The sequence below is a fragment of the Undibacterium sp. GW821-FHT11H02 genome (genome assembly GCF_058808015.1).
Window position 1 is genome coordinate 1 of sequence record NZ_JBXARG010000002.1, and the last position, 57,671, is coordinate 57,671.

At 47.5% G+C, this 57,671-nt stretch carries 49 protein-coding genes (1 of these 49 running past the window's edge); 33 read left to right on the top strand and 16 right to left on the bottom strand.

Features of this window, described 5'->3' with window-relative positions; translation table 11 throughout:
* The 7 genes from AC1RR2_RS02290 to AC1RR2_RS02320 all read left to right on the top strand — a co-directional run.
* Window positions 1–534: hypothetical protein (locus AC1RR2_RS02290; protein WP_493220692.1), on the top strand; the 534-nt coding region annotated here is incomplete at its 5' end.
* Window positions 535–1,494: 960 nt separating this feature from the next.
* Window positions 1,495–3,087, top strand: coding sequence for a glycosyltransferase (locus AC1RR2_RS02295; protein ID WP_493220693.1), 1,593 nt, complete (start codon window positions 1,495–1,497; stop codon window positions 3,085–3,087).
* A 215-nt stretch (window positions 3,088–3,302) separates the two neighbouring features.
* Window positions 3,303–3,920 carry a hypothetical protein gene (locus tag AC1RR2_RS02300; RefSeq protein ID WP_493220694.1) on the top strand — a complete coding sequence of 206 codons (618 nt, stop codon included), beginning with the start codon at window positions 3,303–3,305 and terminating at the stop codon, window positions 3,918–3,920.
* Between the two features lie 62 nt (window positions 3,921–3,982).
* Window positions 3,983–5,242 carry a glycosyltransferase family 4 protein gene (locus tag AC1RR2_RS02305; RefSeq protein ID WP_493220695.1) on the top strand — a complete coding sequence of 420 codons (1,260 nt, stop codon included), beginning with the start codon at window positions 3,983–3,985 and terminating at the stop codon, window positions 5,240–5,242.
* A gap of 569 nt (window positions 5,243–5,811) precedes the next feature.
* A complete protein-coding gene (locus AC1RR2_RS02310) occupies window positions 5,812–7,800 on the top strand; it encodes a type I secretion system permease/ATPase (protein ID WP_493220696.1) in 1,989 nt (662 codons plus the stop codon).
* A 2-nt stretch (window positions 7,801–7,802) separates the two neighbouring features.
* Window positions 7,803–9,158 (top strand): HlyD family type I secretion periplasmic adaptor subunit, encoded by a 1,356-nt coding sequence (locus AC1RR2_RS02315; RefSeq protein ID WP_493220697.1) that lies wholly within the window; start codon window positions 7,803–7,805, stop codon window positions 9,156–9,158.
* Between the two features lie 2 nt (window positions 9,159–9,160).
* A complete protein-coding gene (locus tag AC1RR2_RS02320; RefSeq protein ID WP_493220698.1) occupies window positions 9,161–10,513 on the top strand; it encodes a TolC family outer membrane protein in 1,353 nt (450 codons plus the stop codon).
* 280 nt (window positions 10,514–10,793) lie between these two features.
* On the opposite strand, the gene gatB is transcribed toward AC1RR2_RS02320, so the two are convergent.
* The 3 genes from gatB to gatC all read right to left on the bottom strand — a co-directional run bounded on the left by gatB (window position 10,794) and on the right by gatC (window position 14,325).
* Window positions 10,794–12,266, bottom strand: a complete 1,473-nt coding sequence (gene gatB / locus AC1RR2_RS02325) for an Asp-tRNA(Asn)/Glu-tRNA(Gln) amidotransferase subunit GatB (protein WP_493220699.1) — start codon at window positions 12,264–12,266, stop codon at window positions 10,794–10,796.
* A gap of 196 nt (window positions 12,267–12,462) precedes the next feature.
* Window positions 12,463–13,917 carry an Asp-tRNA(Asn)/Glu-tRNA(Gln) amidotransferase subunit GatA gene (gene gatA, locus AC1RR2_RS02330; protein ID WP_493220700.1) on the bottom strand — a complete coding sequence of 485 codons (1,455 nt, stop codon included), beginning with the start codon at window positions 13,915–13,917 and terminating at the stop codon, window positions 12,463–12,465.
* A gap of 105 nt (window positions 13,918–14,022) precedes the next feature.
* Window positions 14,023–14,325, bottom strand: a complete 303-nt coding sequence (gatC, locus tag AC1RR2_RS02335) for an Asp-tRNA(Asn)/Glu-tRNA(Gln) amidotransferase subunit GatC (protein WP_493220701.1) — start codon at window positions 14,323–14,325, stop codon at window positions 14,023–14,025.
* Window positions 14,326–14,958: 633 nt separating this feature from the next.
* Between gatC and AC1RR2_RS02340 the strand changes: the two genes are divergently transcribed.
* The 6 genes from AC1RR2_RS02340 to AC1RR2_RS02365 all read left to right on the top strand — a co-directional run bounded on the left by AC1RR2_RS02340 (window position 14,959) and on the right by AC1RR2_RS02365 (window position 22,355).
* A complete protein-coding gene (locus AC1RR2_RS02340) occupies window positions 14,959–16,002 on the top strand; it encodes a rod shape-determining protein (RefSeq protein WP_186916616.1) in 1,044 nt (347 codons plus the stop codon).
* 163 nt (window positions 16,003–16,165) lie between these two features.
* Complete coding sequence (gene mreC / locus AC1RR2_RS02345; RefSeq protein ID WP_493220702.1) at window positions 16,166–17,194, top strand: rod shape-determining protein MreC; 1,029 nt, start codon at window positions 16,166–16,168, stop codon at window positions 17,192–17,194.
* Complete coding sequence (gene mreD / locus AC1RR2_RS02350) at window positions 17,194–17,712, top strand: rod shape-determining protein MreD (protein WP_493220703.1); 519 nt, start codon at window positions 17,194–17,196, stop codon at window positions 17,710–17,712. The genes mreC and mreD overlap by 1 nt, the downstream gene beginning before the upstream one ends.
* A 29-nt stretch (window positions 17,713–17,741) precedes the next feature.
* Complete coding sequence (gene mrdA, locus AC1RR2_RS02355) at window positions 17,742–19,913, top strand: penicillin-binding protein 2 (RefSeq protein WP_493220704.1); 2,172 nt, start codon at window positions 17,742–17,744, stop codon at window positions 19,911–19,913.
* A 1-nt stretch (window position 19,914) separates the two neighbouring features.
* Window positions 19,915–21,024: a rod shape-determining protein RodA gene (gene rodA / locus AC1RR2_RS02360; RefSeq protein WP_493220705.1), complete on the top strand. Its 1,110-nt coding sequence runs from the start codon at window positions 19,915–19,917 to the stop codon at window positions 21,022–21,024.
* A gap of 191 nt (window positions 21,025–21,215) precedes the next feature.
* Complete coding sequence (locus AC1RR2_RS02365; protein ID WP_493220706.1) at window positions 21,216–22,355, top strand: septal ring lytic transglycosylase RlpA family protein; 1,140 nt, start codon at window positions 21,216–21,218, stop codon at window positions 22,353–22,355.
* Here the strand turns inward: AC1RR2_RS02365 and rsmI are convergent.
* Window positions 22,352–23,269, bottom strand: a complete 918-nt coding sequence (rsmI, locus tag AC1RR2_RS02370; protein ID WP_493220707.1) for a 16S rRNA (cytidine(1402)-2'-O)-methyltransferase — start codon at window positions 23,267–23,269, stop codon at window positions 22,352–22,354. The genes AC1RR2_RS02365 and rsmI overlap by 4 nt on opposite strands.
* A 94-nt stretch (window positions 23,270–23,363) precedes the next feature.
* Here rsmI and AC1RR2_RS02375 point away from each other — a divergent pair, with 94 nt between their 5' ends.
* From AC1RR2_RS02375 to AC1RR2_RS02395, 5 genes are all read left to right on the top strand, one after another.
* Window positions 23,364–23,753 carry a YraN family protein gene (locus tag AC1RR2_RS02375; RefSeq protein WP_493220708.1) on the top strand — a complete coding sequence of 130 codons (390 nt, stop codon included), beginning with the start codon at window positions 23,364–23,366 and terminating at the stop codon, window positions 23,751–23,753.
* Between the two features lie 91 nt (window positions 23,754–23,844).
* Window positions 23,845–24,441: a phosphoheptose isomerase gene (locus AC1RR2_RS02380; RefSeq protein WP_493220709.1), complete on the top strand. Its 597-nt coding sequence runs from the start codon at window positions 23,845–23,847 to the stop codon at window positions 24,439–24,441.
* Window positions 24,434–25,105: a BON domain-containing protein gene (locus AC1RR2_RS02385; RefSeq protein ID WP_493220710.1), complete on the top strand. Its 672-nt coding sequence runs from the start codon at window positions 24,434–24,436 to the stop codon at window positions 25,103–25,105. The genes AC1RR2_RS02380 and AC1RR2_RS02385 overlap by 8 nt, the downstream gene beginning before the upstream one ends.
* A 61-nt stretch (window positions 25,106–25,166) precedes the next feature.
* Window positions 25,167–25,754: a LemA family protein gene (locus AC1RR2_RS02390; RefSeq protein WP_493220711.1), complete on the top strand. Its 588-nt coding sequence runs from the start codon at window positions 25,167–25,169 to the stop codon at window positions 25,752–25,754.
* 54 nt (window positions 25,755–25,808) lie between these two features.
* Window positions 25,809–27,782 (top strand): M48 family metallopeptidase, encoded by a 1,974-nt coding sequence (locus AC1RR2_RS02395; RefSeq protein WP_493220712.1) that lies wholly within the window; start codon window positions 25,809–25,811, stop codon window positions 27,780–27,782.
* 13 nt (window positions 27,783–27,795) lie between these two features.
* Here the strand turns inward: AC1RR2_RS02395 and AC1RR2_RS02400 are convergent, their stop codons facing one another.
* From AC1RR2_RS02400 to AC1RR2_RS02420, 5 genes are all read right to left on the bottom strand, one after another.
* Window positions 27,796–28,878, bottom strand: coding sequence for an FkbM family methyltransferase (locus AC1RR2_RS02400; protein ID WP_493220713.1), 1,083 nt, complete (start codon window positions 28,876–28,878; stop codon window positions 27,796–27,798).
* A gap of 124 nt (window positions 28,879–29,002) precedes the next feature.
* Window positions 29,003–29,428, bottom strand: coding sequence for a BLUF domain-containing protein (locus AC1RR2_RS02405; protein WP_493220714.1), 426 nt, complete (start codon window positions 29,426–29,428; stop codon window positions 29,003–29,005).
* Window positions 29,429–29,587: 159 nt separating this feature from the next.
* A complete protein-coding gene (gene folE / locus AC1RR2_RS02410; RefSeq protein ID WP_493220715.1) occupies window positions 29,588–30,292 on the bottom strand; it encodes a GTP cyclohydrolase I in 705 nt (234 codons plus the stop codon).
* Between the two features lie 119 nt (window positions 30,293–30,411).
* Entirely contained in the window at window positions 30,412–30,618 is a 207-nt protein-coding gene (locus tag AC1RR2_RS02415) for a zf-HC2 domain-containing protein (protein ID WP_493220716.1), read from the bottom strand.
* A gap of 8 nt (window positions 30,619–30,626) precedes the next feature.
* On the bottom strand, window positions 30,627–31,211 hold the full coding sequence (locus AC1RR2_RS02420) for a sigma-70 family RNA polymerase sigma factor (protein ID WP_493220717.1): 585 nt from the start codon (window positions 31,209–31,211) through the stop codon (window positions 30,627–30,629).
* 91 nt (window positions 31,212–31,302) lie between these two features.
* Between AC1RR2_RS02420 and argB the strand changes: the two genes are divergently transcribed.
* From argB to slmA, 4 genes are all read left to right on the top strand, one after another.
* The gene (gene argB, locus AC1RR2_RS02425; protein WP_315484512.1) at window positions 31,303–32,226 is read left to right on the top strand and encodes an acetylglutamate kinase; all 924 of its coding nucleotides are present in this window, start codon (window positions 31,303–31,305) and stop codon (window positions 32,224–32,226) included.
* Between the two features lie 24 nt (window positions 32,227–32,250).
* Window positions 32,251–32,670: a hypothetical protein gene (locus AC1RR2_RS02430; protein WP_493220718.1), complete on the top strand. Its 420-nt coding sequence runs from the start codon at window positions 32,251–32,253 to the stop codon at window positions 32,668–32,670.
* Between the two features lie 280 nt (window positions 32,671–32,950).
* Window positions 32,951–33,649: a pyrimidine 5'-nucleotidase gene (locus tag AC1RR2_RS02435; RefSeq protein ID WP_493220719.1), complete on the top strand. Its 699-nt coding sequence runs from the start codon at window positions 32,951–32,953 to the stop codon at window positions 33,647–33,649.
* A gap of 23 nt (window positions 33,650–33,672) precedes the next feature.
* Window positions 33,673–34,245 carry a nucleoid occlusion factor SlmA gene (gene slmA, locus AC1RR2_RS02440; protein WP_493220720.1) on the top strand — a complete coding sequence of 191 codons (573 nt, stop codon included), beginning with the start codon at window positions 33,673–33,675 and terminating at the stop codon, window positions 34,243–34,245.
* On the opposite strand, the gene AC1RR2_RS02445 is transcribed toward slmA, so the two are convergent.
* From AC1RR2_RS02445 to ettA, 3 genes are read right to left on the bottom strand one after another with little or no spacing between them, the layout of a single operon-like run.
* Window positions 34,237–34,830, bottom strand: a complete 594-nt coding sequence (locus AC1RR2_RS02445; protein WP_493220721.1) for an IMPACT family protein — start codon at window positions 34,828–34,830, stop codon at window positions 34,237–34,239. The genes slmA and AC1RR2_RS02445 overlap by 9 nt on opposite strands.
* Before the next feature lie 25 nt (window positions 34,831–34,855).
* Window positions 34,856–35,272: a flagellar basal body-associated FliL family protein gene (locus AC1RR2_RS02450; protein WP_493220722.1), complete on the bottom strand. Its 417-nt coding sequence runs from the start codon at window positions 35,270–35,272 to the stop codon at window positions 34,856–34,858.
* Between the two features lie 42 nt (window positions 35,273–35,314).
* On the bottom strand, window positions 35,315–36,982 hold the full coding sequence (ettA, locus tag AC1RR2_RS02455) for an energy-dependent translational throttle protein EttA (protein ID WP_186921262.1): 1,668 nt from the start codon (window positions 36,980–36,982) through the stop codon (window positions 35,315–35,317).
* A 557-nt stretch (window positions 36,983–37,539) separates the two neighbouring features.
* On the opposite strand from ettA, the gene AC1RR2_RS02460 reads away from it, so the two are divergent.
* The 5 genes from AC1RR2_RS02460 (at window position 37,540) to AC1RR2_RS02480 (ending at window position 43,573) form a co-directional block, all read left to right on the top strand.
* Window positions 37,540–38,589, top strand: a complete 1,050-nt coding sequence (locus tag AC1RR2_RS02460) for a GGDEF domain-containing protein (RefSeq protein WP_493220723.1) — start codon at window positions 37,540–37,542, stop codon at window positions 38,587–38,589.
* Window positions 38,590–38,678: 89 nt separating this feature from the next.
* On the top strand, window positions 38,679–39,611 hold the full coding sequence (locus AC1RR2_RS02465; protein WP_493220724.1) for a LysR substrate-binding domain-containing protein: 933 nt from the start codon (window positions 38,679–38,681) through the stop codon (window positions 39,609–39,611).
* Window positions 39,611–40,672, top strand: coding sequence for a sensor histidine kinase (locus AC1RR2_RS02470; RefSeq protein WP_493220725.1), 1,062 nt, complete (start codon window positions 39,611–39,613; stop codon window positions 40,670–40,672). Before AC1RR2_RS02465 ends, AC1RR2_RS02470 begins: the two co-directional genes overlap by 1 nt.
* Window positions 40,673–40,717: 45 nt before the next feature.
* Window positions 40,718–41,443, top strand: a complete 726-nt coding sequence (locus AC1RR2_RS02475) for a LytR/AlgR family response regulator transcription factor (protein WP_493220726.1) — start codon at window positions 40,718–40,720, stop codon at window positions 41,441–41,443.
* Between the two features lie 171 nt (window positions 41,444–41,614).
* Complete coding sequence (locus AC1RR2_RS02480; protein ID WP_493220727.1) at window positions 41,615–43,573, top strand: alpha/beta hydrolase family protein; 1,959 nt, start codon at window positions 41,615–41,617, stop codon at window positions 43,571–43,573.
* Window positions 43,574–43,692: 119 nt separating this feature from the next.
* Here the strand turns inward: AC1RR2_RS02480 and AC1RR2_RS02485 are convergent, their stop codons facing one another.
* Window positions 43,693–45,846, bottom strand: coding sequence for a M56 family metallopeptidase (locus AC1RR2_RS02485; protein WP_493220728.1), 2,154 nt, complete (start codon window positions 45,844–45,846; stop codon window positions 43,693–43,695).
* A complete protein-coding gene (locus AC1RR2_RS02490) occupies window positions 45,839–46,240 on the bottom strand; it encodes a BlaI/MecI/CopY family transcriptional regulator (protein WP_493220729.1) in 402 nt (133 codons plus the stop codon). Before AC1RR2_RS02490 ends, AC1RR2_RS02485 begins: the two co-directional genes overlap by 8 nt.
* A 648-nt stretch (window positions 46,241–46,888) precedes the next feature.
* On the opposite strand from AC1RR2_RS02490, the gene AC1RR2_RS02495 reads away from it, so the two are divergent.
* From AC1RR2_RS02495 to AC1RR2_RS02515, 5 genes are all read left to right on the top strand, one after another.
* The gene (locus AC1RR2_RS02495; RefSeq protein ID WP_493220730.1) at window positions 46,889–50,488 is read left to right on the top strand and encodes an indolepyruvate ferredoxin oxidoreductase family protein; all 3,600 of its coding nucleotides are present in this window, start codon (window positions 46,889–46,891) and stop codon (window positions 50,486–50,488) included.
* A gap of 292 nt (window positions 50,489–50,780) precedes the next feature.
* On the top strand, window positions 50,781–54,059 hold the full coding sequence (gene icmF, locus AC1RR2_RS02500) for a fused isobutyryl-CoA mutase/GTPase IcmF (protein ID WP_493220731.1): 3,279 nt from the start codon (window positions 50,781–50,783) through the stop codon (window positions 54,057–54,059).
* A 508-nt stretch (window positions 54,060–54,567) separates the two neighbouring features.
* The gene (locus tag AC1RR2_RS02505) at window positions 54,568–54,810 is read left to right on the top strand and encodes a transposase (RefSeq protein ID WP_493220732.1); all 243 of its coding nucleotides are present in this window, start codon (window positions 54,568–54,570) and stop codon (window positions 54,808–54,810) included.
* A gap of 230 nt (window positions 54,811–55,040) precedes the next feature.
* Window positions 55,041–55,301, top strand: coding sequence for a hypothetical protein (locus AC1RR2_RS02510; RefSeq protein ID WP_493220733.1), 261 nt, complete (start codon window positions 55,041–55,043; stop codon window positions 55,299–55,301).
* A 3-nt stretch (window positions 55,302–55,304) separates the two neighbouring features.
* The gene (locus AC1RR2_RS02515; protein ID WP_493220734.1) at window positions 55,305–55,601 is read left to right on the top strand and encodes a type II toxin-antitoxin system RelE/ParE family toxin; all 297 of its coding nucleotides are present in this window, start codon (window positions 55,305–55,307) and stop codon (window positions 55,599–55,601) included.
* A gap of 110 nt (window positions 55,602–55,711) precedes the next feature.
* On the opposite strand, the gene AC1RR2_RS02520 is transcribed toward AC1RR2_RS02515, so the two are convergent.
* Window positions 55,712–55,999, bottom strand: coding sequence for an alpha/beta hydrolase (locus AC1RR2_RS02520; protein WP_493220735.1), 288 nt, complete (start codon window positions 55,997–55,999; stop codon window positions 55,712–55,714).
* A 165-nt stretch (window positions 56,000–56,164) separates the two neighbouring features.
* On the opposite strand from AC1RR2_RS02520, the gene AC1RR2_RS02525 reads away from it, so the two are divergent.
* Window positions 56,165–56,641 (top strand): RDD family protein, encoded by a 477-nt coding sequence (locus tag AC1RR2_RS02525; RefSeq protein WP_493220736.1) that lies wholly within the window; start codon window positions 56,165–56,167, stop codon window positions 56,639–56,641.
* Between the two features lie 251 nt (window positions 56,642–56,892).
* Here AC1RR2_RS02525 and AC1RR2_RS02530 read toward each other — a convergent pair whose 3' ends face one another.
* Window positions 56,893–57,671: the 3' end of an SPFH domain-containing protein gene (locus tag AC1RR2_RS02530; protein WP_493220737.1), read on the bottom strand. It continues 1,336 nt past the right edge of the window; 779 of the gene's 2,115 nt are visible here — the last part of the coding sequence; the start codon falls outside the window, past its right edge; it ends in the stop codon at window positions 56,893–56,895.

Below are 57,671 nucleotides of genomic sequence, written 5' to 3' on the forward strand. Positions count from 1 at the left end.
TCTGGTGGATCTGGCAATGATTCACTGGTCGGTGGTAACGGTGCTGATAGTATGACCGGTGGTGCAGGTAACGATACGTTTAACGTAACGGCTTCTCGTACTTCAAGTTTGGATGTGATCACTGACTTCAGTGCAACAGACTTCTTGAACCTCGGTTTCATGCCATTCTTCTCCGATCCTGCGAATGGTGGTGGCTATACTCCAGGTGCTGCGATTGCTTCAGCTTCTGGTCCAGCACGCGATGTCAACGTTGTTACTGCTTTTGCTTCTACAGGTGCAACTGTTACTGACTTGAACACTGACTTGGCAACTGCTGTTGCAAACGGTCTAGTTCAGCACGCAGCTGGTGCTTGGCAAGTTTCTGGTGATACATTCATCATTCAATTGACCGGTGCATCACTCGCTGGTAATAATGTGTACTACGTCATCCAGAACAATGACGGAAACAACACGTTTGATCCAGCAACTGACGTTGCAGTGGCATTGATTGGTACATCAGTACAACCTCCAGTCTATGGTAACTTCACGTTCTAATCGTAGTTTGTAATTTCTTCTCACTCTGGTGGGAAGAAATTTCATAAATGAAAAACCCCCAACATCCGCGAGGATGTTGGGGGTTTTCTTTTGGGTGAGCCTTGTTTTGAAAACTGAGATAACTGGAGCCAGAACAAATTAACTCTCAACTACACTTGCGATATTGAGGCGATGTGAATGGCGTGGAAGATGGCGAGACTACCGAGAGTGTGCCAAGTCGGCATTCCCCAGCAGGTAATTCAACGTGGAAACAATAGACAAGTTTTTTTTGCGAGTGAGCAGGATCTTGCTGTTTCTGCCAATTGCTTGAAGGAGTATGCAAAAAAAGATTCAGGCGGACTTGCACCCTTGGGTCTTAATGAAGAATCATGGGCATTTGCTGTGCACGACGAGAGCCGATAATCGGCTTAGCCTTTTGAAGCAAGCAGTCGGGCGGTAGTATATGCGTTCTTCAATTTTAGCTATAAACGCACAGGCACCTTGTGGGAAGGCAGATTCAGGTCTTGCCTGCAGCTGCAGGAGCCTATCTTTTGCAGCAACATCGCTATATTGAATTGAAACCAGTGCGAGCGGGAATGGTGATGCAACCATCAGGCTAAGTCTAGTAGATCTACCAGATAATGCACTTGCAAGAGAATTGGCGTTGAGTACGCCACATTCTTGCTGTCTTGCTTTAGTTAGCGATGCATTGTAGAGGTAAGTCAATTGTCTCGACCTTTTTAATAGCACTGTCAATGCCGAATTGTTAGAGACTATCCGCGCTTCCATGAACGAAGAGTGTATTTGGTAACAGTCGCTTTGAGAAGAAATCAGCGAATATGACGAGACGCCGAATGACTTTGGAAGAGTGGGTAGACTAGTTGACTGGAGCGAAGATGGTAACGGCGAAGGTTTAATTTGATCTGAACCATTTATTCCAGTTATCCTAGCACACCATTTTTTATTACTGACTGCGTGCTTATGGTTTCAGACACCCTTACAGATAATTTACTCAAGCGCATCGCAGACGCACCAGCTTATCCCGAACACTGGCAACAGTTGCATATCGCTTTGGCCGCAGAACCCGATCTGGCTTTGAGAAACGCCTACTTAGCGCCGATTCGCCAATTGGAGTTGCGTGGATCTGAGGGGGAATACTTTCGCCAATTAATGCTGTATGCACTGACACGGGATCTAGCTCATTTAGCCGCCTCGGTACAGCATCTCAAAAACTGCAAGCCGCTCAGGCCGGAACAATGGATGGCTGCGCTTAGCTATCATTGGCATGACGCGGTCAGCAAGACCGATAACCATCAAACTTTCGTGCAGCATCTGCTCGCTGCGCGCACTGCCGAACTGATGGCCGCCTTTACGGCGCCCCTTGTAGAGCCTGTAGCACCCGATTTAGCCGCGGGGATAAATTTCGCCGCCGCGCCATCACGGACTATTCTTATTGTCTTACCCGAATGGGGCATGCCTGGTCATGCCCCAACTTTGATGGCTTTAGGTCACGCAGCAGCCTTGCGAGCGCAGGGTTTTGAAGTTCATATGATGTGCGCACAAGAACATCAAAACGCCGATATCGCAAAATGGATAGGCGTCGGGACTTGGAATAGTATCAATGTGCCCACGTCTGGCTTGCAGGCATGGGCAGGCAAATTACCTCCTGGCCTACAAATCTACTTGGCCGACCCAGCCACGCCCATCTGGAGCAGAGTGTTGGCGTTAGAGGCGCGGGCAAAGTCTTTGCAGCCCGCTGCCGTGTTAATGATAGGATTTTTTAGTGTATTGGCCGCCCGCTTACGCGCTCTGGCGCCGCAAATCGGCGTTTCTGTGCACGCCGTCTTGCCCTTGCAAGCACTTGATGTCGCCCTGCAACCGCAAACCACGTTGAGCTCTACGAGTCCGTGGGCGTCTAGCCTGCCGTTGCCACAAGTGATCCCGCACAGCCAGCGCTTCCCGGCACGCGGAATGGCAAGCGCGATTGACCGCGCTGATTTGGGATTGACGCGGCAACATATCGTGCTGATGTCGGCTGGTTACCGTTTGCGTCAAGAGTGCACGAGCGAATGGTTGCATGAAATTGCCACCGTGCTGCGCGCCAATAGCCAGGCACGCTGGGTATTGGCAGGAGACGAATCGGTAGGTGAGAAGCTAATTGAGCATGGCTTGGCAGCGCAATGTGTGGTGTTGCCGCATGTGCATGATTTGCCGACGCTGATGGCGGCTTGCGATATTTACATAAACCCGCCGCGCTTGGGTGGCGGCATGAGCGTGGTACAAGCCATGGAGCAGGGATTGCCGGTGATTGCTCTGAGCGGTAGCCATGGCGGCGACGGTGGTGACAAGCTGGGTGCCGATCCGACATGGGGCGCATGCGAGACCGTGACTAGGTATGTCCAGCGTTTGCATGCGCTAATGCAGTCCCCATCCTTAAGAAAGGCCGTGGGCAAAAGTCAGCAACAGCATTTTCACACTCACCTGAATGTAGCTCAAGCAGGGCCTGTACTGCAGCAAGCGATCATGTTGGCTAGAGAACAGCGTGAGCGCAGCGTTCGGGATTTAGCTAAATAGCGGGCGGATTTTTGAGCTAAGTATTGAGCCAAGTAGCGCCCTGCTGATAACCATAATGACGGGGACATTGGCACATATCAGTCTGTTATACTGCGCGCTCTGGCCTTGCCGTTGATTCCTAACAGATGCACTGCTCAACTCAAGGCTTGCTTCGCTACTATTAAATTTCTCAGGGGTATGCAAAATTGTGCCGCTGTTAGATTGGAATCAAAAACATGTCCTTAAAGACCATTTATCTTTCATCTCTTTTATTCTTACTGAGTGCCTGTGGCGGCGGCAATAGTGCTCCGGTCGACGTTGCACCTAATCCTTCTTTGCCTTCTGGCGTGGGGGCGAATTGGAAGATGGCCTGGGGTAACGGCGAAAAATCAGCACGGGTCATCGACCCCGTGACGATGAAACAGATTTCTGAGACTAGCTGGAATGTGGCTGCGGTGTTTCAGGCGCTACTCGCTGAGACCAGCCCAACTACTCTATTGATTGATGAAGGGCCGAATAAGGGGCTGGTAACCAATCTGCGCTGGAAAGGTACGAGTATTCCCTACGATAATCGCTTTCACCCTTTGACCCGAGCGGTTTGCCGGGCGACCGGTGGCGGTTTAGCGGGCTATGGCTCGACTGGCTCGTATGCCGTCTATCAAGACGAAAACGGTGTCGGGCAAATTTATGAGGGGCATTTGATTTATCGTATTGGTATGAATGTGGTGTCACAAAGCACCGTACCAAGCGTGGTCGCGCCCGCTAGCTGTGGCACCGGTCCGGTCTGGTACACGGTCTACTATGACAGAGCAAACGTCGGACCGGGTGATGTGGTTCTCTATAACGGACAATAAGTCCATCTTCAAAAATACAAACCTCACCCCGCCTCATTTTTAAGAAATTGAAGAAAATTGGTATGAAAATTCTATTTATCCATCAAAATTTCCCAGGTCAATTTAAGCACTTAGTGCCAGCATTAATCGCAAGAGGTCATCAGGTCGCTGCGACAGTGATGTCGGCCAAAGAGGTGACTTCGCCTCCCAATCTGACTCTCCATACTTACTATCCAAAACGTTTTTCAACACCGAAAATTCATCCTTGGCTGATCGATATGGAAGCAAAAACCATACGCGCTGAGGCGATGTTTCATGCAATGCTCAAGCTGAAGGAAGAAGGCTATCAACCTGACCTCATCATTGCCCATCCGGGTTGGGGCGAGAGTTTGTTTGTTAAGCAGGTGTGGCCTGAGGTCAAATTAGCGATTTACTGTGAGTTTTTTTATCATGCAGAAGGTCAGGACATGGGCTTTGATCCTGAGTTTCCCCGTAGCTCAGTCGAAGATGCTTGCCGCATGGTGCTCAAAAATAATAATAATTATCTGCACTTTGATATTGCCGATGCAGGCATTTCGCCAACGCACTGGCAGCAGAGCACGTTCCCAATGCCGTTTAGAGACAAAATTAGTGTCATTCACGACGGCATTGATACCAATGTGATTTGCCGCAATGATGCTGCGATATTCGATTTGGATGAAACCCATACTTTGAGCAAAAACGATGAAGTAATCACTTTTGTGAATCGCAACTTAGAACCCTATCGCGGCTACCATATTTTTATGCGCGCTCTGCCGCAAATTTTGCAGGCGCGGCCACAGGCCAAGGTCGTGATCGTAGGCGGTGATGACGTGAGCTATGGCGCTAAACCTGATAACGGACAAACTTGGAAGCAAATATTCCTAGATGAAGTCAGTCCACAACTGAGCGCCGAACAACTGGCGCGCGTGCATTTTGTCGGAAAAATTGCCTACCCACGCTTCATCCGTCTGTTGCAAGTCTCCAGTTTGCATGTGTATTTAACTTACCCATTCGTATTGTCCTGGAGTTTGCTGGAAGCAATGAGTACAGAATGCGCAATTCTCGCCAGTGATACCGTGCCTTTGCGCGAGGTAATTACTGAAGGCGTGAATGGCTGTATGGTTGATTTTTTTGATGTAGACGCTTTAGCCAAAAAAGCCATCGCGCTATTAGAAGATCCGGCAACACGTATGCAATTAGGTAAGAACGCCAGACAGTTTGCCCGCGAACATTACGACTTAAAGACAAAATGCTTACCGCAACAGCTAGCCTGGGTCGATGCAATTCTTCATTCGATAGGGACTGGTGCTAACAAGGATTAAATTAGGCAAATTCGTAGTGCGGGTGCAACCCCATAGGCGCTAGCCAAATTCTAAAACCACTAACCACAGAGGCTCAGAGACACAGAGAAAGCACAGAGGAAATGTCTAGCTGAAGAAAATTGGATAATATTAGCCTTCTCCTGCCTTTCTCTGCGCCTCTGTGTTGAGAGGTTTTGGTTTTGACTTTCTGATTTTGGTTAGCGCCTATGGAGTGCAACCCGCGCTGCTCAGATTCTCGATGGGTTGACGGCGCGGCTTGTACCGCGCTGCATTGAAAAGTCTATTTACACAAGATCGCAACGCCAACTAAGCGCAATTAGCTCCTTCCTCCTAAACAAAATTTAGTCAGAACCACAGCCCTGAGTCTTTCAAAATGTTACAAAAAATATTTTGTAGATTTCGAAACCCAAAGGTAGTATCATTAAAAATGTGATGTACGTCACATTTTTAATGTTGGCTACCATGGATAATGCAAGACTTTTTAATTTTCTTTGCGAAATTAGACCCTAGGTACTTTTGACTTTTCGAGAAATACGATAAGCGCATACAGCTGTATGCAGAAATAAATTATGAAATCTAAATTTCAACTCCCCAAAAATGAACTCGTCGATATTTTGACGACTTTCAAAGGCACATTCAAGACCGTTGGTGTGTTTAGTGCGATTATCAATCTATTGATGCTGGTACCGTCCTTGTACATGCTACAGGTATATGACCGGGTTTTGCAAAGTCGCAATGAAACCACTTTGCTGATGTTAACACTGCTGATGTTAGGCGCTTATGGCTTCATGAGTGCCTTAGAATTTATTCGCAGCTTTGTATTGATACGCCTGGGTGCCAAGCTCGATATGCAAATGAATAAGCGTATCTACACAGCCGCTTTTGAGCAAAACTTAAAACGCGGTGGTGGCAATGCCGGACAAGCGCTGCAAGATTTGACGCAGATTCGCCAATTCTTGACTGGCAATGGCTTGTTTGCATTCTTTGACGCACCATGGGCTCCGATCTATCTGGCCGTGATTTTCATGTTTGACGTTTATCTCGGTCTATTTGCCTTAGTTGCAGTGATTATCATGGTAATTTTGGCCTATGTGAACGAGCGAGTGTCGAAAAAACCTTTAGCTGAAGCTAATACTATGGCCATTATGTCGAGTAATCTGGCGACGAATAATTTGCGCAATGCAGAAGTCATTGAAGCGATGGGCATGTTGCCAAACTTGATGGCACGTTGGTACAAACTGCATGCGAAATTCTTAAACTTACAAGCCGAAGCCAGTGAAAAGTCAGGCATGGTAACTGCAGCAAGTAAGTTCGTCCGGATTTCAGTGCAATCCCTGGTGCTCGGTGTGGGTGCGTTGTTAGTGATAGAAAATAAAATGACTCCAGGGATGATGATTGCTGGTTCTATCTTATTGGGCAGAGCAACCGGTCCGATTGACCAATTGATTGGTGTTTGGAAGCAGTGGAGTTCGGTCAAGAGCGCATATGAGCGTTTAAATGAATTATTGTCGAATAACCCAGTGCGTGAAGCTGGTATGGAATTGCCCAAGCCAATGGGACATGTTTCCGTGGAAGCTGTGACAGCGGCGCCACCAGGATCGACAGTCGCAATTATTAAAGGTCTGACACTGGCCTTGCAACCCGGTGATGTGATGGGCGTCATTGGTGCTTCAGGTTCTGGTAAATCAACCTTAGCGCGTTTGTTGGTGGGTGTTTGGCCATCAGCCGTTGGTAAGGTGCGTTTGGATGGTGCTGATATCTACCAATGGAACAAAGATCAGTTGGGGCCTGCCATTGGTTATTTGCCTCAGGATATAGAATTGTTTGCAGGAACGGTAGCTGAAAATATCGCACGTTTTGGCGATATTGATTCAGAAAAAGTCATTACTGCGGCGAAACGTGCGGGTGTGCATGATTTGATTTTGCATTTCCCTAAAGGATATGACACACCATTAGGTGAAGCCGGATCGGGTTTGTCTGGCGGTCAGAAGCAACGTATCGGCTTGGCGCGTGCCATGTACGATGACCCGTCATTGTTGGTGTTGGACGAGCCAAATTCTAATCTGGATGAGGCCGGTGAACAGGCTTTAGTGGCAGCCATTAACGATTTACGTCAACGTGGTAAAACCATCGTTTTGATCACCCATCGTCCGTCGGTATTGGGCGTCACCACTAAGTTGTTGGTATTGCGTGATGGCACAGCTCAGGCTTTTGGTCCTCGTGATGAAGTGTTGAAAGCTTTGCAGCAGGCGCAACAACAAGCCCAACAGCAAGCGATCGCAGCGCAACAAGCGGCAATGACGCCACAGCAGCAGGCAGCAGCGCAACAACAGGCAGCGCAACAGCAAGCAGCGCAACAGCAAGCGGCGCAGCAACAGGCGGCACAACAACAAGCTCTGGCGCGGCAACAAATAGTGCAACAAGCCGCTCAGCAAGCAGCACAGCAAGCAGCTGCCATCCACGTCGCAGAGCAAAGCCCGGCACCGACTGCTGCCGCTAGTGAGCCACCCGAGGATACGCAAGCGCGCATTCAGGCCGCAGCTGAAGAAAAGGAATAATGATGAATGATTTAATTGCAAAAACACGTGATGTGACCGATGTCGCATCGAGTCAGGTTGAAGTCCTGGATTTGAACACGGATACGGGTTCGTATTCGCGACTGGGTTGGGTGATTGTTTTGGTCTTTGTGCTTGGTTTTGTTGTGTGGGCCTCATTCGCACCACTCGATCAAGGTGTACCTATGCAAGGCACCGTCGCGGTTGCTTCCAACCGTAAGATGATTCAGCATCAAATAGGCGGCACGATTGATGAGATCTTGGTCAAAGATGGTGAAAAGGTCAAATCAGGTCAGGTCTTAGTCCGCATGAATGCGACTGCGGCGAAGTCGGCTTTAGAAGTGGCTCGTTCACAATATTATGCCGCGAAGGCCACCGAAGCGCGCTTATTGGCTGAACGTGAAAATGCTAAGAGCGTTAGTTTTCCAGCTGTCTTATTGAAAGAGAAGCAGGATCTGCGCGTGGCAAATGCAATCGCTTTACAACAACAGTTATTCGCAACCCGCCAATCGTCTTTATTCAATGAGATGGCGGCGGCTGATGCAAGTGCCGCTGGTTTGCAATCTCAATTAAGTGGTTTGCAAGAGTCTATGCTGAGCAAAAAGCAACAGCAACAGATTCTGAAAGAGCAATTAGACGGTGTCCGTGACTTGGCAAAAGAAGGCTATATCGCGCGGAATCGTTTGCTTGAGTTGGAGCGTACCTATGCCCAAGTGAATGGTTCGGTGTCGGAAGATATCGGCAACATGGGACGTTTAACCAAGCAAATTAGTGAGTTAAATTTGCGTAAGGCACAACGTCAACAAGACTATCAAAAAGAAGTGCGTACGCTGTTATCCGATGTGCAAAAGGAAGCAGAGTCTTTGCAAAACCGTATCACCGCACTCGAATATGATTTGAAAAACGTCGATGTGTTGGCACCGGTGGGCGGCACTGTGGTGGGCATGAATATTTTCACTGTCGGCGGCGTAGTACCTAGCGGCTTTAAATTGATGGAATTGGTTCCTGCCAGCGATGCCTTGATCGTAGAAGGTCAATTGCCGGTGAACCTCATCGATAAGATACATAGCGGCTTGCCGGTTGAGTTGATTTTCTCAGCCTTTAATTCAGCCACGACGCCTCACATTCCAGGGATAGTCACCAATGTTTCTGCTGATCGTACTGTCGACGAACGCACTGGTGTGCCTTACTACAAGGTGCGCGCCGAAGTGACACCAGAAGGTGTTAAGAAATTGGCGGACTTACAGATTCGTCCGGGTATGCCGGTTGATATGGTAGTGAAGACCGGCGAGCGCACCATGATGAACTATTTGCTTAAGCCAATATTGAATCGCGCCGCTGGTGCGATGAAAGAGGAATAATCATGCGTTATACATGGATGAAAAAAACCTTGATCGCTAGTAGTTGCGCTGCCATGATGATGCAGGCGACACCCGCGTTTGCTACAAGCTTATTGCAAGCCTATCAGGCCGCATTGCAAAACGATCCGCAGCACCGCAGCGCAAAAGCCGAAAATACCTCGGGTAAGCAATTTGAAGTAATCGGGCGCGCTGGCCTGTTACCGCAAGTTCAGTATAGTTATTCGACTTACGCGAACAAAGGCGAGTCGACTGCACCAGCCGGTATATTTGGTTTCTTGCAAACGACGAATCTGGACTATCGCAGTTCTAGCAAGGGCGTTTCGGTACGCCAGACTTTATTTAATCTCGACACCTATGCCCGCTTTAAACAAGGTGAGGCACAGACTAAATATAGCGACGCCCAGTTCGATGCCCGTGCAAAAGATTTGATGATCCGTGTGATGACTGCTTATGCTGATGCCAAGTACGCGGAAGACCAATTGGAGTTATATCAGGCTCAGCGCGACGCCTACCTTGAACAACGTAAAGTAAATGATCGTTTGTTTGAAAAAGGTGAGGGCACCAAAACGGATATGTTAGAAACGCAGGCAAAGCTCGATGTCTCAGAGGCTTTGGTGATAGAGGCAACTGACAATTTGTTGAACGCTCGCACTACACTAAACAGTGTTACCGGTCTGGATATTACGAAGCTTGATTCCCTGCGTGAGAATGTCTCGGTCGATGGCTTAGTACAAGGTGATTTTGAATCCTGGCGTTTAGTCGCAAGTAAGAACAATCCAGAATTACGGGCAGCTCAACTGGCCGTAGAAATCGCGACGCAAGAAATTGAAAAAGCCAAAGGTGGGCATGCCCCGCGCGTGGACTTAAACGCCAATTACAATCACGGTACGTCCGAGAATGTTTCGACCCGCACTCAGGACAATAATGTCCGCAGCATTGGTGTGCAAGTTACCATTCCGATTTATTCGGGTGGTTATGCAAACGCTGTCTATAAACAGTCAGTCGCACAGAAAGAGAAAGCGCTGGCGGATTTAGATGGGGTCCGCAACAAAGTAATGACCGAATTGCGCAAGCAACACAGCAGTGTGAAGAGTAGTGTGCAGAAAATTGACGCTTTCCAAAAGTCGGTCAGTTCGGCAAGTCTATTGGTCGAAGCGACCAAGCAAAGTGTTAAAGGCGGCATCCGTATCAATCTCGACTCTTTGAACGCACAACACCAATTAGTGACAGCTAAGCGCGATCTGGCACAGGCACGTTATAACTTCTTGGTTAGTTACGTTAAATTGAAAGTGACTGCAGGTACGGCCACTATGGACGACTTGCAAATCGTGTCTAATTTCTTCGCTTCGAATTAACCGAGATTTTCTATTAGGATTTGAGATGACGAGGGATGCACTTTTCTAGGCAGTTTTGGTGCGAATGAGGCGCCAATAGCGAGCTATTGGCAACGAAGAGCAACAAAAATGACCGAAAATACGCCCTCGGCGCTCAAATAGCGCCCTCGGCGCGCCTAATGAAAATCTCGGTTTAAGTAAGTGTCCCTTTGTAAGACTTGAAAAGACTCTTGGCAAGAAAAAAACGGGATTCGCTTGTACGCGAATCCCGTTTTTTTGACGCTAATTTCCAAGTTTGGTCTTAGCCTGCTAATTTCTTTTTCAGCAGTTCATTGACTTGGGCCGGATTACCTTTGCCCTTAGTCGCCTTCATCGCCTGACCGACCAAGGCATTAAACGCCTTCTCTTTACCAGCGCGATATTCATCGACCGATTGCTGATTCGCTGCCATCACTTCATCGATAATCTTTTCCAGCGCCCCGACATCGGAAATCTGTTTGAGGCCTTTGGCATCGATCACTTGATCGGCTAGATTAACGTCGGCTGATGGCGCTTGCCACATGGCCGCGAAGACTTCCTTCGCGATCTTGTTGGAAATGGTGCCATCGGAGATGCGTTGCAATAATAAGGCGAGTTGGGCGGCATTGACTGGGATGCTAGTGATGTCCATGTTTTCGCGATTCAAGGTCGAAGAGACGTCGCCCATCAACCAGTTGGCAATTTGTTTTGCCTGAGCCGGCTTGTCACCTGCAGGTGAGGCCGCAATTGCGGCTTCAAAATACGCCGCCATGGCTTTCGACTGCGTAACGATCATCGCGTCGTAATCAGATAAACCATATTGCGCTATAAAGCGCTCACGCATCGCCGTCGGTAGTTCAGGCATGGTGCTGCGTACTTGCTCTACCCATTCACGACTGATGCGCAACGGTGGCAAATCTGGGTCTGGGAAATAACGGTAATCTTGCGAATCTTCTTTGCTGCGCATAGAGCGCGTTTCTTTGCGATCTGGATCGTAGAGTCGGGTTTCTTGCACTACCGTGCCGCCATCTTCGATCAATTCGATTTGGCGACGTACTTCGATATTGATCGCTTCTTCCAAGAAGCGGAAAGAGTTCAAATTCTTGATTTCGCAACGTGTGCCGAATTCTTTTTGACCAACCGGACGCACCGACACATTGGCATCGCAACGGAAGGAGCCTTCTTGCATATTGCCATCGCAAATGTCCAGCCACATGACTAAAGAATGCAAAGCTTTGGCATACGCGACCGCTTCCGCGGCGCTGCGCATGACGGGTTCGGTGACGATTTCTAATAACGGCGTACCAGCTCGATTGAGATCGATGCCCGTCATGCCTTGATAATCTTCATGCAGCGATTTGCCAGCGTCTTCTTCCAGATGGGCGCGTGTGAGTTCGATGACTTTGACCTCAGACTTGCCATCTTTCTCCACCACACAAGTGACCGTGCCACCTTGCACGACCGGGATTTCAAATTGGCTGATTTGATAGCCTTTAGGTAGATCAGGGTAGAAATAATTTTTGCGCGCGAAGATGGATTCGGGGGCGATGGTGGCGCCAACAGCAAGGCCGAACTGGATCGCTTTCTCTACCGCGCCTTTATTCATCACGGGTAAGACACCGGGCAAGGCCAGATCGACCGGACTTGCTTGAGTATTCGGCTCCGCGCCAAATTGTATGGACGAACCGCTGAAAATTTTTGAGTTGGTTTTGAGCTGTGCGTGCGTCTCAAAACCGATTACGACTTCCCATTGCATAATAAATCCTTAAATTGAAAACCTCTCAACACAGAGGCACAGAGGCACCGAGAAAAACAAGAGTGGATCTAATGATACGAAAATGCCGATGGTATTTGATGTTGCTCGAAACCAGATTGGCGCATCGATAAAAATTTTCTCGTTTTTGCTTTTCCTCCGTGTCTCTGTGTTGAGAGGCTTTAAAATATACAAATACTTAAATTGGTGATTTCGTATGCCAATCCGTCGCCTGCTGAAATTGATGTGCGACGTTGAGCAACTTCGCTTCTGCAAAATAATTACCAATAATCTGCAAACCAACCGGGCGTTTACTATTCTTTTCACCTTGCCCGAAACCGCAAGGTATCGACATGCCAGGCAAGCCCGCTAAGCTGGTTGATAAAGTGAAAATGTCGGCTAAGTAGTTGGCAACCGGATCGTCCGATTTATCGCCGAGATCCCACGCAACCGTCGGGGCAACGGGCCCCATAATCACATCACACTGTTCAAACGCTGCTTGGAAATCTTGCGCGATTAAGCGGCGGATCTTTTGTGCTTGCAAATAGTAAGCATCGTAATAGCCATGCGATAAAACGTAAGCGCCAGTCAAAATGCGGCGCTTGACTTCGTCACCAAAACCTTCAGTGCGCGTCTTGCGATACATGTCGTTTAAGTCTTTATATTCTGCAGCGCGGTGACCATAACGCACACCGTCAAAGCGACTTAGATTGGACGAGGCTTCGGCTGGTGCAATGATGTAATAGACGGGTATTGATAACTCGGTTTTTGGCAGAGAAATATCAACCAGAATTGCGCCCATTTTTTCGTATTCTGCCAGGGCCGCGCGCACAGCTTGTTCTACATCTTTGGCCAGACCTTCACCGAAAAATTCGCGAGGCACACCGATGCGCAAGCCCTTGATATCTTGATTTAAATTGCGTGAAAAATCTTCCTTGTCGCGTTGCACGCTGGTTGAATCTTTTTCATCGAAGCCCGTCATGGCATTTAACAGCCAACTGCAATCTTCCGCAGTCTGGGCAATCGGGCCACCTTGATCGAGTGAAGACGCAAAAGCAATCATGCCGAAACGTGAGACACTGCCGTAAGTGGGTTTGATACCTGTTACGCCGCAGAAGGCGGCGGGTTGGCGAATCGAGCCGCCAGTATCAGTGCCAGTGGCTGCCGGTGCTAAACGTGCCGCAATCGCCGCAGCAGAACCGCCCGATGAGCCGCCCGGAACAGCGGTGATATCCCAAGGATTTTTGACAGCACCAAAATACGAATTTTCATTGCCGGAACCCATTGCAAATTCATCGCAATTGAGCTTGCCTAAAGTGACGGTGCCAGCTTGATTAAAGAGTTCAACGACGCTTGCATTAAAGGGACTGACATAATTTTCTAACATGCGTGAACCGGCTGTCGAGCGCCAGTCGCGCGTCACGAATATATCTTTGTGGGCGATAGGAATGCCAGTCAGCGCAGTTGTATCACCTTGCGCCAATCGTAGGTCGGCGATGGCGGCTTGTGCCATGGTCAAACTGCGATCAACATGAGTGAAGGCATTCAGATTGCTGGCTTCAATGCGATTTAAATAATGCGTCGCCAATTCAGTTGCGGAGACTTGCTTACTTTGCAGTAAAGCAGAGAGTTGTTTCAAGGAGTGCGTATGCATGGATTTTCTCAGCGTATTCTCGGTGTCGTTGCGTCATGCCAGCGGACCCTTACTTGAGCGGCCGGCACGCATAAAATTGCTCGTATTAGCTGGTAATGTGGCGCTCTACTCTATGACTTTTGGTACCAGGTAGAGGCCGTCTTGGGTCGCTGGTGCGACCTTTTGGTATTCTTCGCGATGATTGCTTTCGGTGACAGTGTCTTCCCGCAGGCGCAGACAGATTTCTGGCATCACCGTCGCAATTGGATGACTCAAAGGCGCTACACCCGTGGTATCGACTGCTTTTAATTGTTCGGCGATAGAGAAAAAGCCATTCAGTTTTTCTAGTGTACTTGCGGCTTCTGTTTCGGATAATTCTAATCGTGCCAAATTGGCGATACGTTTTACATCGTTTAATTCTAATGACATGGTCTATAACGCACAGCGGCGCGCCAAAAAATGTGTTAATGATAATTAAATTGTCCTGGACATCTGGCTTGAATCCATCGCTATTTCCGCAAAAAGTGCCGCAAAAAACTTCGGGGAAATCACTTGAATTCAATTTAATGGATTACCTATGATTTCTAGGATTATAAGGTAGAATGTCGGGTTAATACTCTTAAAATCGCCGAAGATGCATAGTTTGAACGCTTAATTTGCGATTTAAGTAGTTGAAATTGAATTCAGATAAATGCGAAAAAATAAGCCAAATTTTGTTTAACGGCAGTCTTTTTCGTTCATCTTCATTTAAATTGTGCGGAATTTTGTTGGTGAAATGTTTTTGCAGGCCTGCGATTTCTAAGTCGCTTACTGAATGCAAAAATAGGCTTACTAAAACGGACTTTTCGGTGATTCAGTTTTCGACTCAGAGTGAAAGAATTTTTGCGCAGACAGTCTGCGTAATTTATAGGACTTACGCAAAATTGCGCAGGCTAGACGTGGGGCCGAAGACAGTGCGCTTGCACGGCGAGGCGAACACAACAACGCCAGCGTCTGTTTTGCGTAGGTCCTAATTTAAAAACATCGTGACAACACGGCAACACAGAATACACAGGAATTTACATGTTTGGTTTTTTTCGTAGTTATCTCTCTAATGATTTGGCAATCGACTTAGGTACTGCCAATACTTTGATTTATGTACGCGGTCAGGGCATCGTTCTCGATGAGCCATCCGTGGTAGCGATACGCCAGGAGGGCGGTCCTAACGGTAAAAAGACCATACAAGCGGTCGGTAAAGAAGCCAAGCAAATGTTGGGTAAAGTACCTGGCAATATCGAAGCAATTCGCCCTATGAAAGATGGTGTTATTGCTGACTTTACCGTGACCGAGCAAATGCTCAAGCAATTCATCCGTATGGTGCACGACACCAAATTCTTCAAGCCTTCGCCACGTATCATCATTTGCGTTCCTTGCGGTTCTACCCAAGTTGAACGTCGGGCGATTCGTGAGTCCGCATTAGGTGCCGGCGCATCACAGGTGTATTTGATCGAAGAGCCTATGGCGGCAGCAATCGGTGCGGGTTTGCCCGTGTCGGATGCAACCGGCTCTATGGTGGTTGATATCGGTGGTGGTACGACTGAGGTTGGCGTGATCTCGCTGGGCGGTATGGTCTACAAAGGCTCAGTGCGCGTTGGCGGTGACAAGTTTGACGAAGCGATTGTCAATTACATCCGTCGTAACTACGGCATGCTGATTGGTGAGCAAACAGCCGAAGCGATTAAGAAAACGATAGGCTCTGCTTTCCCCGGTTCTGAGATTAAAGAGATGGAAGTTAAAGGACGCAATTTGTCTGAAGGTATTCCACGTTCTTTCACTATCTCTAGCAATGAAATTTTAGAGGCTTTGACCGATCCATTGAATAACATCGTTTCAGCAGTAAAAAATGCGCTGGAACAAACGCCACCAGAGCTCGGTGCAGATATCGCCGAAAAAGGCATGATGCTGACCGGCGGCGGTGCCTTGTTGCGCGATCTGGATCGTTTATTGATGGAAGAGACTGGTTTGCCAGTTCTGGTTGCGGAAGAACCGCTGACTTGCGTGGTACGTGGTTCGGGCATGGCTTTGGAGCGTATGGATAAACTCGGTTCTTTGTTCTCCTACGAATAATTTCTGTGTCATTTTTGCCTTGAATTCTGATCGCGTTATGAAGTATTTTTAGCGCGATTGTTCGATCAAGTAAAACCATTTAAATTGAGATCTGGCGCACGATAATGCCAGATCTTTTTTTAAGTTTTTTTTTGGCTTATTGCTTTGCACCTGGCACCATACTATGCAACATAGTCCACCACCACTTTTCAAACAAGGCGCTTCGGCCCGTGTGAAAGTGGTCTTCTTCGCCATCCTTTCTATCGCGCTCTTGCTCATTGATTCTCGTATTAATTCTCTGGTACGAGTGCGTCAGGTGGTCGGCACGGTTCTGTATCCATTGCAAATGCTGGTCTTGATGCCGCGTGATGGTGTGCAAAACGTGACGAATTATTTTGCCTCAACGACGGCTTTGCAAAAAGAGTTGGCTGCGCTTAAGTTAGAACAAATTAATAATACCCAAACCGTACAAAAAACCATCTTATTGCAGACTGAAAACGAGCACCTGCGTCAACTGATTGATCTTAAGTCACGCACCCCGAGTGCTTCCGTGCTGGCGGAGATCTTATACGATGCACGGGACGTTTATAATCGCAAAATTATCTTAAACCGAGGCTCACAGCACGGCGTCGCCTTGAGTCAACCCGTGATTGATGAGCATGGCGTGGTGGGACAAGTGACGCGGGTATTTCCTTTAACCGCCGAAGTGACTTTGCTGACCGATAAAAATCAGGCGATACCAGTGCAAGTTCAGCGTAATGGCTTGCGTAGTGTGATTAATGGGCGCGGGCGCTCTGCTTATCTGGATATGCGCGTGACCAGTAATGCTGACGTGCAGCTCGGCGATGTTCTGGTGACCTCGGGAATTGACGGTATCTATCCTGCGGGCCTACAAGTGGCAAAGGTAGCGCAAATTGAAAATAAGGCGACCACGACATTTGAGGTGGTGCTGTGCGCGCCAGTTGCTGGTATTGATCAGCACAAGCAATTGTTGATATTGTTAGTCGATACCGATAAATTGCCACCGCCTGAATCGGAAGAAACCCGGGCGAAGAAAGAAAAAATTAATCGCAAGGTGACACGGGATTCCAGCAAAGATGCCGTTAAGGATCTGCCCGCCGATGCCAATAAAGAGAGCTCGCCAGTTCCGCCGAAAGCGGTTGACGTCGCACCCGTCAGCGTCCCTGCAACCTCAGTTAAGGAGGTGCGATAATGAACCACCCACAATATATTTTATTACCTGCCAATTCCTTCTTTATTGGCCTGAGTTTGCTGGTTGCTTTTCTGTTGAACCTTTTCCCCTGGGGCAATGTGATCGGTGTGCCTGATTTTGTGGCGCTGGTTTTGGTGTTCTGGAGTATTCATCAACCTCGCAAAGTGGGCATAGGTGTCGCATTTTTGATGGGCGTTTTGATGGATGTGCATGACGCCGTGTATTTAGGTGAGAATGCTTTAGCGTTTACGCTGTTGTCCTATTTTGCTATTTCGATTCATCGTCGGGTGTTATGGTTCCCACCTTTGGTTCAGAGTTTTCAAGTTTTCCCCCTGTTTTTAGGCGTGCAATTAATACAGCTTGCCGTGCGCTTATTACTATCTACCGACGCGCATTTTCCTGGTTGGTTATTTTTCCTCGGCTGTATCTTGACGACGGCATTATGGCCAGTTGCAACCTGGCTCTTATTGGCGCCGCAACGCCGCGCGGTTGATAAAGATCATACTCGCCCGATCTGACGATCATCGATAAAGCGAAAATAGGAATCATGACTGAATTAAAAAATACTGAGCGTGAGCTTTACTTGTTTCGTGTGCGCCTGATCGCGCTCGGTGTTCTTGCGTTTATTTGTTTTGGCATTTTGATCGGACGTTTCGTCTGGCTGCAAATTATTAAGCATGACACCTATGCGACGAAAGCGGATGAAAACCGCATCTCCTTAGTCTCCATCGTGCCCAATCGTGGTTTGATTTTGGATAGAAATGGCGTGATTCTGGCTCGGAATTATTCCGCTTATACCTTGGAGATTACGCCCTCAAAAATCACCAAAGATCTGGATAGTCTGATCGATGAATTGTCTACCTTGGTGGATATCCAACCTAAGCACCGCAAGCGTTTGCGTAAATTGATAGAAGAGTCCAAGAGTTTCGAAAGCCTGCCGATTCGTACCCGATTGTCCGACGAGGAAGTGGCACGCTTTACTGCGCAACGTTTTCGCTTTCCTGGTGTCGATGTACAGGCGCGCTTGTTTCGCCAATATCCATTAGGAGATACCGCCTCACACGTCATAGGTTATATAGGACGCATCAATAAACGTGATGCCGAATTGCTTGACGATGCCGATGATGCAGCGAATTACAAGGGCACTTTGTACATAGGCAAAGAAGGTCTGGAAAAAAGTTACGAAAAGTTATTGCATGGCACGACAGGATTTGAAGAAGTTGAAGTTTCTGCGGGTGGCCGGCCGGTACGCACTTTGTCGCGCAATTCTCCAACTGCGGGTAAGAATTTAATTCTATCTATCGACATCGAGTTACAAAAAGTCATAGAGGAAGCCTTTGGCGCACGGCGCGGTGCCATGGTGGCGATAGAGCCTGCCACGGGTGACGTCCTGGCCTTTGTTTCTATGCCGACTTACGATCCGAATTTATTTGTCGAAGGGATCGATCAGCAAAGTTGGAATGAGTTAAACACGTCAGAAGATATTCCCCTCTTGAATCGTCCCTTAACCGGGGCTTACTCGCCAGGGTCGACCTTCAAACCTTTTATGGCTTTGGCCGCATTGGAATTAGGTAAGCGCACCATGACGCAAGGGATCTCTGACCCAGGCTTCTTTGCTTTCGGGAATAAGATATTTCGCGACGACAAACCCGGCGGCCATGGTTTTGTCGATATGTATCGCGCAGTTGCCTTATCTTGCGATACCTATTTTTATCAACTGGCGAATGACATGGGCGTGGATGTCATGCATGATTTCATGAAGCAGTTTGGCATGGGGCAAATTACGGGTATCGATTTGGAACATGAGCGTAAAGGTTTATTGCCTTCGACTGCATGGAAGCGCGAGACCTTCAAAAAAACCGCGAATCAACGCTGGATACCGGGTGATACGATTTCTCTTGGTATTGGACAGGGACAAAATACCTTCACGCCTTTGCAGATGGCTCATGCGACTGCCAATCTGGTGAATAACGGCGTAGTGATGAAACCGCATTTAGTGAAAATGGTTGAAGATCCGCAGACCCGTGTCCGCACTTTAACCGTACCGAAAGAAAGTTATCGCATCCCACTCAAACAAGAGAATATTGATTTCATCAAAAACGCAATGGCAGGTGTGGTGAGAGAGGGAACTGGAGCGCGGGCGTTCGCAGGCGCTGGCTATCTGTCCGGCGGTAAAACCGGGACAGCGCAGGTGGTCTCGATGAAAAAGAATGAAAAGCATGGTACCAAGAATGCGATCTTACGTCATCGCGACCACTCGTGGTATATCGCGTTCGCACCATTGGATAATCCTAAAATCGCGATCGCGATCATTGTAGAAAATGGCGGCTACGGATCCGAAGCGGCTGCGCCTATCGTTCGTCGCGCCTTTGATTACTATATATTAGGCAAACGGCCGGCAGATAAAACACCGGTACCTATGACCGCACCCACGGCGGACGAAATACAAGCCGCTGGCGAAGAAGCTGAACATGAGCATGCAGATGTGACGACGACGGGGGCAATGGACCCTAAGTCAGATACGCAAGCGACAGCCAAGCCAGAAGAAAAAAAACCGGCCGCAGTGACAACAAGCCTGCCACCAACAGCGCCGATACCCGCCCCAGCGCCTACTGTGCAGAAAAACAATGCGCTCATCGTTGATAGAAAAGACCCAGTAAAGCAGCCGGCGAAGTCGACGCCAGCCACCGACAAGAAACCCGTGGAGGTGAAAAAATAAGATGGATAATAAAGCCGTTTATTGGCAACGTATTCGTGCCTACTTCACCGTGTTCGATGGACCTTTGTCTATCTTAATTTTTTTGATTGTGGCGACTGGCATCGTGACTATGTATTCTGCGGGTATGGATTTTCCTGGTCGTCTGGAAAATCACATGCGCAATATTGTGATTGCCTTTTTTGTGATGTGGTTCGTGGCGAATATTCCACCCCAAACCTTGATGCGTTTTGCGATTCCTTTGTACACCCTTGGCGTCGCTCTGCTAATTGCCGTAGCAATGTTTGGCATGATTAAGAAAGGCGCGCGCCGCTGGCTCAACGTCGGCGTGGTGATTCAGCCCTCAGAGATTTTGAAGATCGCGGTTCCTTTGATGCTGGCTTGGTATTTTCAAAAACGTGAAGGCTCTTTGCGTTGGCGTGACTTCTTGATTGCCACGGTGATTCTTGCCATCCCTACTGCGCTCATTGCAAAACAACCAGATTTGGGCACCACTTTGTTAGTGGGCGCCATAGGATTTTCGGTTATTTTCTTTGCTGGATTGTCATGGCGTTTGTTAATCGGATTAATTCTGGCAGCGGCGATTCTGATTCCCACAGTGATCTGGCCGCATCTGCATGATTACCAGCGTGATCGCGTGATGGTGATGTTAGATCCGAGCAAAGATGCTTTGGGCAAGGGTTTTCACATCATTCAGTCAACCATCGCGGTCGGTTCGGGGGGCGTGACCGGTAAGGGTTGGACCAAGGGCACGCAGTCGCATTTGGAATTTATACCTGAGCACACGACGGATTTTATTTCTGCTGTGTATTTGGAAGAATTTGGATTTATCGGTAGTTTGTTTTTGGTTTTCTTGTATCTCCTCTTGATACTGCGAGGGCTGATGATCGCTGCGAATGCACCGACCATGTTTTCACGATTAATGGCAGGTGCGGTGACCACCGCTTTCTTTATTTATTCTTTTGTGAATTTGGGCATGGTGATCGGTATTCTGCCTGTGGTCGGTGTGCCGCTACCCTTCATGAGTTTTGGTGGCACGGCGATGATGACATTGGGCATGGGATTGGGCATTTTGATGAGCGTGCAACATAACCGTAAGCTAATGAAGTCTTGATGAACCGAGATTTTCCATTAGGCGCGCCGAAGGCGCTATTTGAGCACCGAGGGCGCATTTTCGGTCATTTTTGTTGCTCTTCGTTGCCAATAGCTCGCTATTGGTGCCTCATTCGCACCAAAACTGCCTCGAAAAGTGCGTCCCTCGTAATCTCAAATCCTAATGGAAAATCTCGGATGAACGAGAAGCTCGTGAACCTACTGAAATTTTGTTATGCCATTGCGGGTTTGTTGTTGGTATTGTTTTTGAATGCATGTGGCAGTGCGCCGAAATCTATTGCTAGCAAATCAGAGTCCGTGAAGACCGAAACAAAGACGTCGGTGCCGGCAACGGCAGCTGTAAAAACAGTCAGCACCGCACCCGTCCTGCCAAAGGCGAACTCTGGGCGCGGTGCTTATTATCAAGATGATGGTCCGGGAGACAGCATTCCTCCTGATTTGGAATCGACCGTCGATCCCATCCCTGTTGTAGAGGCCTATTCACGCACGGGGAATAAACCCTATAAGGTTTTTGGCAAAACCTACACGCCAATTGTTGATGCGACGACGCCATTTAAGCAACGCGGGATAGCCAGTTGGTATGGTAAAAAATTTCACGGCAAACGTACTTCATCGGGTGAACCGTATGATATGTATCAGATCACCGCCGCACATCCAATTTTGCCCATACCTTCCTATGCCCGTGTGACCAATTTAAGTAATGGCAAACAAATTATCGTCAGAATTAATGACCGTGGGCCTTTCCATTCCAGTCGGATTATGGATTTGTCCTATACCGCAGCTCTGAAACTGGGCTATTTGGGTAAGGGCAGTAGTGAAGTGGAACTTGAACGCTTACTGCCTGAGGATATCGCTAAGATGGCCGAGAACCGGACGAATCAAATTGCATTTGCACCAGCCCGTGAGTCAGTGAATGCAGCAACAAATGGTGCTCCTGTGGTAGCGGCGAAGGCAGAGACTGATAGACCCGCCTTAGAAAATCTGATCGCAGCTCAAGAACGTAAAATGCAGACGGAAGCGGTAACTGATGTTGTAGCTAATACAGGGTTGAGCTCTGCGGCATCGAATACGTCCCGCGCTGAACATACAGGCGCTGCATTTTATTTGCAATTTGCTGCTTTTGCGATTCGTGCCAATGCCGAAGCCAGTATGACGCAATTGAAACAAATCTTACGCGACCAGTCAGCCGCACGCGAAATGCAATTTGAAGTCGTACAACAAGGCAGTTTATATCGTTTGCAGAGCGGCCCATTTGCGACACGTGATGCAGCACTGCAAGTGGCGCAGCAATTGGCTTTGGGTGGCGCGAAACCTATCGTGATTAGCCGTTAATCTAGATTCTGCTGATTTTTCATTTCTAACGCGATTTGGTATAAGGCGTTTTTCTTTTGTCCTGTGATTTGAGCGGCTAATGCTGCCGCTTGTTTGACTGAAAGTTCTTCTAACAAGATGCTCAGTACGCGTTTTGCTTCCAGATCGTCTCCGTCGGCATCGCTTGTGGCACCTTCAACTAGCACCACATATTCGCCTTTCTCTCTATGCGTGTCTTGCGCCAGCCAGCTAGCTGCTTCACCTAAAGTGCAGCGATGCACTTCCTCAAATAATTTGGTCAGTTCGCGTGCAAATACCACCCTGCGTTGCTCACCAAACGCATTGCATAGGGCAGCTGCACTTTCCAAAATGCGATGCGGCGCTTCATAAAAAATCAAACTCGCCGGAATAGCTGAGAGGTTTTGTAGAACCACATCACGCTGTCCTGCTTTGCTAGGCAGAAAGCCGACAAAATAAAACTGATCATTAATCAGGCCGCTGACGGACAAGGCGCTGATCGCCGCAGAGGCACCGGGTAAAGGGATGACACGCAATCCCGCAGCGCGCACAGCGTCGACAATAATCGCCCCCGGATCCGATACTGCTGGCGTACCGGCGTCGGAGACCAAGGCAATTCTTTCGCCCGCTTGTAGTCGGCCAACAATTTTTTCTGCCACTTCGTGTTCATTATGCTGATGCGCTGCGATTAAATTTTTATGCAAACCATAGCGTGTCATTAGCTGTGCGGTATTCCGTGTATCTTCACAGGCCACCGCATCCGCTATTGCCAGTACGTGCAAAGCGCGCAGTGAGATGTCGGCGCTATTGCCGATAGGCGTTGCCACGACATATAGACTCGCAGTAGGATAGCTTTGCTGAGCGACGGCTTCCAATAAGGCGGTGGGATGAATGGCAGTGAGATTGTCGGTTGGCATATCGCGTGTAGGTTTTATGTGTGACGGATGTATCGCAAGCAAATGTGTTGCTGGCGGCAGTCATGCCGCAAATACTTTATTGGGATTGTACGCTATGACAGAATCAAATTGGCTGACAAAGAACTTATCTACATTGGGGCGGCCTCGTACCAGTAAACAAGAGACGGGCGATGCCGGGGAGGATCAGGCTTTGCATTATTTGTTAGCGCAAGGCTTACAACTAGTGCAGCGCAATTTTCTGTGTAAGGGCGGTGAAATCGATTTGATTATGCGTGACCGTCAACATCTGGTCTTTGTCGAGGTGCGAAAACGCGGTAGCGCTCAATTTGGAGGTGCTTTGGCGAGTGTCACACCGAGCAAGCAAAGAAGCTTGACCCATGCTGCTCAGGTCTATTTGCAAACGATAAAACCTCTACCTGCTTGTCGTTTCGATCTGGTTGCTATTGAAGCCGGACAATTACTTTGGTTAAAAGATATCATTTAGGATAGAAAATCTGATGGTGGTAGATAATTGAAAATATTACCTGCCTTCGGTTCGCGTACTTTCTCCTTGCTCAAGTTATAATCGCCGCACTATGAAAAATCCACGCATTCTTTCGCACTTTCAGGAAAGTGCAGAACTCAAAATGATTTCAGCCGAATTGCTTGCCGATCCCATCGAACAAGCGATAGAACTGATGTTCACCGCCTTGTCGAATGGTAATAAGATTCTGGCCTGTGGTAATGGTGGTTCAGCCGCAGATTGTCAGCATTTCGCTGCCGAACTTGTCGGTCGTTTCGAGCGTGAACGATTGCCGCTACCGGCTTTGGCTTTGACCACTGATACGTCTATCATGACTGCGATTGCCAACGACTATAGTTTTCAAGAGGTATTCTCCAAGCAAGTCCAGGCTTTCGGCCAGGCTGGCGATATTTTGTTGGCGATCACGACTTCCGGTAACTCGCTGAGTGTCTTGAATGCCGTGAATGCCGCCTTGGAGCGTGATATGCGTGTCATCGCTTTAACTGGCAAAGGTGGCGGCGAGATGCGCTCTTGCCTGACTGATGCCGATGTTCATATTTGTGTGCCGCACGACCGCACCGCAAGAATTCAAGAAGTACATTTATTAACCATACACTGTATGTGTGACGGCATTGATGCCGCCCTATTTGGAGGTGATGCAGATGAATAAATCTGTTTGGAGTCCTTTGGTAAAACGTTTGGCTCGCCCGCTACTGGTGTTGAGTCTTTCGAGTGCCGCTTTGCTGAGTTTGCAGGCTTGTGTCGCGGTAGTCGTAGGTAGTGCTGTGATGGGAACTCTGGCTGCGACCGATAGACGCACGTTTGGCGCACAAACTGAAGATAAAGCCATCGTCCTGAAAGGCGAGATGGCAGTCAAACGTGCATTAGGTGATGCAGCGCATGTGAATGTGAATAGCTTCAATCGCCGCGCTTTATTGACTGGTGAGGTGGCGGATGAAGCGGCGAAAGCGACAGCTGAACGAGAAGTCAAGGGCATACAAGGTGTGATGACGATTCAAAATGAGATTATGGTGGCGGGCTTATCGAATTTTTCATCGCGATCCTCTGATGCAGTTATCACAACCAAAGTGAAGGCTTCTTTCGTTGACACCAAAGATTTATACAGTAGCGCATTCAAAGTAGTGACAGAAGCGAACACGGTATTTTTGATGGGTCGGGTTACCCACCGTGAAGGTGATCTCGCTGCCCGCGTGGCGGCTGGGGTAAGCGGAGTACGAAAAGTGGTGAAAGTATTTGAATACATCACAGAAGATGAATTGAAAAGCATGCTGGCAACCCCGAGTAAGGTGGATTTGAACGAAGAATCTAAGTAAGCCATCAATTGTATAGAGCTGCAGAATGAGGATTCGCAGCTCTTTTTTTCAGGAGAATGATATGGGATTCATTATTTTTTTACTTATCGTGGGTGCGCTGATTTTTTGGGCCATTAGTACCTATAATAATTTGGTCAGTTTCCGTAATCGTTTTAAAAATGGGTTTGCGCAGATCGACGTGCAGTTGAAACGTCGTTACGACTTGATCCCCAATCTGGTGGAAGTCGCTAAAGGCTATATGAAGCATGAACGCGAAACACTGGAAGCAGTCATTGCGGCGCGCAATCAAGCGGTGACGGCGAATGCACAGGTTGCGGTCGATCCAGCCAATGCGGCCGCAGTGCATCAATTATCCAATGCGGAAGGCGCACTGGCGTCGTCTTTGGGAAAAATGTTTGCCTTGTCAGAAGCCTATCCTGACCTCAAAGCCAATGAAAACATGCTGCAGCTGACGGAAGAATTGACCAGCACCGAAAACAAAATTTCTTTCGCACGTCAGGCTTACAACGATAGCGTCATGCAATACAACACTGCCTGCGAACAATTTCCTGGCAATATTTTTGCAGGCATGTTCGGCTTTAAAACGGGCGAGCTATTGCAAGCGACCGAAGCACCGGAAGAGCGTAAAGCCGTCAAAGTATCGTTTTAAATCAGCGACTCATTTACTGATTTATAAGATGACTTCGCACACTGACTAAAGTCCATGAACTTTTTTGAACATCAAGCCCAGGCGCATAAAGAGAGTAAGAAATTATTATTCTTATTTGCGCTGGCGGTGATCGCGATCGTGTTGGCCGTGAATTTTACGCTGGCGCTGTTGTGGATATGGATGAAAGGACAACCACTGGCGGGGGCACATCTGTATCCGCGCTTTTTCTTTCTGACTAATACGGGCGTGGTCTTGTTATTTATAGGAGGCGGCACGCTATTTGAAATGTCGCGCCTGAAAGACGGTGGTGATGCGGTAGCGCGCATGGCGGGTGGACGTTTGGTCTCACCAGATTCGCGTGAATTGCAAGAGCGTCGATTGCTGAATATCGTCGAAGAAATGGCACTCGCATCGGGTATCGCTTGTCCTCGTGTCTACGTGATGGATGATGAAGATGCGATTAATGCCTTTGCTGCCGGTTATCATCAGAATGAAGCAGTCGTGGCTGTTACACGCGGCACTTTGTCACGCCTTAGTCGTGATGAATTACAAGGCGTGATAGGACATGAATTTAGTCATATCCTGAATGGTGATATGCGTATGAACGTCAAACTGATAGGCGTTTTGTTCGGCATACAAATGTTAGCGAGTTTTGGTCAGACTCTGCTAGACATCGGTATGCGCATGGGAGGCTCACGCAGTCGCGATGAGAAAGGGCCGCCTTTACAATTAATTTTTATTGTCTTCGGTGTCGCCTTATTTGTGATTGGCTACATCGGCGTTTTCTTTGGTCGTCTGATTAAATCGGCGGTGTCGCGACAACGCGAATTTTTGGCTGATGCGAGCGCGGTGCAATTCACTAGAAATCCCGACGGTATAGGCGGTGCTTTACGTAAAATAGGTGGGCTTACGCGCGAGAATAAATGCGGTTCTCGAATTAAACATCATAATGCCGAGCAGCTATCCCACATGTTTTTGGGCGCTGCGCGACCTAACTTGTTGTCCGGATTATTTGCGACGCATCCACCGATAGAGACACGTTTGCAACGCCTGTATGGACGTAGTGTGGGATATTTAGATGCGGATGAGATAGTCGAAGAAGTCGTCAATCCCACCTCTGCGATGGGTTTTGCCGCAGGCGCTGGGAATAACACTAATTTCAATACTAGTCCTACTGGTTTGCCTTCACCATTGCAGGTTTCACCGTTGGGCTTTCATCCAGGATTTGGTTATCGTCCGCTTGAGAAGCCCGCTAGCGGTAGCTCAATTGCGATGGCCGCGAGCGTACAGATTCCGGCAGAGATAGTGCAAGCTGCACGAAATCCCCAAGCCGCAAGTGCTCTGGTGTATGCGTTATTGCTAGACCGTAAAGATATCGCTAGCTATGAAATGCAAAAAGAGATCTTGCGTCAATCGCTTGCGCAGCAATGCGCATTAGTCACGCTCTTGCATGAAACGCTGGAAACCACGTCATCCAATTTGCGTCTGTCTATACTTGATTTGGCGATGCCTGCCTTAAAACTTTTAAATCCTGAACAACGTCAACAGTTACTAGGGATAGCCGCACGTTTGATTGCCGCCGACCAAATCGTCACTCAGTCGGAGTTTGTATTGCAAACCATTTTGCAACGCCGGCTTAGTCCTCTCGCAGGACGTGAAGTTGGGGTGAAATATACGCATTTGGCGCAATTGAAAGCGGAAACAGGCTTGCTGGTGTCCTTGATGGCGACCACAGAGTTCGCCGGAGAAAGTGCGCAGCAGGCGTATTTGCGATCAGTCAATAGTATGCCGGAACTAGGTTTGACGACGGCACAGTTCGTTACGCGTGAGGCTTTAGATTTCTTTGAGGTGAAGCAGGCTTTGGATAAATTTCAACAGCTCGCGCCCTTGGCTAAGCCTTTTGTGATACGTCTGATGTTAAAAGTCAACGCGGAAAAATTGAGTAGCGAAGGGGCCGATTTATTGCGCAGTATTTGTGCAGCGCTCGACGCACCTTTGCCCGAAATGTTGGAAATGCCAGCCTTGTAAAATGTCAGTTGGCTTATGCTTGATAACGCAGTAGCAGGTCTATATGATCTCCACCGGATGCTTCGTAATACGCCATAATCATCTCCACATCTTGACCCGCCATCATGAGCCTGCCGTCATTCTCAATGATCTCCGCCTGATAGCCAAACTCAAACAAGTATCGCAAATAGGTTCTGCCGTCGTTCTTCCCTGTGAGTGGCATGAAGTCAGGGCTAAATTCGCTGACAATAATAGGATGCCAGGTACTCAATATGCGTTTGGCACCTAACAAAGCACGGTACTCGAATCCTTCTACATCAATTTTAATCAGATCAATCTGCATATCTGAAGGAATCATATGATCTAAGGGAAGGCAAGGCACTACCGTGCTTTCCAATACCGCTTGCACATCATTCGATAAGCTAGCGGTTGTACCATTACTGTAAGATCCATTCAAAACCAGAATGCCGATGTCTTCGCCTACAGCGGTATTGATAATCTGAATATGGTTAAAGTTGTTCTGGCGTCGGCTTAATTCTATGAGCTTCACATTGTCCGAGCTAGGTTCTACTGCAAACACTTTCGCATCTTGATCTACCAGAGAGGCGGCCAGCATCGTGAAATAGCCTATGTTTGCGCCTAGATCAATAATATTCATTTTCCTATGAGTGATCTGTTGCCGAAAAACGGATGTGACGTGGGGCTCGTATTCACCATTGATTAAAGGTATTCCCACATCTAAATCTTGTGGATTGACGATCATGTCAACATTATTGATACGGATATGTTCAACCTCAGTTAGCTTGCGTTTGCTGATAAGCTTTTCTTGGCGCTGCGCGAACTCTAGCGAATTGAGATAGCTAGCCACTACGGGATCGAGAGGCTTACCTACTTGTGAGCTGTGCCCCGGCCACTCTTCACGATTTGGCGCACGTCCTAAAATCAAGCGAAAGCAATGGAAAATATCTTCTGACGTGCTTGTTTCTGCATATTCCCAATCAGCAAATTGAGCTATGGCGTTGGCACCAACCTTGGCATGGATGGTTTTCGCTATTGCGGGTGTTGAGAGTAGCTGGGTGTCTGTTTTTTGCTTAGAAAAGAAATTTTTAAAAAACATTTAAGGCACGCTCATTTCAGGAGTGATTCGGGGAGTAATACCCAGCCATCGTCTCAGACTATTTTGCCTAGTCTGAGTTCAGGGTTTCAATTTGCTACAGCTGCTTAAGGCTATAAAATCTTGCTTAGGCACGTCCGACGATTGCCGCAGTCGCCATTAATTCTTCGATCAAGGCCAGCGACATTTTGCCCGACATACGGTGTGGATTTAGTTCCGGCAGTGCGGAATATTTCAACAGAATGGAGGGATTGATTTTGCCTAAATTCGCTTGACCCATAGTCCAGCCCGCGTAACGGCGCTGGCTGATTTCTTCGTAGTCTAATAAGACCACATCGGTGTGACGAGGGTCGCGCAAAATGTGGCCATACAGTGTATTAATCGCTTCGCGCCCACCTTCTAAAACTTGCATGAACACTTGATCGCTGTGGCAGAGGATGCCGGTAATTCCATGCTGTGGATTATGATCGCGCGATTGTTGCATGATGTTTTGTACGGTGTCACTCAAATTGCCGTCGACGGCGCGGCTGGCATATAAAAGACGGACTAGCATTCTGGGTTCCCTATCACGGTTGGTGTTGTAGCTATCGTTGTTGATTACTTATTTTAGGACTTAGGCAAAACTGACGCTGGCGTTGTTGTGTTGGTCGCGCCGTGCAACTGCACTGTCTTAAGCTCCACTCCCTGCCAGCGCAATTTTGAGTAAGTCCCATTATTTTTTAATCAGTGACAAAAATTCGCGGCGCAAATTGGGATCTTTCAGGAACGAACCATGCATCACGCTATTGATCATTTTTGAATCCATATCTTTCACGCCACGCCAATGCATACAGAAGTGGTCAGCTTCCATCACGACCGCCAAACCATCTGGCTGCATTTTTTCTTGTAAGGTATCGGCGAGTTGCACCACCGCTTCCTCTTGTATTTGCGGACGACTCATAATCCAGTCGGCAATACGGGCGTATTTGGACAAGCCGATCAGATTCGAGTGCTCATTTGGCATGACACCTATCCATACCTTGCCTATGATAGGGCACAGATGATGCGAACACGCGGAACGTACGGTAATCGGACCTATGATCATCAATTCATTCAAATGCGAGGCATTTGGAAATTCCGTCACAGGTGGCATAGGCAGATAGCGACCTTTGAAGATTTCATTTAAATACATCTTGGCCACACGACGTCCGGTATCTAAAGTATTGTGATCGCTGGCGGTATCGATCACCAGACTTTCAAGTACGCCACGCAGTTTGCCTTCCACTTCGGCTAATAACTGCTCAAGTTCACCTGGCTCTATGAAATCGGCAATATTGTCATTGGCGTGATAACGGACTTTGGCTTTGACTATGCGTTCTCGTATGCGTTGTGAGACAGGAACGGTGGGAACTGCTTGATATTGAGAATCAGTCGGCATTATGTATCCAATCGGCGTAGGCGCCAAAATGCAAGAAGTTGATATGGTAACTGAATCACCGCGCTTATGTTTTGCGCCTGAGTGTTTTTAGCGGTTCAACTAAGTCAATAATGCAAGAATTAGGACGGGTCTTTATCCGCAGACTTACCCTTGGCCATTTGCTGCATCGCCATCCTGATCGTCCGCATTTGCGTACGAAAATTGCTGCAAGACTTACACATACTCAGATGCAGGCTTAATTGTGTGCGCTCGGTCAGACTTAGTTTTCTATCCAAGTCCTCAGATAGTTTCTGATGTGCTTGTCGGCAGTTGTAGAGGAAAAACATAAAAAAGCCTATCTTTCAGAAGATGTGTGAGCAAACCAGTTGAGTTCCAGGCATTCTCGCAAACGCAGGCGTGCACGATAGAGCAGAACCCACAGATTAGACGTAGTTAATCCCAAATCCTTACAAATTTCTTCTGTCGATAACTCCAGCCATTCTCGCATCATAAATACCCGTGCGGTTTGTGCAGGTAATTTTTCCAAGCAAATTTCTAAAGTTTTGAAAAAGTCTTGCTGTTGCAGGCTAGCCTCTGGCACCCCCCAGGCGCTGGCGACTTCGATTGTGTGTCCGTTAGCATTAAATAAATGATCGACAATATCGTCATCGGATTGATCTTCGCCGGCAAAATCGGCGAATTGCGCCTCACGATTTCCTGCTCTCAGAAAATCAATAATTTTGAACTTCAAAATGCCAATCACATAAGTACGCAAGCTGGATTTGCCGCTGAAATTGTCAGGCTTCTCTAGCACTGCTAGCAAGGTTTCCTGCACCGCATCTTCGGCATGCACGGCATTTCTTAGCTGCAGCAAAGCAAAGCGCTGCAAGGCTGGGCGCATGATCTCTAATTGTTGATGTAATTCCGCAATGTGGGACATAAATAAAAATACCTGATCAGGTTTTAACGGGCATCGCTTTTGCCTGTAAAATTCAGGCTAAGACCTCGATACTTCATAGGATAACCTTAATATGAGCATTACGACAAACACGCTTCACGAAACATCCGATCGCTTAGCTGGCGTCGATGCGGAAATTAAAGCAGAAATTTTGGCCGAAGCATTGCCATACATACGCAAATTTCACGGCAAAACCATCGTTGTCAAATACGGCGGTAACGCAATGACGGAAGAACGCTTAAAACACGGCTTCGCCCGTGACGTGATTTTGCTCAAGTTAGTTGGTATGAATCCTGTCGTAGTCCACGGCGGCGGCCCACAAATCGACAACGCCCTGAAAAAAGTCGGCAAGCAAGGCACCTTCGTCCAAGGCATGCGTATCACCGACGAAGAAACCATGGAAGTCGTGGAATGGGTACTGGGCGGTGAAGTGCAACAAGACATCGTCATGCTGATCAACCACTACGGCGGTCAAGCAGTAGGTTTAACCGGCAAAGACGGCGGCTTAATCCGCGCCCGCAAAATGAAAATGCCAGACCGCGAAAACCCAGGTGAATTTTTAGACATCGGCTTTGTCGGTGAAATCGACGCGATCAATCCAGCGGTAGTCAAAGCCCTGCAAGACGACGCCTTCATCCCTATCATTTCCCCTATCGGTTTCGGTGAAGATGGTCAAGCCTACAACATCAATGCCGACTTAGTTGCAGGAAAAATCGCTGAAATCCTGAAAGCTGAAAAGCTGATCATGATGACCAATATCCCCGGTGTCTTAGACAAACAAGGCAACTTGGTCACCGACTTATCCGCCAGAGAAATCGACGAAATGTTCGCAGACGGCACCATCTCAGGCGGTATGTTACCGAAGATTTCTTCCGCTTTAGACGCTGCGAAATCGGGTGTGAATACTGTGCATATCATTGATGGACGCATTCCGCATTCTTTGTTACTAGAAATTTTGACTGAGCAGGCTTTTGGTACGATGATTCGATCACATTAAGATCTATTTTTTGGGGTTTTTGGTATGTATGGTCTCAAAGTTCAAATTAATAATAGTGAATCCATAGTTGGAGGTGCAGATGACCTCTCTGTGTTGTCTGCGATACTGACTTGTTCTGGAAAGTTGGGAGATGCAACGAACCCACCAAGTGGTGACGATACTCAGGAATTTATGTTTCGACTTGGTGGACTGACGTCGAGAATAGATAGTACTAAGGATGAACACTTGGTTTGGTTAGACAATCATGACTTGAAATTAGGTGATAGAGTCATCATTGAAATTGTGGATGTTGACGTCGCAGATCCAATTATCAGTGGTGAGGAAGCAGAGGAAAGAGCTTATAACGAGCAAACTTATTTTGAGCACTGCAAGCGAACATACTTTGAGTTGCGTGAGAAATATGAGCCAGAGAGTCAAACAAAGACTTTTGAAAATTTGATGTAAGTAATTTTTCTATTGACGCTTGAGGATAGTTTTTTCCGCTTCTGGCGATGCCAATTTTGCGTGGCAGAAAATGGAAAAAGAAAGCTTCGTTGTTTGAGCGAAGCGAGTTTCGAAGCTTTCCCATTTTTTGTCATGCAGAATTGGGAACCCGAAGGGCAGCGACAGCGCGGTCGCCTTTCTTTGCATCCTTTCTTTGGCGAAGCAAAGAAAGGATGTGGCTGTCGGGCCACCCCCGACCTGTGAACGATCAGCTTTGCTCAAAACGTAAAGCCAACACCAAATGCAAGCAAACCAACCCATCTGGCTATTCGACCTAGACAACACCCTACACAATGCCAGTGCAGCAGTCTTCCCCAGCATAGCCAACAACATGACACGTTACATCACACAAGTGTTGAAAGACGCCAAGCATCCATCAGACCCAGCAACAGTCGACCAACTAAGAATCAGCTACTTAAAACGTTACGGCGCAACGCTAAAAGGCATGGTCATCCACCACGGTGTCAAAGAAGAAGACTTCCTGCGTGAAGCCCATAAATTCGATCACTTACCCGATCTGCTCAGACGAGAACGTGGATTGTCGAAAATTCTGGCGCGACTGCCTGGCAAAAAAATTCTATTCACCAACGCCCCACAAGACTATTCAAAACAAGCTATCAGACACTTCAAACTACAGCACCATTTTGCCGCGCATATCTCCATAGAAAACATGCGTGTGCATGGCAAGTCACACCCCAAGCCCAGCAAACCATACTTGCGCAAACTTTTAGCGCAACACGGCTGGCACGCTGCTCAGTGCATTCTGGTAGAAGATAGTGTAGCCAACATTATTGCTGCCAAACAAATTGGCATACGCACCGTGATGGTCACAGGTCACGGACAACATGTGCGACAGAAAAGTATTTCTGCCAGCGCCGATATCACAGTAAAATCTGTCTTTGAGTTGCCGCGCCGCTTGAGGCAATTGCGGACCTTTTAGTCGCCACTTCACCTGTTCAGTTTATGTCTATCACGAAACCCGGCGAGCGCAAGCTCCAGATACTGCAAGCCTTAGCAGGCATGTTAGAAAACCCTAAGGGTGAGAAAATTACGACGGCAGCCTTGGCCGCCAAGATTGACGTGTCAGAAGCGACGCTGTACCGGCACTTTGCCAGTAAGGCGCAGATGTTCGAGGGCTTGATTGAATTTATTGAATCTACGGTGTTTGGTTTGATTAATCAAATCAGTTTGCAACACAAAGATGGCATAGAACAGGCGCACAGTATCAGTTTGATGTTGCTTAGTTTTGCCGAGCGCAATCCTGGCATGACGCGAGTGCTGATTGGCGATGCCTTGGTGAATGAAGATGAGCGCCTGCAAGCACGTATGAATCAATTTTTAGATAGAGTTGAGCTTGCTTATAAACAGGCTTTGCGACAAGCAGGTATGCAAGGCCAAGTGGCCGAAGCTGAAATCGCAATGCGGGCAAATTTGCTGACGATCTTTGTACTTGGACGTTGGCAGCGCTTTGCCAAAACAGGATTTAAGGCTAGTCCGACCGAACTCGCCAGCGCGCAACTGGCTTTGTTACTCTAAGTCAGACGACAGGCGCTTGACATCGCCACGCATTAAATTGAAAGCTTCCAAATAAAAACGCTCAACTTCAGTGGCTTTGAGTTTGATTTTTACTATGGCTTTATCGCCATAACTTACTTCAAGAATATGCGCTGAATAGCTGTCGCATAAGCGCCGTAATGACGATTCATCGGCGAAATTAACGGCTAATTGAATTTCACTTAAAACTTCAATCGCGATCAATTCTGCCGACTTAAATGCATCGGAAATCGCTTGGCCATAAGCGCGGGTTAAACCGCCAGCACCTAATTTTGTGCCGCCCCAGTATCTGACAACCACGGCCAGTACATTGAATAAGTCTTTGTGAACCAGAACATTGTACATAGGCTTAGCGGCAGTGCCTGATGGTTCCCCATCATCATCGAGGCCTGAATCACCTTCACATAATAAGACGTAACAGACATGCACGGCATTCGGATGTTGACTCCGGATCTGCGCGAGCAAAGCCTGAGCTTCGATGCGAGTATAAACGGGATAAAGTTGACCGAGAAAACGGCTTTTCTTAATCTCTATTTCAGCGTGAACTGCTGATTTCAGTTGATACATAAAAAAGCTAGAGTCCAGCTCATCATTATTGAATCACAAAGGTTTCAAAAAAAATGTCGCTGACACCATCGTCGCCCTTGCTTGAAAGTACTTGATTAATCTTTGTTTTCAGTTCATCGATTAAGATTTTTTTGCCTTCTATACTTTGCAATTCGCTGGAATCTTTGCTGCTCAGCGTCATGATCACGACATGGCGTACCATGGGCATATACATTTTTACTTTTTCCGCAATGTCAGATGCGCCTAATTGCAAGGTCACTACCGTCTGCAAATAGCGATCAAAACTGGCGAGGTTGACCACAAAGGAATCCAACTTTGCAGTCGGTGTGCCAGCACCGTCTTTGGCGCTGGCTTTTTCGTTTGCGTGCGCGACGCCACTGCTCAGCGCTATGCTCAGGAGTGAGCAGATCATGAACATAGAGAGAGAGAATGTCTTGCGCATGGCTAGCTCCTGAGATAGTCGGTCAGTAATGGATGGTCGCAATTAAACGGTCAAAGGCTTGTAACGAATACGCTTAGGTTTCGCACCTTCTTCACCCAAACGCTTCTTTTTATCTGCTTCATATTCTTGGTAGTTACCGTCGAAGAAACTGACTTGTGAATCGCCTTCGAAGGCAAGGATATGGGTCGCGATACGATCTAAGAACCAGCGGTCATGTGAGATCACCATCACGCTGCCAGCGAATTCCAACAAAGCATCTTCCAAAGCGCGCAAAGTTTCTACGTCCAGATCATTCGATGGTTCATCGAGTAATAAGACATTGCCGCCTTGCAGCAAAGTTTTTGCCAGATGCAAACGACCGCGTTCACCGCCGGATAAATTGCCGACGATTTTTTGTTGATCGCCACCTTTGAAGTTGAAGCGACCAAGGTAAGCGCGTGAAGGCATTTCAAAACGACCAACTGTCAAAATATCGGCGCCATTGGCGACATCTTCAAACACGGTTTTGGTGTTGCCCAGATCTTCGCGTGATTGATCAACCAGCGAGATTTTTGCTGTCTGACCGAGCGCTACTTCACCGCTATCAGGCTGTTCTATGCCTTTGATCATTTTGAACAAAGTCGACTTACCAGCGCCGTTCGGGCCAATGATACCGACGATAGCGCCAGGTGGAATCTTGAAGCTCAGATTGTCGATCAAGAGACGGTCGCCGAAGGATTTGCTGACGTTTTTAAATTCAATGACTTCATTACCCAAACGCTCTGCTACAGGAATAAAAATTTCCTGTGTTTCATTGCGTTTTTGGTATTCGTGCTCGCTCATTTCATTGAAGCGTGCCAAACGTGCTTTGCTCTTGGCCTGACGTGCTTTTGGATTTTGGCGTGACCATTCCAATTCTTTTTGCAAGGCGCGTTGACGAGCCGATTCTGTCGCTTCTTCTTGCTTCAAACGGGCTTGTTTTTGATCTAACCAGGAAGAGTAATTACCTTTCCACGGAATACCCGCACCGCGATCGAGTTCCAAAATCCATTCCGCTGCGTTGTCCAAGAAATAGCGATCATGCGTAATCGCCACCACAGTACCCGGGAAGCGTAACAAGAATTGCTCTAACCAATCAACGGATTCTGCATCCAAATGGTTGGTCGGTTCATCAAGCAAGAGCATGTCTGGTTTGGACAACAACAAACGGCACAAAGCGACACGACGTTTTTCACCGCCAGATAGAACCCCGATCTTGGCGTCCCAAGGTGGCAGACGTAAAGCATCGGCCGCCATTTCTAATTGCAATTCCACATTGTCGCCAGCAGAGGTCGAAATGATCGCTTCTAAGCGCGCTTGTTCATTTGCCAGCGCATCAAAATCAGCATCTTCTTCGGCGTAAGCGGCATACACAAGTTCCAGTTTGGCTTTAGCTTCAAACACTTCGCCAAGCGCACCTTCAACCGCTTCACGCACTGTCTGCTCAGGATCGAGTTGCGGTTCTTGCGGTAAATAGCCGATATTCAGATTCGGCATAGGTACGGCTTCGCCCTGAATATCTTTATCGATGCCCGCCATGATTTTTAACAGGGAAGACTTGCCTGAACCATTCAGACCCAGTACACCGATTTTGGCACCAGGGAAAAAGGACAGGGAAATATCTTTCAGAATTTGACGCTTAGGCGGCACGATCTTGCCGACCCGGTTCATGGTATAGACGTAATTTGCCATTTTTAGGATTTTTATAGAGGGAAAAGATGCGAAGTCGCTAGGATACCTCATACGCATCTTGTCGCGGGTTATGAACAGAAAAAAACCGCAAAAAGCGCAGAATTTCGTGAGGGCGCTTTCCTATTTAATTAATGCTTATTTTTAAAAGCATCTTAGACAGACGAACTGAAGCACCTAAAGTCGCCAGTGGAAGGCTATTTGTCAAATAAATTTGACGAAATAAGACTTTATTTTTTTAGATCTTGTTATGGCGCAACGTTTACTTGATATATGCGATCTATACAGCGAAAATCTTACTTAGAATCTCCTGCTAAAGTTAAGATGATTGCGTGAAAAATGTAAATAGTTAAATTGAAAAGAAAATAGTGGTATAGTCACAGGCTGTGTGTTTTTGTCAAATGTAAATTTGATAAATGTATTTAATCCATGTCAGATTTGCTGCTATCGCTCATACATAGTCTTCTTACCAAATCCATGCCTAGGTTTGCTTGCAAAAGCTAGGAAAAAACGCATTAGTATTCGCATGTTCATTGAAAGCTGTTCCCTAGATCGTCTTTATGGAATCAATAATTAAACATTTGATGGAGATAACAGGACATCGTGATCACGATCTTCTCAATATCTCCGTTATCTCAGCTCTCAGTGAGCTCACCACGGCTTCACGTGCCAGAGTTTTGGATATCCTGCATGTAGGCGAGCACGCATTCGTCAAGGCACAGATTACGATTGCCGAAGGTAAATTAGAAGTCGGTAACGAGCATCTGGAACATTTAGTTCCTGAGATTCCAATTGAACAATTTCCAGAGTTGGCTGCCGGCATAAAACAACGTGACCATGTGATCGAGCATATAGACGACAAAGCTAACCGCACAGTGTGGCTGCCTATCTGGATGAATGACAAGGTCAATGTTTGTTTGGAAATATATAATCCTGCCGTGTATTCCGCCAATACCAAAGAAGTGATGGGCGGGATTTTGGTGGTGTATCGTAACTTCCAAAACTTACTCGATTACAGCGAACGTGATTCCTTAACGGGACTGCTAAACCGCAAAACCTTCGACGACAATTTTTCAAAAATTATTCGCACCGGTATGCAAAGGCAGTCGCATGACAATGCCGAACAGGTTGAAACTGAGCGTCGTGATAGTCATCGGGAGAAGCAACATTGGCTGGCGGTGTTAGATATCGATCATTTCAAGCGCGTGAATGATCAATTCGGTCATTTATACGGCGATGAAGTCTTGATTCTGGTCGCGAATCTGATGCGTTCCTCATTCCGACCCAGCGATAAATTGTTTCGCTTTGGTGGTGAAGAATTTGTGATCTTATTACGCTCAACCAGCAAGGACGATGCCCAGATGATTTTTGAGCGCTTCCGTGAAAACGTAGCGCGTTATCCTTTCCCTCAAGTTGGCACCGTCACTATTAGCATAGGATTTGCGCACATAGATCCTTTCGAACCGGCCGTTGGTATCATAGGCCGCGCGGATCAAGCACTTTACTTTGCGAAAAGTAATGGCCGCAATCGCGTCTGCCAGTACGAAGATTTGATACAGTCCGGCGCCTTACATATAGAACATTCGCAAGATAGTGTGGAGTTCTTCTGATTGTCAGGGTCTCGGTTTCCTTTAACTTCAAGCGCCCATACCTCGCTATGCTTGTTAGCTTACCGATCTTAATCGCCAATATTTAAGCTATGGAATTACGTCAACTTCGCTACTTTGTTGCTATTGTTGATCATGGTTCTCTTTCTCGTGCGGCACGGGTTTTGCATATCGTACAGCCGGCATTAACTCAACAGATACAGCAGCTTGAAGAAGAGCTGGGAACTAGCCTTTTGCATCGCTCTGCACAGGGGATGCAGGCGACCGATGCCGGAAAAATATTCTATGAACATGCCTTAGCAATTTTGAAGCAAGTGGCTGACGCAAAATCGGCGGTCAATCAAACCACCGACAAACCTAGCGGCACCGTGGCCTTGGGCATCCCCCAGAGCGCATCTGGCGCTCTAGCGCTCCCACTTTTGACAGCGGTGCGTGCGGCATATCCCGATATTGTGTTTCAATTGACCGAAGAGTTGACCGGCAATCTGACTGAGCAATTAGCGTCTGGGCGTTTGAATCTGGCGATTTTGTTTGATGATGGACAGTTAGGCAAATTCACCACCAAAGCCTTGGTGGAAGAAGAGATGATGTATATCACTCGTGCCGATTCTCAATTCGCATGCAAACGTAAATCCATCAGCTTAGAAAAAGCATTACAAGCCCCCTTGATATTGCCTAGCATACAGCACGGTGTACGACCTAGGATAGAACAGGTTGTACGCGATCATGGATTGAGAACTGAACATGTGATCGATATTACTTCGATCGCCATTTTGAAGTCTGCGCTGCTGGCTGATCTGGGGGCTACGATATTGCCAATATCACCTATGCTCGCCGAAATTAACCGGGGTGAAATGCGTGCCTGCCCGATTAGCGATGTCAGCTTATCGCGCACCGTAGTCTTGTGCTCATCAAAAAACATTCCCCTAACCAATGCCGCGATGGCGGTAGAGAAGTTGGTCATTGAGCTGAGTCGCGACTTAAGCTTGAGCGGCAAATGGCTGGGCACCCAAAATTTAGTCTAATGCAAACTACAGATAAAATTCGTATTGGCAGGCAAAGTGTAATCGGCGGCACTATCCTGTTTTGGGCTTTGATGGTCGCAGTTGCCGTTCAGGACTATCGGCGTGATGGTGGGCAGCATCTTTGGGAACCGGTTTTTTGGGAAAGTTCATCAGCCTTCGTTGGGACTATTATTTTTTATTTGCAGTGGTCAATACTGACCGATAAATCTCTACTGCAAACGCCACGACGCTGGTTTTTGCGCCTGATTAGCTATCTTCCTCTGGTTTGTATCAGCTTTGTTTGTGTCACGTTTTCTATACGTCACGGCCTATATGCCTTGATAGGAAAAACTTACTCACATGATCCTTGGCTAGAGGTGTTTATCTACGAGACCATCAAGTTATCGATATTTTTTGGTTTGTTTTATATCGTGGTTTTTGGTGTGCAATCTTACCTGTTCTTGGTGGAAGAAAAAGCGAACGCGGAACGTGCTGCACAACTTTTACAGCAAGCCCACATACAAAGATTGAGTCAACAAATTCAGCCGCATTTCTTATTCAATGCGCTAAATACGATTTCTTCCTTGATGTATTCTGACCTGAAGTCGGCCGATACGGCACTCAGTCGCCTGGCTGAATTGTTGCGTCATACTTTGGACCTAGGGGAGCAAACAGAAACCAGCTTGGCGCGCGAATTGGATTTGTTGCGTGCCTATGCCGAATTAATGCAATTGCGTTTTGTTGATAGAGTCAGCATCGCGTGGCAAATCGATCCACAAAGTTTGACGTGCCAGGTGCCAACTATGTGTTTGCAGGTGCTGTTAGAAAATACCTTTAAGCACACGGTAGAAAAGCGTTCGGCGCAAACCAAAATTCTCATTCGCAGTAGCTTGCATGAACAAACGCTCAGCTTAATTGTTGAGGATGACGCTGGACAGCTTGGTGCCAATCCGGCGGGGATAGGTTTGAGTAATTTGCGTCAACGCCTGGCGGTGATGTACGGTGAGCGAGCCAGCCTACGCATAGAACAGTGTTCACCTGCCGGCGTGCGTTCTGAAGTGCAAATCAAGGCGCAAATTTAGGTGTAAACCCACGCTAACTTTTTTGAGTACTTATGGGCAAATTGTATGAAACCGAATTTGCGAATTCTAATCGTCGATGATGAACGACCTGCGCGCGATAAGTTACGTCGGCTGGTCACCGCACATGTCAATGTTGCGTTTATCTCAGAAGCCCGTGATGGCCTGGAAGCGCTCAGTTTGGTCGAGCAAAATCAGTATGATGTGATTTTCTTAGACATACAGATGCCTGAAATGGATGGACTGAGTGTCGCTCAAAACTTGACTGAGCCTGCACCCCTAGTTGTATTTGTCACAGCTTACGATCAGTTTGCCTTGCAAGCTTTTGATGCAAATGCCATTGACTATTTACTCAAGCCGTATGACGAGGAACGCTTTTTGCGCGTTTTGCAAAAGCTGAATAAGTCTTTAGTTATCTCGGAAAAAAAAGCCGGTATTCAAGTCGAGCTAGCGCCTTTGATTATTCAGGACCGCGGGCATGTGCTGGTTCTGCCAATTTCCGATATTCATTGGGTCGAAGCTGCCGATAATTATGTGTTGCTGCATACGATAACGGCATCAACGATGTTACGCCAAACCTTAGCTGCAACGGCATTGCGTTTGGGGGCAGCATATTCACGTTGCCATCGCAGTTATCTGGTGCGGCGTGATCAAATTCTGCGCTTTGAAGCTAGCGGCAAAGGTGACGGAAATCTTTATTTGCGCAGTGGCGCGGTAGTCCCTTGCAGTCGTCAATATAGGGAAGAAATTTTGCAAGCTTTGTTACTTTGTTGAATCTGGTGCCACGTAGACATCAGGTCTGTGTTGATGTTGCCAAGAATAGGGTGAGCGCCGATTTGTATGTCAACACCCTCAAGTAAGTGAAACATCAGACATGAAATATATACATTTTGCATCCTGTTGACGTTATCATCACTCTTTTCTTTTTTGGATATGGGATTGAGTATGAGAATGAAGCACCTTATTCCTTTTTTGCTGTTAGTCGCAAGCCCAATTGCCAGTGCGCAGAAGCCTGCTCAGGCTGTGCCTATTGATGCCTTTGTAGAAGAACAAAAATTTAGCAACCCACGTTTATCCCCTGATGGCAAACATCTTGCCGTTAATGTGCGAATTCAGCGACGTGATCGTGTCGTCCCAACGATGACGATTTACGCGCTGCCTGATCTGAAAATTGTGAATACTTTCGTGATGCCAGGGTATGAAATTCCAGTCAATTTTCGATGGATAAAAAATGATAGGCTCGTCATTGAAAAAGGAATAGAAGTTGGCTACCGCGAGGCACCGCAAGCAACTGGTGAGGTGATTGCGGCGAATATAGACGGGAGCGAGATTGAGTATCTATACGGGTTTAATGGATCAACCCAATCAAAACGGGCATCACGATATCATGATGACTACGGATACGGATTGATTAGCCATATCCCAAGATCGATGGATGGGACAATACAAATTACGTCCAACGAGTGGAAAGTTGACCGAACCCAACTCTACGAAATCAATACCTATAATGTCATTCGAAAGACGATGGCCGATATCCCAATGCGCCGTTTGCATTTTGTGCATCAGTCTGACGGATTGCCACGATTTGCACTGGGTTGGAATCAAGATAATGAGAAAATTGTTCTTCGTAAGGATGACGTAAGTGGTCAATGGAAAAGCGTTGATAAAGACTCTTTGGCAATGCAACTTCATCCTTTAGGCTTTACGAACGACGATACTGCCTTCTTTGCCGAGTTTCATCAGAACGGCGGGCCCTCTGGTCTCTTGCGCGAAGATATGAAGACTGGACAACGAACCATTTTGGCTCAAGATAAACTTGCTGACATCGCGACGATAGAATATTCCTCAGTGCAGCATTTGCCTTTTGCGTACACCGTAGAAATGGGAATTCCAAAGGCGCGTTACATAGACGATTCATTGCCAGATGCGAAGTTACATCAATCCTTAAGCGCTTCATTTCCTGAGTCTTACGTACATTTCATCAATTTCACAAAGGATGGTCAAAAACTATTGTTTAGTGTAAGAGGCGATAGGGAACCAGGTTCCTACTACATTTTTGATAAATCGACCGGAAAGGCAGATTTGCTCTTAACAAACATGCCTGGAATATTGGCTGAGCAAATGGCCGAAAGGCGTGCAATTAAATTCAAAGCGCGTGATGGCTTGGAAATTGGTGGATTCTTGACTATTCCAAACAATCCACAAGGTGAAAAATTGCCATTGATCCTGCTTCCACACGGGGGGCCAATTGGTATCAATGATGATTGGTTTTTTGATGTTGATGCACAGTTCTTGGCTAGCCGTGGTTATGCAGTTTTGCAGGTCAACTATCGTGGATCAAGTGGACGCGGCCTAACATTCGAAAATGCAGGAGCGAAAGAATATGGCGGTAAGATGATCGACGATTTGATCGATGCACTAAAGTGGGGAAATCAGCATCCAGAAGTCGATTCTCAACGAGTCTGCGTGTATGGGGGTAGTTATGGTGCTTATGCTGCGATGATGATTTCTGCACGAGAATCAAAATTAGTGAAATGCGCTGTGGGCTATGCCGGCCTTTACGATCTAACAAGTTTGCATAAACGCGATGATATTCGGGTTGAAAAGCAAAAGACCAATTGGCTTAATAATATGATGGGAAGCGATCCCGTGAAACTGGCGGCAGAATCTCCTGTGAATTTGGTTGATAAAATCAAATTGCCTGTGTTTTTGATACACGGAACAAAAGATGAAACGACCGAATTAAATCAAGCCGAAAAAATGCGCGATGCGCTGATTAAAGTCGGCAACGCGCCTGAATGGATGCTGGTGAAAAACGAAGGACATGGATTTTACGACAGTCAACATCGTAAAGAATTCTATACGCGCTTAGAAGTATTTTTGAAAAAGCATTTATCTAAATAATTGCGCATTCAACATAATCGACTGTTCAAAATGATGAAGCATGACCAAACCTCAATTGGGCCATGCTTCATTCAAAGGGAGATAAGGTCACTCCGCTTTCTGATGACGAGCTGTAGGAATTATTTTGTATTTATAATCGGCTCTTTGCTTGGCACGCTAGAGGTAATGATTGAACGCACGCCCGTTTCAACCTCGACTTGTCGGCGTTCCATCCTTGCGAAATGTGCGCGCGCTAGATCGTCTTTCGCAGCGATAAGGCGACCTGCCTCTCTCTCAATCTCTAATTGCCAAATTTGATTTAGCTTGTCAAACTCTGTCAACATGTGCTGACTGTTTTGCATTGCTTGAGCGCCCATATCAAAATAGGTATTCTGCGCCAACTGTTTAGCTTGCTCAATTTCATCGGGTCGCATCAGGCGACGCAAATTGGAATTTAAGAAATCTTCGTTCGCTAGGCTTTGCTTGAGGCTTGCAACGTAGTTGTTATAGCAGCTCAAGTTAGCATTCAATTTGTTGACTAGATTTTTGTATTCTATCGAAGAAGGTCGCATGCTACTGAAAGTCGGGCGTGCGCAAACTTGCTCACCCCACTTTAATTTTCCGCCATCAAATTGTTGTGTATAAAACCGGATGTCCGCTTGATGCAAGGCGCGTTCTGCAAATAGCGCGGCATATTGTTGTGCCTTAGCGTGGCCCTGATTTGCCGCTTGCATTAACAATGCCACTGCTGCTTCTGGGTCAACACTGCTACCTTCACCACGCCACAACATGTCGCCCGCCATAAATTGTGCTTCCACATGACCTTGCTTAGCCAATTCGCGAAATAGAGACAGGGCTTCGACAAAATTCTTACTCGCATAGGCGGTTTGTGCTTGCTCGAATTCGTGAGCTTGCTGACGACTCGCTGGCATGCTGTCGGCTGAGGTTTTGCTAATATTCGTTTGATTTTTTTCCTGACGAACAGGGGATTCAACGGCGAACGTTTGAGTGTCCCTAGCGATGTCTGTTGGCGCAGTTTGTCTATCAGGAATCAGGACCGCGGGTTTCTTACTCGCGCTTGGCGTTTGTATTGTTGTCACAGTAGCGTCGACACTAGTATTGGTGCTACGGCTGTGCGCAAATCCTATGGTAGGCATGGCGTAACTGACGCCTGACAAGCTAGCGATTGTGATCAGGCCAAGCGCCAAGCTGCTAGCACTGTGTTTTCTTGAAAATTTCTTATTCATAATATCCTCATCTAAGATGAATTCAATACGTTGAAGTAGAGTGGTTTTTTTTGCCATAGGAATAGCAAATGGTGGATGCTTGCTGGCGACGGCCTTTTCCGCACAGCGCACAAGAGCTTGAGCAAAGGTGTCGACCCCATTTGCTCTGACTGCGACAGAATCGCAATCGATTTCTGCGAGCAGCATTAGTTGCTTGTCTGCTGCACGATTTAATACCTGAAAAAAGAAGGCAGATTTGATGAATTCTTGCGCGATACGCCAGGTGTTATCGCCTCTTACGATGTGCCGAATTTCGTGATGCAACATCGCATGGCACAGAGATTGATTAGCTTGTTCTAAAGCCCATGCAGGTAAGCAGATCATGCCATTTGGGCAGACGAAGGGGCTGTTAAAAATCGTACTGACACGAAGACGTTGTAAGTGATTCGACTTAGGTAGTTCCTTCACCAGCAAGTCTATGAGATCTTTGCGAGTAACGAGATGCATTGCATTTGCTAGACGATTGAGCTGGTGGACGCCGAGCATTATTTTCGCCAAGACGACGACGCAATAGCCAAGCCAAATAGAAATGGTGGCGCTGATAAGCCTCTCAATGTGCGCAGGTAAACGTAGGACTGTGTTATCCGATAGTGTGTCGGGTTGTGTACCCAATTGGCTATTGACATGCGAATTTAGTGCAAACTGATTTTCCGTCTTGTTGCGTACAGGACTTGCTAATGCTGATGAATGGAATTGTGCATTCGTCGGTACTTGTTTTTCTACTTCCTCAGCAAGATGTGGTTTGCTGGTAGCGATGTTTTGAGAAGGAGCGTGTAATAAGTCTTTGTTGCCCACCGTTTGCACATGCAGTTGCCATCCAAGTTGCAAGCTCGCGGTAATAATGCCGCCAAATAACGCCAAGCGCCAAACTAGTTCTGCCAATCGTCTTTGTTGAAGCACCCCACAAAATTGTGCAAGGCTCGCGAAGCCAAGCAAGATGCTGCTATGCACGACATAATTGAATAACCAGCTCAATATCGGCGAAGTGAGCGTGTTGAGGTTATCCATGCTTTTTTCCTTGCTTAGAATGGGCGAGTAGACGTTGGCGAATTTGTTCTAAATCTTCTTCTTTGATTTCTTCTTCGCTAACGAGATGCGAGAGTAGTGCGCGTGCGTTTCCCATGAAAACGGAAGAGAGTAATTCTGCAACCATGGATTTTTGAATCTCGGCTTCAGAATAGGTCGCGCGGTAGATTAATTGCCGCCCGTCTTTCGTCGTCGTCACGAGACCGCGTTTTTCTAACCTACTGAGCATGGTTGCAATCGTGGTATGTGCGAGGGGACGAGTTCGGCGCAAAGCTTCAACTACATCACTGACGCTGGAATCGGGTTGGCTCCACAGTACGCGCATTAAGGCTAATTGCGGTTCGCTCAGGGAAACGTGTTTGCTATCTTCTTCCATGCGAAATATCTCTCAGTAAATTTTTCTATGTATTTTCTGTTGCGAGGAATGTCCTCAAGAGCTTCAACTACTTATGTAGTTCTACAACTGTAGTTTATTCGATTTTGGAAGTCAACATAAATATTTGCATTTATTTTATATGTGTTTTTTTATGCAATTTTATGTTGTTGGTCGCGCAGCTCAAGTTGGGTATCAGTTTTCATGATGCCCCTATGATTATTCCGTATTTTTCAAACATCGAAACTCTCACTACACTGTGAACACAGCAGATTTCAAAGGAAGTCGAGAAAGCGCTGCAGCGAATGGGTGTGGTCTCCATCCCGGAATTTCGAAAGCTTTCTTTGATGTCTCCGATTCAGATTTGCTTGAAACCATGCAAAGTTTTAAAACCTGATTTTCAGGCGCTTATCAATGGGATTGAGGCGCGGATAATTAGGTTTTAAGAAACTTTCAGAGAGAAAGTGGTCGTTTTCACTGCTCTTTTCTTGGGTTTCAGGCCTGAATTGAATTAAAATGGCTGCCATCTCAGCCGATGCAACTAGAACTTATGGCGATTACCTTCCCATAAGCTCAGAACAGACTTGTGTCTTACCGGACGCAGCCCAAGTTCTTTGCACACAAAAATCACAAATTTTTTGGAGCTCTACCATGTCATCCGACACAGCAATGAAATCTGCTGGTCTGGTGGAAGCGTCTTCGCTTTCGTCCGCCTCAGCATCTGAAACAAATTCAGCAACATCCTCCGACGTCACCAATTCAGCGCCGCATTTGGCTCCCGTCACGCTCGACGACAAATACACATCGAACACCGGCACCATTTTCTTATCAGGCATTCAGGCATTAGTGCGCTTGCCGATGATACAAAGACAGCGTGATCTCGCCGCTGGCTTGAATACTGCCGGGTTTGTTTCAGGATATCGCGGCTCACCGCTCGGAGGTTTGGATGAAACTTTGTGGAAAACCAAAAAGCTTTTAGAACAAAATCACATCAAGTTTGTACCTGGCGTCAATGAAGATCTCGCTGCGACGGCAGTTTGGGGCACGCAAACCGTCGATCTGATCGGCCCTGCTAAATACGACGGCGTGTTCGGTTTGTGGTACGGCAAAGGCCCAGGCGTTGATCGCAGTGCCGACGTCTTCAAACACATGAATCATGCGGGGACATCGAAACATGGTGGCGTGATCTTGGTCGCAGGTGATGATCATGGCGCTTACTCCTCGACTTTGCCGCATCAGTCCGATCATATTTTTTCCGCTTGTATGATCCCTATGCTGTATCCAGCCAATGTGCAGGAATACCTAGACCTGGGTTTGCATGCGTGGGCAATGTCGCGCTTCTCTGGTTGCGCTGTCGGGTTCAAAGCCTTGGCGGATACGGTTGAATCTACTTCCTCTGTCGATGCTGATCCCTTCCGTTTGAAAATCACCATCCCAGAAGATTTTGTGATGCCAGAAGGCGGTTTGAATACACGATTGTCGCTCGACACTTTGGGTATACAAGCGCGTAAGCAAGAAGCCTTGATGCAAGACTACAAGATCTATGCGGCTCTGGCGTATGCCCGTGCGAATAAACTCAATCATGTAACGATAGATAGCCCGCATGCCAAGCTCGGCATCGTCGCTTCTGGTAAGTCTTATCTCGATGTCTTAGAGGCATTTGAAAATCTCGGCATTGATGAACAAATGGCGGCTGACATTGGTATTCGTCTCTACAAAGTGTCTATGCCTTGGCCTTTGGAACCAGATGGTGTGCGTGAATTTGCGCAAGGGCTCGACGAAATCTTGGTAGTTGAAGAAAAGCGCCAAATGGTCGAGTATCAACTCAAAGAACAACTCTACAACTGGCGCGACGATGTGCGTCCACGCGTGATTGGTAAGTTTGACGAAAAAGGCGAATGGGTTGCACCGCGTGGTGAATGGTTGTTGACCTCAAAAGCTGATTTCTCAGTGTCACAAATCGCTCGCGTGATTACCCAACGTATTGCGCGCTTCCACACTAGCGACTTGATCAAAGAACGCATGGCATTCTTGGAAGCTAAAGACGAAGTTTTAAATAAACAGGTGAACACGCCAGCTCGTCCCGCATACTATTGCTCAGGTTGCCCGCACAATACTTCAACCAAAGTACCAGAAGGCAGTTTGGCTTTGGCGGGTATTGGCTGCCACGTGATGGCGACAGCGATCTATCCAGAGTTCAATAAACTGACAACGCACATGGGTGGCGAAGGTGCACCATGGATAGGTCAGGCAGCATTCTCGACTTTGCCACACGTGTTCCAAAATCTGGGTGATGGGACTTACTTCCATTCTGGTTATTTAGCGATTCGCGCTGCAGTGGCTGCCAAGGTCAATATCACTTACAAGATTTTGTATAACGATGCAGTAGCGATGACTGGTGGTCAGCCGGTTGATGGCACCATCAGTGTACAAATGATGGCGCAGCAAATGGCAGCCGAAGGCGTGAAACGCATTGCCTTGGTGACTGAAGATTTAGCACGTTACACAGATCGTAGTGGATTACCATCCATCATCACTTTGCATGACCGCAAAGATATGGACGCTGTACAACGTGAATTGCGCGAGATCGAAGGCGCGAGTGTCTTGATCTACGATCAAACCTGCGCAGCGGAAAAACGTCGCCGTCGCAAAAAAGGCCAATTTCCTGATCCGAATCAACGCATGTTCATTAACGAAGCGGTGTGCGAAGGCTGTGGCGATTGCGGAGTGCAATCGAACTGTACGTCCATCATGCCAGTGGAAACCGAATTTGGTCGCAAGCGTGCGATCGATCAGTCTTCCTGCAACAAAGATTATTCTTGCGTCAAAGGTTTCTGCCCAAGCTTTGTCACGGTCGAAGGCGGTAAGTTAGTGAAGTCAAAAACGGGTGTAGCGAAGACCGATGACTTCGGTGATTTGCCCTTGCCAGCCTTGCCTAGCTGCGATACCTCCTACAATATTTTGTTGAATGGTATTGGCGGCACGGGCGTGATTACGGTTGGTGCTTTGCTCGGTATGGCCGCTCACCTTGAAGGTAAAGTTGCCTCGGTGTTGGATATGACCGGTATGTCGCAGAAGAACGGTTCGGTGACATCGCATATTCGTATCGTTGAAAAAGTCAGCAAACTGCGCGCGCAACGTATCCCAACTGGTGAAGCAGATCTGATTTTGGGTTGCGATATTTTGACGGCAGGCCAGCATGATGCGATCTCCAAAATGCGTGCAGGCCGCACCCGTGCGGTGATCAATACACATGAGCAACCAACCGGACCATTCGCCAAAAATCCTGATTGGCAGTTCCCATTAGAATCGACTGAGCGTTTGATCTCGGATTCAGTTGGCGGCAATGTTGATTTCGTCAACGCCACAAAACTCGCGACCGCTTTGATGGGTGATTCGATTGCCACCAATTTGTTCATCCTAGGTTTTGCCTTCCAAAAAGGCGCGATTCCATTATCAGAAGCGGCATTGTTACGTGCGATTGAATTGAATGGTGTTGCAATCGACGCCAACAAAAAAGCTTTCTTGTGGGGCCGTAGAGCGGCAGTTGATCTGGCACGCGTTGAGAAAACCGCGATCCCAGGGCAACCTGTCGTGATTCAAATGCCACAAAGCTTAGACAGCATTATCAAACGTCGCGTCGCCGAGCTGACAGCGTACCAAGATGCCGCTTACGCTGCACATTACGAAGAACTCGTTAGCAAAGTGCGCGCAGCCGAAGAGAAGCTTGGTAAAGGTAATAAATTGGCGACAGCCGTAGCAAAGTATGCCTACAAGTTGATGGCGTACAAAGACGAATACGAAGTCGCGCGCTTATACACCAATGGTGAATTCACAGAGAAGTTGAAGCAACAATTTGAAGGTGATTTCTCAGTCAAATTCAACTTGGCGCCACCTCTGTTTTCTAAGAAAGATGGTCAAGGCCATTTGATCAAAGCGCAATATGGTTCATGGATGTGGCAAGCGTTTAAGCTACTTGCGAAACTGAAGGGTTTGCGTGGCACGAAGTTGGACGTCTTTGGTTACACCGAAGAACGTCAAAAAGAACGCGCTTTGATGACTGATTATCGCGATACGATCTTGTCTTTGCTGACGAAACTGAACCCTGACAATGTCGATCAAATCATCGCGATAGCGAGCTTGCCAGAAAAAATCCGTGGCTTCGGTCATGTGAAGGAAAAGGCAATGCAGGCTTATCAAGTTGAAAAAGCGGCTTTGATGAATGCGCCTAGTAAGCAGAGAGCAGCTTGATTTTCCAGTCCCCTCTCCCGCAAGCGGGAGAGGGCTAGGGTGAGGGTGGTTCAGGACTTGTAGAGTTGAAGTAGATAAGTTAGTGGTTGCTACAGTCTTCCATTTCTTTTATCTGCATCTGAACGTCCCTCATCCCCCAACCCTTCTCCCGCTTGCGGGAGAAGGGAGTGAAAACCAACACAAAACCACAATTAATAAGTGACGTGAACGTAAACGTAAATCGAAACGTCATATAATCGAAACCATCGAAAAAAGACGCCCAAACCATGCCACAAGCATCTAAGGAATAAAAATGACTGATCTATCCATCGCCGAGAAGTTAACCGAATACAAACCAGCCAACAAAGTCCGCTTCGTGACTGCCGCATCCCTGTTCGACGGCCACGATGCCTCGATCAATATCATGCGCCGCATCTTGATGGCGAATGGCGCCGAAGTGATTCATCTCGGCCATAACCGCTCAGTAGAAGAAATCGTCACCGCAGCATTGCAAGAAGACGCACAAGGTATCGCGATTTCCAGCTATCAAGGTGGACACGTCGAGTACTTCAAATACATGATCGACTTGCTTAAGCAACGTGGCGGTGAACATATCAAAGTATTCGGTGGTGGCGGTGGTGTGATCGTGCCGGAAGAAATCGCGGATTTGCATGCCTATGGTGTGACACGTATTTTCAGTCCAGAAGATGGTCAGCGCATGGGTTTGGTCGGCATGATTCTGGCCATGATTAAGGCTTGCGACATCGATCTCTCACCTTTTGCACCAACCAGCTTAGATGTCTTGCAACAAGGCGAACTCGCCGATAAACATCGTCCATTAGCGCAACTGATTACCGCACTAGAAAACGATAAAGTGGACGCAGCTTTGCGCGCGTCCATTATCGAATCCGCAAAAGCCATCAAGACGCCCGCCTTTGGTATCACAGGTACTGGCGGTGCAGGTAAATCTTCTTTAACTGATGAATTGATTCGCCGTATTCGCCTCGATCAAGATGATGAACTCAATATCGCTTTGATCTCTATCGATCCATCACGCCGTAAATCCGGCGGTGCTTTACTGGGCGACCGTATTCGTATGAATGCGATCAATCCATGGAAAGGCAAAGTCAAAGTTTTCATGCGTTCCTTAGCAACGCGTGAAGCAGGATCAGAAATTTCTCCAGCTTTGCCCGATGTCATCGCTGCCTGCAAAGTGGCAGGTTTTGATTTGGTCATCGTCGAAACATCCGGTATCGGTCAAGGCGATGCCGCCATCGTGCCGCACGTGGATTTATCGATGTACGTGATGACACCAGAATTCGGTGCAGCGTCTCAATTAGAAAAAATCGACATGCTCGATTTCGCTGATTTTGTAGCGATTAACAAGTTCGACCGCAAAGGCGCACAAGACGCGCAACGTGATGTGGCGAAACAATACCAACGCAACCGCGAAATGTGGACCAAGAAGCCGGATGAAATGCCAGTCTATGGAACACAAGCTTCACGCTTTAATGATGACGGCGTGACCGCTTTGTACCAAGGTATTTTGCCTGAATTGGTCGCACGTGGACTCAAAGCTAAACCAAGTAAATTGGCAGTCGTTGCTTCCAAGATTTCTAGCGCGAAAAACGTCATCGTTCCACCAGCACGTACGCGTTACTTAGCAGAGATCGCCGACAGCGTTCGTGCTTACCACAAGCACACGCACAAACAAGTTGGCATCGCACGTGAACGGCAACAACTGCAAGCAACTAAGCAGATGTTGACTGTCGCAGGCAAGACCGCGGATTTCGATGACTTAATTACAGAACGAGACAACAAACTCGACGCAGAATCTAAAAAACTCATCACCATGTGGCCAGACATGCAGAAGGCTTATGCTGGTGATGAATACGTCGTCAAAATTCGTGACAAAGAAATTCGTACACGGCTCACGCAAAAATCTTTGTCTGGCACCACGATTCGTAAAGTCGCATTGCCACGTTTTGAAGATCATGGCGAAATTTTGCGCTGGCTAATGTTAGAAAACGTCCCAGGCTCTTTCCCATTCACTGCGGGTGTATTTGCGTTTAAACGCGAAGGTGAAGATCCAACGCGTATGTTCGCCGGTGAAGGCGATCCTTACCGCACTAACCGTCGTTTCAAACTCGTATCACAAGGCATGGAAGCGAAACGTTTGTCGACCGCGTTTGACTCCGTGACTTTGTATGGCGCAGACCCAGCGATCCGCCCAGACATCTACGGCAAGATCGGTAACTCAGGTGTATCAGTCGCGACCTTGGAAGACATGAAAGTCCTCTACGATGGTTTCGATCTGTGCGATCCAGCGACTTCTGTTTCTATGACCATCAACGGTCCAGCACCAACGATTTTGGCCTTCTTCATGAACACTGCGATTGATCAGCAAATGGAAAAATTCCGCGTTGATAACAAGCGCGAACCAACTGCTGATGAAGCTGCGAAGATTCGCGCATGGGTCTTGATGAATGTCCGTGGTACGGTGCAAGCCGATATTCTGAAAGAAGATCAAGGTCAAAATACCTGCATCTTCTCGACCGAGTTCTCACTCAAAGTGATGGGCGATATTCAAGAGTATTTCGTGCATCACCAAGTGCGTAATTTCTACTCCGTCTCGATCTCTGGTTACCATATTGCCGAAGCCGGTGCGAATCCGATTTCACAATTGGCCTTTACTTTGTCGAACGGTTTCACTTTCGTCGAAGCCTACCTCGCACGCGGCATGCACATCGATGATTTCGCGGCGAACTTGTCCTTCTTCTTCAGTAACGGCATGGACCCAGAGTACACGGTCTTGGGCCGCGTTGCTCGTCGTATTTGGGCGGTGGCGATGCGCGACAAATACGGCGCGAATGATCGTAGTCAGAAGTTGAAATACCATATTCAAACTTCAGGCCGCAGCTTGCATGCACAAGAAATCGACTTCAACGATATCCGTACGACATTGCAAGCCTTGATCGCGATCTACGACAACTGCAATAGCTTGCACACCAATGCTTACGACGAAGCGATCACGACACCAACCGACGAATCCGTACGTCGCGCCTTGGCAATTCAATTGATCATCAACCGCGAATGGGGCTTAGCGAAAAACGAAAACCCAATTCAAGGTAGCTTCATCATCGAAGAACTCACCGACCTCGTCGAAGAAGCGGTCTTGCAAGAATTCGAACGCATCGCAGAACGCGGTGGCGTTTTAGGTGCGATGGAAACCGGCTACCAACGCGGCAAGATTCAAGAAGAATCCATGCACTACGAACACCTGAAACACGACGGCACTTTACCTATCATTGGCGTCAACACTTTCCGCAATCCAAAAGGAAGCGAAGCGCCACAGAAGATAGAATTGGCACGCTCAACAGAGGAAGAAAAACAATCGCAACTCACGCGTTTGGCGGATTTCCACCAACGTCATGCAGATGTCGCTCCACAAGCACTGGCAGCCTTGCAACAAGCGGCGATCAATAATGAAAACGTGTTTGCGAAGTTGATGGAGGCTGCACGGGTTTGTTCTTTGGGGCAGATTACTACTGCTTTGTTTGAGGTGGGGGGGCAGTATCGTCGCAACATGTAAATGACACGCCGTTAAATTCAATTGGCGGGCACAGCGCGTTGTTGCTTGTCCTCGCAATACTTCAGTATTGCTGCGGGAAGCGCCTAGCTCTGTATCCCGCTAATTGAATTTTCCAGCATGTCATGGCGCTAGTGGATAAACGTAATATCGACATATTGCTCTGTCGTGCGCCTTGTACTGCATCCCGTGAATTGAATTTCTTGGCGTGCCAAGGTATGTGAGTGGCTCGTGTAGGGCGGGTGCAACCCGCGCTGTAAATCACTTCAACGATTCATCGGTCAAATATTCTTTTAAGTATCAAATCACCATCGCGGCATTTTGAGAATTTTGGCGGCGCGGGTTGCACCCGCCCTACGATTTTTCGTCGTGATTTTCACTTTATTTCGTTCGTGATTGGCTGGCGATTTTCATTTTCCCCCAATCGCTTCTTATGTCTCGCTATCGACGCGCTAACATCAACGGTGCCACGTATTTCTTCACGGTGGTAACCTAGCGTCGGCAAAGAATATTGACGAACGAGGATGTACGTGAAGCCATGCGTGCTGCGATTATTAAGGTGCGCGCATCACATCCGTTTGAGATTGACGCTTGGGTTTTGCTCCCTGATCATTTACATTGCATTTGGACTTTGCCTGAAGGCGACGCGGATTTTTCTATGCGTTGGCGTTTGATTAAACGTGAAGTCACGGTGGCGATGATCCAAGCCTCAAGGTTTGCTCAAGAACTCGTAGGTACGATTAGCGCAGCGTAATCGTACACATGCCTTGATTGAACGTGGTAAGCCGCATTGAGCTGCCATGAGGCGATTGAAAATTTCGTTAATTAAAATTACGCGTGACTTCAATTTTCCATTTTATCTATGCCGTCCATTCGGCGTAATACGTTTCACTATTACGCCCTACATAACCGCTCGCCATTGATTTGCCTTCCGGATAATGCTTGGAGTATCATAGACTTCTGCAATTATGAGGACAGGTAATCATGAGCACATCACTCATCACCCACACCGACATTCAAACGCCGTCAATTTCCAAGACCGATCAAAAACGTCTCGAGCGCTTAGCCGCGAGCGCGGGTCGCACACCACAAGCAATGTTGCGTTTTGTTTTGCGTGATGGATTTGCCTCCTGTGAAGAAGATGTGGCTGAAAGTTTGCGAGCGGATCGAGAATTTCAGCAAGGTGCTAGTGCTAGACATGCGAGCGTTATGCAAGCAGCGAAGAAACGTTTTAAAACCGCATAAATAGTGGCTGACTCAGTGCATTCACTTGCTGTTGTTTGGAGTGCGAGTGCGCAGAAAGCGTTCTTTGCGACCTTGGAGAAAATTGAAAACGAAGATCCAGGGACAGCGCGTCTAGTTATCCAGCGGGTTGACAAATCCATCACCTTAATTGCAGCACAGCCCAATATTGGCACTTTCACCGCGATGACTGGCGTTCGCCGTTATGCAATTCCCAATACTGGACACACGATCAATTACCGCGTTGCACATGGTGAGCTAAGAATTTTGCGCTGGTACAGGCAGCGCCAACATATCAAGTAAAGTGTCTACGATCCCCCCTGTTTTTCGCACGTCTCCTAAGCTGTCAAATCCTTGTCTCCAAACTGTCTTCGCGCGGTAAGGCGCAATGCATTGCGCCCTACGATATCGATTTACATTCTCCGCAATGCTTCATTAAGAAACGGAATCATCCGCGCACTATAAGCGTCCGCTGCATCCCTATAAGCAAAGGTATGGTCAACACCTGGCAAGATCATCAGTTCTGTCTTCGCCGCAGCACCAAAAGCGCGTTGCAGACGTTCACTGAAATGTGGTGGCGTATAAATATCGGCGTCACCGTGAATCAGTAGCACCGAGGGATTGCCTTTGGCCAGTGCTGCTTGACGTTCTGGTCTGAGCCATTTAGGGCGGGTGCAACCCGCGCTGTAAATCGATCTCAACAATTTATCCTTCAAATATTTTATCTCGCATCACATTATCATCACCGCATCTTGAAATAATCTACAGGCTAAATTAATAGTCTTTTATGGTAATCATTCTGTGTTTCTTGAATCCTCATGTAGTATATTTGCAATCTTTAATTTGAGCGCAATGGAGAATAAATAATGGAGCAAAATCAAAACCCGTATTCAGCGTCGTCAACTGAAATGCAATTGATAGAAGAGATTCCGACAGGTACGCTTAATTTGGCGAGTAATGGCAGGCGCTTTGGTACTTTGATTGTCGACTATATCGGTTACATCTTGTTGGCATTTGTGATCGGAATTTTAGTGGCTTTGATTTTTGGCGAAGCGGGCGTTCAGGCATTGGAAAAAATTCCTGACCTTGTTCTCGGCGTGCCTATTCTTTTTCTTTATTATGTATTCTTTGAAAGTTTGTGGGGCAGAACGCCTGGTAAGTTGTTGTTTGGTACCCGCGTGATAAATGAGGATGGTGGGCGTGTTAGCTTTGCTCAAGTGCTTGGCCGAACTGCATGTCGTTTCATTCCTTTTGAAGCTTTTTCTTTCATAATGGGCGAACAAGGTTGGCATGACAAAATTCCAGGTACGAAGGTCGTTATGCACGCTAAACCCTACTTGTAAGCTTGTCGTTTCTCTATCCAAAAGCCATGCAGGGCGAGTGCAAGCTGTGCGGTAAGTTATCTTAGGGATTTGCCGTCGAATTTTTTCTGGCATCAGATATCCATCTCGGCATTTTGAAAATCCTGTCGGCGCAGATTGCACCTGCAGCACGAATTATTGTCTTGTGAATCCACTCATGACTCACATGAATGTTGTGACATAAAAATGGTGAGCTCAACATCGCTCACCATTTTATTTTTTAGAACAACGTCTTACACTTTCACACTACTCGCGACCTTTGGTTCAACTAGCGGTTCAATTACCTTCGTTGCCCCCGCTAAATTTTGGCTCACCAAATTCGCTAACAAGACATTGACCAAAGAGCCCGATCCTTCCGCACCATTGCCACCGGCAATGATCTGCGGTACCAATGGAATCTTGGCTTCTGCTAAAGCTCTGCCGACTTCGATCAGCGCGTAATTGCTTTGCCCTACCGCCGTGGTTTTGCGTTGTATGACTTCGGCTTCGGCGGTACCGACCGCCAAAGTGTTTTCCGCTTTGGCTTTGCCGACTACGCTAAACACTTGCGCATCGGCTTCGGCGTTGACGATTTTGGAGCGCGCGTCACCTTCCGCATTTAACACGCGAGCGTTCTTATCGCCTTCGGCCTTTTTTACCATTGCACTTGCGGCAAACTGTGAGATCTCGACTTCACGTTCGGCGGCTACGACTTTGGATTGGGTGTCTGCAATCGCCTGCGCCTGGGCTAATTCTTTGCGGGCGACTTGTGCCAACTGCTGCGTTTTGAAAGTCACTTGTTCTTGCTCGGCGATTTTTCTATCGGTCAGAGTTTTCATCAAAGCATCTGGTGGCGAGATGTCACCGATTAGGGTATCGACCGCCATCACATTGTATTCAAGCAGCGCTTCAGCGATGCGATTCTTGGCATCGGATTGGCGTTGTGCGCGACCCTTTAAGAAGTCGATCACGTCTGATCCTTGCGCGGTATTGCGGAAGTAATTGCCTATGGTCGGTTCCAAGACTTGCGTCA

What these genes read in the sequence shown, in the direction of transcription:
- AC1RR2_RS02295 (WP_493220693.1), top strand. Translation starts at nt 1,495, where the DNA reads ATGGTTTCAGACACCCTTACAGATAATTTACTCAAGCGCATCGCAGAC.
- AC1RR2_RS02300 (WP_493220694.1), top strand. Translation starts at nt 3,303, where the DNA reads ATGTCCTTAAAGACCATTTATCTTTCATCTCTTTTATTCTTACTGAGT.
- AC1RR2_RS02305 (WP_493220695.1), top strand. Translation starts at nt 3,983, where the DNA reads ATGAAAATTCTATTTATCCATCAAAATTTCCCAGGTCAATTTAAGCAC.
- AC1RR2_RS02310 (WP_493220696.1), top strand. Translation starts at nt 5,812, where the DNA reads ATGAAATCTAAATTTCAACTCCCCAAAAATGAACTCGTCGATATTTTG.
- AC1RR2_RS02315 (WP_493220697.1), top strand. Translation starts at nt 7,803, where the DNA reads ATGAATGATTTAATTGCAAAAACACGTGATGTGACCGATGTCGCATCG.
- AC1RR2_RS02320 (WP_493220698.1), top strand. Translation starts at nt 9,161, where the DNA reads ATGCGTTATACATGGATGAAAAAAACCTTGATCGCTAGTAGTTGCGCT.
- gatB (WP_493220699.1), bottom strand. Translation starts at nt 12,266, where the DNA reads ATGCAATGGGAAGTCGTAATCGGTTTTGAGACGCACGCACAGCTCAAA.
- gatA (WP_493220700.1), bottom strand. Translation starts at nt 13,917, where the DNA reads ATGCATACGCACTCCTTGAAACAACTCTCTGCTTTACTGCAAAGTAAG.
- gatC (WP_493220701.1), bottom strand. Translation starts at nt 14,325, where the DNA reads ATGTCATTAGAATTAAACGATGTAAAACGTATCGCCAATTTGGCACGA.
- AC1RR2_RS02340 (WP_186916616.1), top strand. Translation starts at nt 14,959, where the DNA reads ATGTTTGGTTTTTTTCGTAGTTATCTCTCTAATGATTTGGCAATCGAC.
- mreC (WP_493220702.1), top strand. Translation starts at nt 16,166, where the DNA reads ATGCAACATAGTCCACCACCACTTTTCAAACAAGGCGCTTCGGCCCGT.
- mreD (WP_493220703.1), top strand. Translation starts at nt 17,194, where the DNA reads ATGAACCACCCACAATATATTTTATTACCTGCCAATTCCTTCTTTATT.
- mrdA (WP_493220704.1), top strand. Translation starts at nt 17,742, where the DNA reads ATGACTGAATTAAAAAATACTGAGCGTGAGCTTTACTTGTTTCGTGTG.
- rodA (WP_493220705.1), top strand. Translation starts at nt 19,915, where the DNA reads ATGGATAATAAAGCCGTTTATTGGCAACGTATTCGTGCCTACTTCACC.
- rsmI (WP_493220707.1), bottom strand. Translation starts at nt 23,269, where the DNA reads ATGCCAACCGACAATCTCACTGCCATTCATCCCACCGCCTTATTGGAA.
- AC1RR2_RS02375 (WP_493220708.1), top strand. Translation starts at nt 23,364, where the DNA reads ATGACAGAATCAAATTGGCTGACAAAGAACTTATCTACATTGGGGCGG.
- AC1RR2_RS02380 (WP_493220709.1), top strand. Translation starts at nt 23,845, where the DNA reads ATGAAAAATCCACGCATTCTTTCGCACTTTCAGGAAAGTGCAGAACTC.
- AC1RR2_RS02385 (WP_493220710.1), top strand. Translation starts at nt 24,434, where the DNA reads ATGAATAAATCTGTTTGGAGTCCTTTGGTAAAACGTTTGGCTCGCCCG.
- AC1RR2_RS02390 (WP_493220711.1), top strand. Translation starts at nt 25,167, where the DNA reads ATGGGATTCATTATTTTTTTACTTATCGTGGGTGCGCTGATTTTTTGG.
- AC1RR2_RS02395 (WP_493220712.1), top strand. Translation starts at nt 25,809, where the DNA reads ATGAACTTTTTTGAACATCAAGCCCAGGCGCATAAAGAGAGTAAGAAA.
- AC1RR2_RS02400 (WP_493220713.1), bottom strand. Translation starts at nt 28,878, where the DNA reads ATGTTTTTTAAAAATTTCTTTTCTAAGCAAAAAACAGACACCCAGCTA.
- AC1RR2_RS02405 (WP_493220714.1), bottom strand. Translation starts at nt 29,428, where the DNA reads ATGCTAGTCCGTCTTTTATATGCCAGCCGCGCCGTCGACGGCAATTTG.
- folE (WP_493220715.1), bottom strand. Translation starts at nt 30,292, where the DNA reads ATGCCGACTGATTCTCAATATCAAGCAGTTCCCACCGTTCCTGTCTCA.
- AC1RR2_RS02415 (WP_493220716.1), bottom strand. Translation starts at nt 30,618, where the DNA reads ATGTTTTTCCTCTACAACTGCCGACAAGCACATCAGAAACTATCTGAG.
- AC1RR2_RS02420 (WP_493220717.1), bottom strand. Translation starts at nt 31,211, where the DNA reads ATGTCCCACATTGCGGAATTACATCAACAATTAGAGATCATGCGCCCA.
- argB (WP_315484512.1), top strand. Translation starts at nt 31,303, where the DNA reads ATGAGCATTACGACAAACACGCTTCACGAAACATCCGATCGCTTAGCT.
- AC1RR2_RS02430 (WP_493220718.1), top strand. Translation starts at nt 32,251, where the DNA reads ATGTATGGTCTCAAAGTTCAAATTAATAATAGTGAATCCATAGTTGGA.
- AC1RR2_RS02435 (WP_493220719.1), top strand. Translation starts at nt 32,951, where the DNA reads ATGCAAGCAAACCAACCCATCTGGCTATTCGACCTAGACAACACCCTA.
- slmA (WP_493220720.1), top strand. Translation starts at nt 33,673, where the DNA reads ATGTCTATCACGAAACCCGGCGAGCGCAAGCTCCAGATACTGCAAGCC.
- AC1RR2_RS02445 (WP_493220721.1), bottom strand. Translation starts at nt 34,830, where the DNA reads ATGTATCAACTGAAATCAGCAGTTCACGCTGAAATAGAGATTAAGAAA.
- AC1RR2_RS02450 (WP_493220722.1), bottom strand. Translation starts at nt 35,272, where the DNA reads ATGCGCAAGACATTCTCTCTCTCTATGTTCATGATCTGCTCACTCCTG.
- ettA (WP_186921262.1), bottom strand. Translation starts at nt 36,982, where the DNA reads ATGGCAAATTACGTCTATACCATGAACCGGGTCGGCAAGATCGTGCCG.
- AC1RR2_RS02460 (WP_493220723.1), top strand. Translation starts at nt 37,540, where the DNA reads ATGGAATCAATAATTAAACATTTGATGGAGATAACAGGACATCGTGAT.
- AC1RR2_RS02465 (WP_493220724.1), top strand. Translation starts at nt 38,679, where the DNA reads ATGGAATTACGTCAACTTCGCTACTTTGTTGCTATTGTTGATCATGGT.
- AC1RR2_RS02470 (WP_493220725.1), top strand. Translation starts at nt 39,611, where the DNA reads ATGCAAACTACAGATAAAATTCGTATTGGCAGGCAAAGTGTAATCGGC.
- AC1RR2_RS02475 (WP_493220726.1), top strand. Translation starts at nt 40,718, where the DNA reads ATGAAACCGAATTTGCGAATTCTAATCGTCGATGATGAACGACCTGCG.
- AC1RR2_RS02480 (WP_493220727.1), top strand. Translation starts at nt 41,615, where the DNA reads ATGAGAATGAAGCACCTTATTCCTTTTTTGCTGTTAGTCGCAAGCCCA.
- AC1RR2_RS02485 (WP_493220728.1), bottom strand. Translation starts at nt 45,846, where the DNA reads ATGGATAACCTCAACACGCTCACTTCGCCGATATTGAGCTGGTTATTC.
- AC1RR2_RS02490 (WP_493220729.1), bottom strand. Translation starts at nt 46,240, where the DNA reads ATGGAAGAAGATAGCAAACACGTTTCCCTGAGCGAACCGCAATTAGCC.
- AC1RR2_RS02495 (WP_493220730.1), top strand. Translation starts at nt 46,889, where the DNA reads ATGTCATCCGACACAGCAATGAAATCTGCTGGTCTGGTGGAAGCGTCT.
- icmF (WP_493220731.1), top strand. Translation starts at nt 50,781, where the DNA reads ATGACTGATCTATCCATCGCCGAGAAGTTAACCGAATACAAACCAGCC.
- AC1RR2_RS02510 (WP_493220733.1), top strand. Translation starts at nt 55,041, where the DNA reads ATGAGCACATCACTCATCACCCACACCGACATTCAAACGCCGTCAATT.
- AC1RR2_RS02525 (WP_493220736.1), top strand. Translation starts at nt 56,165, where the DNA reads ATGGAGCAAAATCAAAACCCGTATTCAGCGTCGTCAACTGAAATGCAA.